Origin of the sequence: Streptomyces crystallinus, from assembly GCF_039521265.1 — a bacterium.
Taxonomy (GTDB): domain Bacteria; phylum Actinomycetota; class Actinomycetes; order Streptomycetales; family Streptomycetaceae; genus Streptomyces; species Streptomyces crystallinus.
This window is the reverse complement of the sequence record NZ_BAAACA010000030.1, coordinates 1-51,284: the sequence shown is the minus strand read 5'-3', so window position 1 is coordinate 51,284 and position 51,284 is coordinate 1. Positions and strand designations below refer to the sequence as shown.

The 51,284-nt window shown below is 72.4% G+C and carries 41 protein-coding genes; 15 read left to right on the top strand and 26 right to left on the bottom strand.

Annotated features, from left to right (window positions below):
• Nucleotides 1-169: 169 nt before the first annotated feature.
• The 3 genes from ABD236_RS22335 to ABD236_RS22325 form a co-directional block, all read right to left on the bottom strand.
• The gene (locus ABD236_RS22335; RefSeq protein ID WP_344075957.1) at nt 170-2,077 is read right to left on the bottom strand and encodes a S53 family peptidase; all 1,908 of its coding nucleotides are present in this window, start codon (nt 2,075-2,077) and stop codon (nt 170-172) included.
• Nucleotides 2,078-2,331: 254 nt separating this feature from the next.
• The gene (locus tag ABD236_RS22330; protein ID WP_344075955.1) at nt 2,332-2,964 is read right to left on the bottom strand and encodes a DUF305 domain-containing protein; all 633 of its coding nucleotides are present in this window, start codon (nt 2,962-2,964) and stop codon (nt 2,332-2,334) included.
• Nucleotides 2,961-3,620, bottom strand: a complete 660-nt coding sequence (locus tag ABD236_RS22325) for a thioredoxin-like domain-containing protein (protein ID WP_344075952.1) — start codon at nt 3,618-3,620, stop codon at nt 2,961-2,963. Before ABD236_RS22325 ends, ABD236_RS22330 begins: the two co-directional genes overlap by 4 nt.
• 652 nt (nt 3,621-4,272) lie before the next feature.
• Between ABD236_RS22325 and ABD236_RS22320 the strand changes: the two genes are divergently transcribed.
• The 3 genes from ABD236_RS22320 (at nt 4,273) to ABD236_RS22310 (ending at nt 6,551) form a co-directional block, all read left to right on the top strand.
• A complete protein-coding gene (locus tag ABD236_RS22320) occupies nt 4,273-5,634 on the top strand; it encodes a glutamine synthetase family protein (protein ID WP_344075950.1) in 1,362 nt (453 codons plus the stop codon).
• A 122-nt stretch (nt 5,635-5,756) separates the two neighbouring features.
• Nucleotides 5,757-6,101, top strand: coding sequence for a VOC family protein (locus ABD236_RS22315; protein WP_344075948.1), 345 nt, complete (start codon nt 5,757-5,759; stop codon nt 6,099-6,101).
• Nucleotides 6,102-6,191: 90 nt separating this feature from the next.
• On the top strand, nt 6,192-6,551 hold the full coding sequence (locus ABD236_RS22310) for a 5-carboxymethyl-2-hydroxymuconate Delta-isomerase (RefSeq protein WP_344075946.1): 360 nt from the start codon (nt 6,192-6,194) through the stop codon (nt 6,549-6,551).
• 11 nt (nt 6,552-6,562) lie between these two features.
• On the opposite strand, the gene ABD236_RS22305 is transcribed toward ABD236_RS22310, so the two are convergent.
• From ABD236_RS22305 to ABD236_RS22275, 7 genes are all read right to left on the bottom strand, one after another.
• A complete protein-coding gene (locus tag ABD236_RS22305; protein WP_344075944.1) occupies nt 6,563-7,585 on the bottom strand; it encodes a TolB family protein in 1,023 nt (340 codons plus the stop codon).
• On the bottom strand, nt 7,582-8,853 hold the full coding sequence (locus tag ABD236_RS22300) for an MFS transporter (RefSeq protein WP_344075942.1): 1,272 nt from the start codon (nt 8,851-8,853) through the stop codon (nt 7,582-7,584). Before ABD236_RS22300 ends, ABD236_RS22305 begins: the two co-directional genes overlap by 4 nt.
• Nucleotide 8,854: 1 nt before the next feature.
• Nucleotides 8,855-9,742: an alkaline phosphatase family protein gene (locus tag ABD236_RS22295; RefSeq protein WP_344075940.1), complete on the bottom strand. Its 888-nt coding sequence runs from the start codon at nt 9,740-9,742 to the stop codon at nt 8,855-8,857.
• A 380-nt stretch (nt 9,743-10,122) separates the two neighbouring features.
• Nucleotides 10,123-13,113 carry a bifunctional [glutamine synthetase] adenylyltransferase/[glutamine synthetase]-adenylyl-L-tyrosine phosphorylase gene (locus tag ABD236_RS22290; RefSeq protein ID WP_344075938.1) on the bottom strand — a complete coding sequence of 997 codons (2,991 nt, stop codon included), beginning with the start codon at nt 13,111-13,113 and terminating at the stop codon, nt 10,123-10,125.
• 112 nt (nt 13,114-13,225) lie between these two features.
• The gene (locus ABD236_RS22285) at nt 13,226-14,146 is read right to left on the bottom strand and encodes a phosphatase PAP2 family protein (RefSeq protein ID WP_344075936.1); all 921 of its coding nucleotides are present in this window, start codon (nt 14,144-14,146) and stop codon (nt 13,226-13,228) included.
• Between the two features lie 155 nt (nt 14,147-14,301).
• Nucleotides 14,302-15,324: a LacI family DNA-binding transcriptional regulator gene (locus ABD236_RS22280; protein WP_344075934.1), complete on the bottom strand. Its 1,023-nt coding sequence runs from the start codon at nt 15,322-15,324 to the stop codon at nt 14,302-14,304.
• Between the two features lie 25 nt (nt 15,325-15,349).
• A complete protein-coding gene (locus ABD236_RS22275) occupies nt 15,350-16,981 on the bottom strand; it encodes a glycoside hydrolase family 13 protein (RefSeq protein WP_344075931.1) in 1,632 nt (543 codons plus the stop codon).
• A 313-nt stretch (nt 16,982-17,294) separates the two neighbouring features.
• On the opposite strand from ABD236_RS22275, the gene ABD236_RS22270 reads away from it, so the two are divergent.
• From ABD236_RS22270 to ABD236_RS22240, 7 genes are all read left to right on the top strand, one after another.
• Entirely contained in the window at nt 17,295-18,569 is a 1,275-nt protein-coding gene (locus tag ABD236_RS22270; protein WP_344075929.1) for an extracellular solute-binding protein, read from the top strand.
• Nucleotides 18,570-18,602: 33 nt separating this feature from the next.
• On the top strand, nt 18,603-19,610 hold the full coding sequence (locus ABD236_RS22265; RefSeq protein ID WP_344075927.1) for a carbohydrate ABC transporter permease: 1,008 nt from the start codon (nt 18,603-18,605) through the stop codon (nt 19,608-19,610).
• A gap of 2 nt (nt 19,611-19,612) precedes the next feature.
• Nucleotides 19,613-20,449, top strand: coding sequence for a sugar ABC transporter permease (locus tag ABD236_RS22260; protein ID WP_344075925.1), 837 nt, complete (start codon nt 19,613-19,615; stop codon nt 20,447-20,449).
• A gap of 292 nt (nt 20,450-20,741) precedes the next feature.
• The gene (locus tag ABD236_RS22255) at nt 20,742-22,406 is read left to right on the top strand and encodes a glycoside hydrolase family 13 protein (protein WP_344075923.1); all 1,665 of its coding nucleotides are present in this window, start codon (nt 20,742-20,744) and stop codon (nt 22,404-22,406) included.
• Nucleotides 22,391-23,428 (top strand): LacI family DNA-binding transcriptional regulator, encoded by a 1,038-nt coding sequence (locus tag ABD236_RS22250; protein WP_425543926.1) that lies wholly within the window; start codon nt 22,391-22,393, stop codon nt 23,426-23,428. The genes ABD236_RS22255 and ABD236_RS22250 overlap by 16 nt, the downstream gene beginning before the upstream one ends.
• A gap of 137 nt (nt 23,429-23,565) precedes the next feature.
• Nucleotides 23,566-25,608, top strand: coding sequence for an ATP-binding protein (locus ABD236_RS22245; protein ID WP_344075917.1), 2,043 nt, complete (start codon nt 23,566-23,568; stop codon nt 25,606-25,608).
• A gap of 105 nt (nt 25,609-25,713) precedes the next feature.
• Nucleotides 25,714-27,309, top strand: a complete 1,596-nt coding sequence (locus ABD236_RS22240) for a SpoIIE family protein phosphatase (protein WP_344075915.1) — start codon at nt 25,714-25,716, stop codon at nt 27,307-27,309.
• Nucleotides 27,310-27,321: 12 nt separating this feature from the next.
• Here ABD236_RS22240 and ABD236_RS22235 read toward each other — a convergent pair whose 3' ends face one another.
• The 7 genes from ABD236_RS22235 to ABD236_RS22205 form a co-directional block, all read right to left on the bottom strand.
• Nucleotides 27,322-27,846: a GNAT family N-acetyltransferase gene (locus tag ABD236_RS22235; protein WP_344075913.1), complete on the bottom strand. Its 525-nt coding sequence runs from the start codon at nt 27,844-27,846 to the stop codon at nt 27,322-27,324.
• A gap of 318 nt (nt 27,847-28,164) precedes the next feature.
• A complete protein-coding gene (locus ABD236_RS22230; RefSeq protein WP_344075911.1) occupies nt 28,165-28,863 on the bottom strand; it encodes a TetR/AcrR family transcriptional regulator in 699 nt (232 codons plus the stop codon).
• Between the two features lie 13 nt (nt 28,864-28,876).
• On the bottom strand, nt 28,877-29,950 hold the full coding sequence (locus ABD236_RS22225) for a PDR/VanB family oxidoreductase (RefSeq protein ID WP_344075909.1): 1,074 nt from the start codon (nt 29,948-29,950) through the stop codon (nt 28,877-28,879).
• A gap of 1 nt (nt 29,951) precedes the next feature.
• Entirely contained in the window at nt 29,952-30,839 is an 888-nt protein-coding gene (locus tag ABD236_RS22220) for a metal-dependent hydrolase (RefSeq protein ID WP_344075907.1), read from the bottom strand.
• Between the two features lie 88 nt (nt 30,840-30,927).
• Nucleotides 30,928-32,844: a hypothetical protein gene (locus ABD236_RS22215; RefSeq protein WP_344075905.1), complete on the bottom strand. Its 1,917-nt coding sequence runs from the start codon at nt 32,842-32,844 to the stop codon at nt 30,928-30,930.
• Between the two features lie 319 nt (nt 32,845-33,163).
• The gene (locus tag ABD236_RS22210) at nt 33,164-33,979 is read right to left on the bottom strand and encodes a tyrosine-protein phosphatase (protein ID WP_344075903.1); all 816 of its coding nucleotides are present in this window, start codon (nt 33,977-33,979) and stop codon (nt 33,164-33,166) included.
• Between the two features lie 104 nt (nt 33,980-34,083).
• The gene (locus tag ABD236_RS22205; protein ID WP_344075901.1) at nt 34,084-37,185 is read right to left on the bottom strand and encodes an alpha-N-acetylglucosaminidase; all 3,102 of its coding nucleotides are present in this window, start codon (nt 37,183-37,185) and stop codon (nt 34,084-34,086) included.
• A 143-nt stretch (nt 37,186-37,328) separates the two neighbouring features.
• Between ABD236_RS22205 and ABD236_RS22200 the strand changes: the two genes are divergently transcribed.
• Nucleotides 37,329-37,724 carry a hypothetical protein gene (locus tag ABD236_RS22200; RefSeq protein WP_344075899.1) on the top strand — a complete coding sequence of 132 codons (396 nt, stop codon included), beginning with the start codon at nt 37,329-37,331 and terminating at the stop codon, nt 37,722-37,724.
• Nucleotides 37,725-37,811: 87 nt separating this feature from the next.
• On the opposite strand, the gene ABD236_RS22195 is transcribed toward ABD236_RS22200, so the two are convergent.
• The 6 genes from ABD236_RS22195 to glnII form a co-directional block, all read right to left on the bottom strand.
• Nucleotides 37,812-39,317: a DUF1996 domain-containing protein gene (locus ABD236_RS22195; RefSeq protein WP_344075897.1), complete on the bottom strand. Its 1,506-nt coding sequence runs from the start codon at nt 39,315-39,317 to the stop codon at nt 37,812-37,814.
• 99 nt (nt 39,318-39,416) lie between these two features.
• A complete protein-coding gene (locus tag ABD236_RS22190; RefSeq protein WP_344075894.1) occupies nt 39,417-40,562 on the bottom strand; it encodes a methyltransferase in 1,146 nt (381 codons plus the stop codon).
• A gap of 236 nt (nt 40,563-40,798) precedes the next feature.
• Nucleotides 40,799-41,446 carry a response regulator transcription factor gene (locus ABD236_RS22185; protein WP_344075891.1) on the bottom strand — a complete coding sequence of 216 codons (648 nt, stop codon included), beginning with the start codon at nt 41,444-41,446 and terminating at the stop codon, nt 40,799-40,801.
• Complete coding sequence (locus tag ABD236_RS22180) at nt 41,431-42,702, bottom strand: sensor histidine kinase (RefSeq protein WP_344075889.1); 1,272 nt, start codon at nt 42,700-42,702, stop codon at nt 41,431-41,433. The genes ABD236_RS22185 and ABD236_RS22180 overlap by 16 nt, the downstream gene beginning before the upstream one ends.
• A 225-nt stretch (nt 42,703-42,927) precedes the next feature.
• Entirely contained in the window at nt 42,928-43,500 is a 573-nt protein-coding gene (locus ABD236_RS22175) for a winged helix-turn-helix domain-containing protein (RefSeq protein ID WP_344075887.1), read from the bottom strand.
• 382 nt (nt 43,501-43,882) lie between these two features.
• Complete coding sequence (glnII, locus tag ABD236_RS22170) at nt 43,883-44,911, bottom strand: glutamine synthetase (RefSeq protein ID WP_344075883.1); 1,029 nt, start codon at nt 44,909-44,911, stop codon at nt 43,883-43,885.
• Between the two features lie 206 nt (nt 44,912-45,117).
• On the opposite strand from glnII, the gene ABD236_RS22165 reads away from it, so the two are divergent.
• Together ABD236_RS22165 and ABD236_RS22160 are read left to right on the top strand one after the other, a co-directional pair.
• Nucleotides 45,118-46,047, top strand: a complete 930-nt coding sequence (locus tag ABD236_RS22165) for a Gfo/Idh/MocA family protein (protein WP_344075881.1) — start codon at nt 45,118-45,120, stop codon at nt 46,045-46,047.
• A 105-nt stretch (nt 46,048-46,152) separates the two neighbouring features.
• On the top strand, nt 46,153-46,677 hold the full coding sequence (locus ABD236_RS22160) for a carboxymuconolactone decarboxylase family protein (RefSeq protein ID WP_344075878.1): 525 nt from the start codon (nt 46,153-46,155) through the stop codon (nt 46,675-46,677).
• Nucleotides 46,678-46,745: 68 nt separating this feature from the next.
• Here the strand turns inward: ABD236_RS22160 and ABD236_RS22155 are convergent, their stop codons facing one another.
• A complete protein-coding gene (locus ABD236_RS22155; protein ID WP_344075876.1) occupies nt 46,746-47,105 on the bottom strand; it encodes an arsenate reductase family protein in 360 nt (119 codons plus the stop codon).
• Nucleotides 47,106-47,241: 136 nt separating this feature from the next.
• Between ABD236_RS22155 and ABD236_RS22150 the strand changes: the two genes are divergently transcribed.
• Nucleotides 47,242-47,523, top strand: coding sequence for a hypothetical protein (locus ABD236_RS22150; RefSeq protein WP_344075874.1), 282 nt, complete (start codon nt 47,242-47,244; stop codon nt 47,521-47,523).
• A gap of 59 nt (nt 47,524-47,582) precedes the next feature.
• Here ABD236_RS22150 and ABD236_RS22145 read toward each other — a convergent pair whose 3' ends face one another.
• Both ABD236_RS22145 and glnA read right to left on the bottom strand, forming a co-directional pair.
• Entirely contained in the window at nt 47,583-48,851 is a 1,269-nt protein-coding gene (locus ABD236_RS22145) for a phospholipase D-like domain-containing protein (RefSeq protein WP_344075872.1), read from the bottom strand.
• A 189-nt stretch (nt 48,852-49,040) separates the two neighbouring features.
• On the bottom strand, nt 49,041-50,450 hold the full coding sequence (gene glnA, locus ABD236_RS22140; protein ID WP_344075870.1) for a type I glutamate--ammonia ligase: 1,410 nt from the start codon (nt 50,448-50,450) through the stop codon (nt 49,041-49,043).
• A gap of 242 nt (nt 50,451-50,692) precedes the next feature.
• On the opposite strand from glnA, the gene ABD236_RS22135 reads away from it, so the two are divergent.
• Nucleotides 50,693-51,160, top strand: a complete 468-nt coding sequence (locus tag ABD236_RS22135) for an RDD family protein (RefSeq protein ID WP_344075868.1) — start codon at nt 50,693-50,695, stop codon at nt 51,158-51,160.
• The last annotated feature ends 124 nt before the right edge of the window (nt 51,161-51,284 follow it).

Sequence of the window (51,284 nt, the reverse complement as noted above, 5' to 3'; positions counted from 1 at the left end):
GGCAGTTGGGGGCGCGGGGAACTGCGCGATCAGCCATCCACGGTCCGCGGACGAACACGCACGCCTGCCTCGGAACCCTTCCGATCCCGGGGCAGGCGCCCCCCAAAGGGGCGCGGGGAACTGCGCGACCAGCCACAGCCGACCCGCAGACGAACCCCGGGCACAAGCGCTAGCGGCGGCCGTACGACGCCACGTACCCCCGGGACGGCGTCCCGACGCCCGTCACGTCGTCATAGCCGCGCACCGCGTGCAGCGAACTGTCCGCACCCAGCGTGCGCACCGACGTCGCGAGGCCTCCCGCCGCGTCGACCCCGTTCACGAAGTCCACCCGCGCCACCGCGAGCCCACGCGCACCCAGCGGGTGGTCCGTGACGTCGTGGTACAGCGGAGACCCGTAGCGCGCGTAGATCGACGGGTTCGCGAACCCGATCGGGAAGTGCCGCGCCTGCTGCGCCAGCGCCTGCACGCCCGCGATCACCGGCGCCGCCAGCGACGTACCGCCGATGCGGTACTCGTCGTACGTGACCGAGCCGTCGGGGAACGTCTGCGTCTGGCCGACCAGGAACCCGGTGTTGGGGTCCGCGACCGCCGCGATGTCCGGAACCGTGCGCATCCGGGCGGAGCCGTTCGCCTTGGCGAGCGAGTCCGGCACCACACCGCGCTGGTAGAACGGCTGCTTCACCGTGGAGCTGGTACCGCCGCCCGCACCGGAGGTGTACGCGCCGGGGAAGCCCGTCCAGCTCTTGCCGTCCGCCGCGAGCGACGCCTTCAGCGTGCCCCAGCCCGTCTCGAACTGGTACGTGTCGCCCTTGCCGACCGCCAGCGACGTACCGCCGACCGCCGTCACCCACGCCGAGTTGGCCGGGGTGTCGACCTGCTTCTTGCCGGTGTTGGCGACCTCGTCGCCGTCGTCGCCGGAGGAGAAGTAGAAGCCGACGCCCTCCACCGCGCCCAGCTTGAACGTCTGGTCGTAGGCGGCCGCCACGTCCGGCGTCTCGTTGGCCTCGATGTCGCCCCAGGAGTTGGAGACGATGTCGGCCAGCCGGTTGTCGACGATCTTGTTGAGCGCGTCGAGCAGGTCCGGGTCGTTGCAGGACGCGCCCGCCACGTAGACGATGTCCGCGTCCGGCGCGACGGCGTGCACGGCCTCGACGTCCAGCGACTCCTCGCCGTACCACCCGGCCGCGTCGCACGCCTCGGTGCTGTTGTAGTCGGCGGGCTTCACCTCGCTGTACTGGCCGTGCTTGTACGGCTTGTCGCCGTTGCGCAGCGCGTACCGCTGGGCGTCCTTCGCCATGGTCGGCGAGGCGTACGCGTCGGTGATCGCGACGGTCACGCCCTTGCCGGTGTAGCCGCCCGCGCCGTACGCCGCCCGCAGCTGCTTGCCGGTGTACCCCTTGACCGCGTACGGGACCTTGGTGCCGTACGCGTCCGGCAGCGTGGTGGCGATGTTCGAGCCGTAGTACGTCGAGAACGGCCCGGAGTTCTTGAAGGCGGGGCCGGGGCCGGGCAGCGTGTCGTGGTGCGTCGCCTTGTGCGGGGCGTTGTCCAGACCCGTCACGGTGAGCACCGCGTCGGCCAGCGCGCCCGGCGCGGAGGCGGTCTTCACCGGGGCGCGGTAGGTGCGCCCGCCCTTGCGGTAGTTGTGCAGCTCGGTGGCGAACGCCTTCTCGGCCGCGGCGACGTCGCCGGAGACCGAGACATAGTGCTGGTTGCTGCCCGTGACGGTCAGCCCGGCCGACTTCAGCCAGCCGGTGACCGCCGCGATCTGCGCCTCGGTCGCCCCGAAGCGCCGCTGCGTCTGCGCCGGGCTCAGGAACTTCCCGTACGAGGCGGAGCTCGGGTCCGACACGGCCGCGGCGTACGCGGCGAGGCCCTTGGCGTCGCGGCCCGCGAGGTAGACGCGCGCCTCGACCTTGTTGCTGTTCGCCGTGGCGCCCTGGTCGGCGGCGCCGGTGGCCCACGCGGGCTTGGTGCCCGTGAGGGCGGCCCGCCCGGACGGCACGGGGTCCGCCGCGTGGGCGGACGGTATGCCGAGAGCGAGCGCGCCGGCGAGCAGAGGCAGTGTCGCTGCCATGCTCACGGCACGCCGCCTGGTGCGGCTGGTTCTCATTTGACCCCCTGCATGAGGCTCTTCACCTGGGAGGCATGTGCACTTGATCTGCACATGCACAGCGTCACTCTGGTGAGGAACGGTTCATGCCGGGGACATGCGAACCCCAAGAGAAACCCAAGTCCCGCCGAGGTGGCGGGACTTGGGTCCTTTTGGTGGCGCAAATGCCGACTCGGGCGCTTTGCGTCCGGCGTACGGCGCAGCGGGGGCCGGACGCGTTACGTACGCGGGGTGGCCCCCCGCGCCTTCAGCATCCCGGCCATCAGGTCGATCTCCGACTGCTGGGAGTCGACCATGCCCTGCGCCAGGCTGCGCTCCACCTCGGTCGTACACCGCTGGGCGCAGCCCTGGGCCATGTGGATACCGCCCTTGTGGTGCTCGGTCATCAGCGTGAGGTAGCGGACCTCCGCCTGCTTGCCGTCGGCCTTGCGCAGCTCGTCGAGCTCGGTGTTGGTCGCCATGCCGGGCATCAGCGCGCCGTCCGCGCCGGGCTCGCTGCCCATGCCCATCCACGCCATCGGCAGCCGCTCCGGCTCCGACTTGGGCAGCCCCCACAGATCGAGCCAGCCGAGCAGCATGCCCCGCTGGTTGGCCTGGGTGTTGGCGATGTCGTACGCGAGCCGGCGGACCTCCTCGTCCTTCGTGCGGTCGCGCACGATGAACGACATCTCCACCGCCTGCTGGTGGTGCACGGCCATGTCCCGGGCGAACCCGGCGTCCGCCGAGGCCGCCGCCGGGGTGTGCGCGGCGGGCTTGTCGTCCCCGCCGGTCGCGCTGGCGACCGTGGCCACCGTCGCGAACACCAGGGCCGCCACGACCGCCGCGAGCGAGGCCCAGTAGGTGCGGTTCACTTCTGGTCCAGCCCGCCCGTGCACGCCGCGCCCGGCTCCGGCGTCTGCGCGCCCTGCACGTACTTGGCAAAGAACTGGTTGACCCGGGGGTCGTCCGCGCTGGTCACGGTGACCTGCTTGCCCCAGGCGCTGAGCATGATCGACCCGGACTGGCCCGGGTAGGGGCTCATCAGCGAGTACGGCGTCTTGGAGACCTTGTCGGAGAGCTTCTGCACATCGGCGGCCGGGGCCTTGTCGGTGTACGTCACCCACACCGAGCCGTGCTCCAGCGAGTGCACCGCGTTCATGTCGGGGACCGGCTTCTTGTAGACCTCGCCGCCGCAGTTCATCCACACCGGGCTGTGGTCCCCGCCGACCGGCGGCTTCATCGGGTACGAGACCGTCTTCTCGACGTGGTTGCGGGTGAGCTTCTTCGGGTCCCAGTCCTTCTCGCCGGCGATGGTCGCCTTCGCGTCGGCGGCCTTCTGGGCCTGCTGCTTGTCCTTGTCGTCGGACTCCTTGTTCAGCAGGTACGCGCCGGTGCCGACGAGTCCGGCGACGATCACCACGGACGCGGTGACGGCGATGATCTTGTTGCGCCGCTCACGGGCCTGCTCGGCCCGCCGCATCTCGGCTATCCGCGCCTGCCGCGAGCTCTTGGTTTCCTTGGTGGCCATGGTGGTCTCAAGTCCTTTGGGGGGTGGGGAAGTCGGGGGAGGTTCTGGGGACCAGCCGGACTATGTCCGCAGTACCTGAAGGACATGGAGATCAGGGGCCCGGGGCGCAGCCCCGCCCCGAACGGGCGCCCCCAGGGGCGGAGCCGCCGCGGCCCAGGCCGCATGCGCACCCCCCGGCGCGGGGGAGTCGAGCGGGGGCGCGGTGAGCACCGCGGGATCCGCGTGCGGGAACAGCCCGCAGTCCCCCCGGTCGTACGGACAGCTGTACTGCGCCGCACCACTCATCGCCACCCCGTGGTGGACCCGTGGAACGACGGGGTCCGCGCTTGCCCCGCCACCCGCGGTGAGACAGAGGAAGAGCGCGGCGAGGAGCGTCGCCATGGCGCTCACCAGCGCCATGGGACGTGTGATGCGAAGGCGTCGCACTCCCCCCATAGGCGCAGATGCTAGGCGAGGGAGCGGCGCACGCGGCAGGGCGGGGTCGGCCAAGATCCGGCCACCCGGCCGGAACCGGTGCGAGGGTGGAGAGGCGACGTGCAACAGCTCATATGGGGTGCGTAATGTGTCGGTAATCCCCGGCCCTGATACTGATGGTTCCCCCTCACGCCCGGGCGGTGGTGCACAGACCGTCTGAACTGCAAGGATGTGGCTTATGGACAAGCAGCAGGAGTTCGTGCTCCGCACCCTCGAAGAGCGTGACATCCGGTTTGTGCGTTTGTGGTTCACCGATGTGCTCGGCTTCCTGAAGTCGGTCGCGGTGGCTCCTGCCGAGCTGGAGCAGGCCTTCGACGAGGGCATCGGCTTCGACGGGTCCGCCATCGAGGGCTTCGCCCGGGTGTACGAGTCCGACATGATCGCCAAGCCGGACCCGGGCACGTTCCAGATCCTGCCGTGGCGCGCCGAGGCCCCGGGCACCGCGCGGATGTTCTGCGACATCCTGATGCCCGACGGCTCCCCGTCCTTCGCGGACCCGCGCTTCGTCCTCAAGCGCATCCTCGCCAAGACCTCGGACCTGGGCTTCACCTTCTACACCCACCCCGAGATCGAGTTCTTCCTGCTGAAGGACAAGCCGCTGGACGGCACCCGCCCGGTGCCCGCCGACAACTCCGGCTACTTCGACCACACCCCGCAGAACGTCGGCATGGACTTCCGCCGCCAGGCGATCACCATGCTGGAGTCGATGGGCATCTCGGTCGAGTTCAGCCACCACGAGGGCGCGCCCGGCCAGCAGGAGATCGACCTGCGCTACGCGGACGCCCTCTCGACGGCCGACAACATCATGACGTTCCGCCTGGTCATGAAGCAGGTGGCGCTGGAGCAGGGCGTCCAGGCGACCTTCATGCCCAAGCCCTTCTCGGAGTTCCCCGGCTCCGGTATGCACACCCACCTCTCGCTCTTCGAGGGCGACCGCAACGCCTTCTACGAGTCGGGCGCCGAGTACCAGCTCTCCAAGGTCGGCCGCTCCTTCATCGCGGGCCTGCTCAAGCACGCCGCCGAGATCTCGGCCGTCACCAACCAGTGGGTCAACTCCTACAAGCGCATCTGGGGCGGCTCGGAGCGCACGGCGGGCGCGGGCGGCGAGGCCCCCTCGTACATCTGCTGGGGCCACAACAACCGCTCCGCGCTCATCCGCGTGCCGATGTACAAGCCCGGCAAGACGGGCTCGGCCCGCGTCGAGGTCCGCTCCCTGGACTCCGGCTGCAATCCGTACCTGGCGTACTCCCTGCTCCTCGCCGCCGGCCTCAAGGGCATCGAGGAGGGCTATGAGCTCCCGGCGGGCGCCGACGACGACGTCTGGGCGCTCTCGGACTCCGAGCGCCGCGCGATGGGCATCGAGCCGCTGCCGCAGAACCTGGGCGAGGCGATCTCCCTGATGGAGCGCAGCGAACTGGTCGCGGAGACCCTGGGCGAGCATGTCTTCGACTTCTTCCTGCGCAACAAGAAGCAGGAGTGGGAGGAGTACCGCTCCGAGGTGACCGCGTTCGAGCTGCGGAAGAACCTGCCGGTTCTCTGAGGGCGGGGCGGCCGGGTCCGGCATTCGGGTGGTCCCGGCGGGCGGGTTCGCCCGGCGGGGTGTGTCATGGCAGGGGCGGCCGGAAGCCGTCCCGCGCCACGCACTTCGAGGAGCACGCCCCCATGACCCAAGGCCTGAAGACGATCATCTACCCCGTCAAGGACATCGCCGCGGCGAAGGCCGTGTTCGGCGCGCTGCTCGGCGCCGAGCCGGTGATGGACGAGCCGTACTACGCGCAGTTCAACGCGGGCGGCCAGGAGGTCGGCCTCGACCCCAACGGCCACGGCAAGGGGATGACAGGACCGGTGCCGTACTGGCACGTCGACGACATCGAGAAGACCGTGAAGGCCCTGGTGGACGCGGGCGCCGAGGCGCTCCAGGGCGTCCAGGACGTCGGCGGCGGACGGCGGACCGCCTCGGTCAAGGACGCCGACGGCAATGTGATCGGCCTGGTCCAGCCCTCCTGACGGGCGCGCCGGGCGGGAATACCGCCCGGCGGCGACCGGTTGCGGCTGCTGAGAGCCAGCCGGTTCTGCCGTGCGACCAGAGGATTGAGCATGCCGTTCGTCCATGTCGAGTACTCGGAACGACTCACCGAGACCTTCGACCGCCAGGCCTTCGCCCGCGAGGTGCACGCCGCCGCGCCCGCGATCGTCGACGCCCCCAGCGTGGCCTTCAAGACCCGCTTCCGGCGGATAGAGGAGTCGTACTTCGGCGAGGGCGACGACGGTATCGACGCCGTCTTCGTCCAGCTCTCCATCCTCACCGGCCGCACCCCCGAGGCCCGCGAGAAGCTGTCCGAGACGGTCCGCGACATCGCTCTCCAGCACGCCAAGGCCCCCGAGGGCCGCAGGCTGCACCTCATGGTCGAGGTCCGCGAGATGGAGCGGGAGTCCTACCGCTTCCACAAGGACTGACCCGCGGCCGGTCAGTCCAGGTACGCCGGAGCCAGCCCCGCCGTCAGCAGGCGGTGGGGGCTGCCCGTGCCGTCGGCCGGGAGGGTGTAGAGGTCGGCCCCGTAGTCGCCCGGCAGGGAGTACGCCACCGTGCGGTCGTCCTGCCACACCAGCTGGTCGTCCACGCCGCGGGGCTCGGCCAGCGGTGTCTCGCGCATGGTGGCGAGGTCCAGGACGTACAGGCGCCAGGGGTCGTCCGCCGGGAGGCCGGGCACGCGCTTCTTGAAGGCGAGGCGGGTGCCGTCGGGGGAGAGGGACGGGCACTCCAGGTTGGTGCGCAGGGTGGTCACCTTGCGGGCGGTGAGGTCGCCGCGGACCAGATAGGTCTTCCTGGCCGTCGCCATCGTCGCGTAGAAGTGCTCGTCGTCGGCGAAGGTGACGCCCCAGAAGTTCACGTCCGAGGCGTGGTACGGGTGCCCGTCGCGCTCGATCGCGAAGTCCTCCAGCGTCCTGGTCAGCCTGCCGGTGCGGGTGTCGAGGATCGCGGTGCGGGTGGAGAAGTCGGTGCCCGCGTACGAGTCGCCGCCCACGAAGACCGTCCAGGCGGCCAGCCGGCCGGACGGGGAGACCCGCGCCCGGGTCGGGATGCCCGGCAGGCTGTAGTGGGCCTTCTCCTTGAGCCCCGCGTCCAGGATCACCGCCCGGTAGCCGTCCCGCACCGCGCCCCGCTCGGCCTGGAGGCACACCCCGGTGCCGGCGGCGGCGTAGAAGCGCAGGCACTTGACCCCGGAGGCGGTGCGCGGCCCCGCCGGGTCGGCGGCCGGGACCGTGGCGAGCTCGTCGCGGTGCGGGCCCCACGCCATGTTGCGGAAGACGATCCGGCGGCCGGAGTCCGGGGCGAGGGAGACCTGGCCGCCCCGGACCGGCGGGCCGCCCGCCTGCACCTGGTTCTTGCGGTCCTCGCGGCCCACCGCGTGCAGCACGGACGCGGTGGCCACCCCCGCGAGCACGACCAGGGCCGTGGCCAGGACGATCAGCTTGGTGCGCAGGGTCATGCGGGTGTCCCCCTTTCGGTGCGGGCCCGCTCCGCCGGGCGCAGCAGTACGGCGCCGGCCGCGCAGAGCGCGAGCGCGACGGCCGCCGTGCCCAGCGCCGTGCGGTCGCCCCAGGCGGTCCAGGCCGCGCCGAAGGCGAGCGAGCAGACGAAGCGGGCCGAGGCCTGGCCGGTCTGGATCAACGCCAGCCCGCTGGAGCGCAGTTCGGCCGGGACGGCGCCCGCCGCCGCGGCCATCAGGACCCCGTCGGTCGCCGCGTAGAACAGCCCGTGCAGGGCGAGGACGACATACGGCAGCGCGTCGCCGCGCCAGCCCGGCAGCAGCAGGGCGTAGGCGCACAGCAGGGCCGCGTGGCCGCCGAGGAAGACCTGCCAGCGGCCCACCCGGTCGGCGAGCCGGCCCAGCGGGACGGCGAGCAGCAGGAACGCGGCGGCGGTCCCCAGCGGCAGCAGCGCGAACCAGCGGTCGGGCACGTCGAGGCGCCGCTGGAGCAGCAGATAGACGAAGGAGTCGCTGACGGTGGCCAGGCCCAACAGCAGGGCGCAGAGCGCCAGTCGGCGCACCTCCCGCTCGCCGAGCAGGGCGAGCGCGGCCTTCAGCGAGGCGCGCGGGGCGCCGGGCGCCCGCTCGGCGGTGGTGGCGCGGGCGGGCACGAACAGCACCAGGACCAGGACGCCGACCGCGGCCACGCAGAAGCTCACCGTGAACACCGCGTCGTACCCGTCGACGGCCTGACGCAGGATCAGGAACGCTACCAGCGGCCCGAGCAGCGCGCCCGCCGTGTCCATCGCGCGGTGCACGCCGAACGCCCGCCCACGCGCCTCGGGCGCCGAGGCCAGCGAGATCATCGCGTCGCGCGGCGCCGTGCGCAGCCCCTTGCCCGTACGGTCGGCCGCCAGCACCGCGCCGATCACCGGCAGCGAACCCGCCACCAGAAGCAGGGGTTTGCACACCGCGGACAGTCCGTAGCCGAGGACCGCGACGGCCTTGTGGCGTCCGCCCCGGTCGGCCAGATGCCCGCCGACCAGGCGGACGAGCGCGCTGAAGCCGTTGTAGACCCCGTCGAGCAGGCCGAAGCCGAGCGGCGACAGGCCCAGGCCCGTGACCAGGTAGAGCGGCAGGACGGCGGTGACCATCTCCGAGGAGACGTCGGTGATCAGGCTGACCGTGCCGAGGGCCAGCACGGTCGGGGCCAGGGCGGACCGCCGCCCGGGGGTGAGCCGGGCGGCGGGGGCCGCGGGAGTGCCGCGGCTGTCTGCTACGTACACGTCAGGAGGCCCAGATGCCCGTGATGTCCGAGGCGTTGGCGGCCTGGCCGGCGTGCGTGGTGCCGTACATGTCCTCGATCGTGCGGAGCACGTTGTAGTGGTTGTACGTGGTCGAGGAGGTCGAGCCGGGGATCACCGACTGGCCGTAGAACACCGTCGCGATCTTGTTGCCCGCGAGCCGGTTGTCCTCGTCGAAGGTGACGACGAGCAGGCTGTTGTGGGTCTTGGCCCAGTCCGCGTACGCCTTCAGGTTGTTCTTCAGCCAGGTGTCACCGGTCGACACCGAGCAGTCGTGCATGTCGCTGCACAGGTTCGGCACGACGTACGAGACGGTGGGCAGCGTGGTGAAGTCCGTCGGGAACTGCGCGAAGGTCTTCGCGCTGGACGTCGGCACGTTGCTGAAGCCGAACCACGGGTTGTGCTTCTGCGCGTACTTGCCGCTGCTGCACGTGGTCGAGCCCTGGCTGGGCAGCGACTCGTTGTAGCTCGCCCAGGTCCTGCCCTTGGCGATGACCTCGGACGCGAGGTTCGGCGCCGAGGAGAAGCCGACCTTGACGCAGCTGTCGCCCGTGATGCCCTGGGTGGAGCCGGAGAACATCGCGTAGTAGTTCGGCTGGCTCGGGTGGGTCTCGGCGAACGACTGCGTGAGGTTGGCGCCGCCGCTCTTCAGGGAGTTGATGTACGGGGCGCTGGAGCTGCCGATGACCTGGTCGTACGCGTGGTTCTCGAAGACCACGACCACGGTGTGGTCCGGGGTGGGCAGCGCCGCGGTCGTCGACGCGGCGGACGTCCCACCGAGCCCGGCCCACAGGCCGGCGGAGCCGGCGGCGAGACCGAGGGCGGTGAAGAGGGCGGTGCGGGTGCGGCGGGGTATGGACCAGCCGGACACGGCGGTACCTCCGGTGAGGGGGATGGTGGGGGGCGGTGCACCGAGAGGTTAGGGCGGGTGTGTGAATACGGGAAGATCCGCGCGGGTGAAGGTAGTGGGAACGGTTGGGGTGCGCCCGGCCTTCGTCTGCGGGTGTGTGGGTGGTTGCTCGCGCAGTTCCCCGCGCCCCTAGGGGGTGCCCCGTAGCCGGGGATCTCGGCTCAGCCACGGGCCTTTAGGGGCGCGGGGAACTGCGCGAGAAGAGGCCACGGCCTGCAGACGAAAGCGGGTTTAGGGGCGCGGGGAACTGCGCGAGAGGAGGCCGCGGCCCGCGGACGAACGAGGGTTTAGGGGCGCGGGGAACTGCGCGACCAGCCACCCACACACCCGCAGACGAACTGCTACGCCCCGTAGAACAGGCGTTCCACCACCCCGCGGGCCCGCCGCGTAACCCGACGGTAGTCGTCCAGCATGTCCCCGACATGGCCGGGCTCATAGCCCAGGTAGCGCCCCACCGCCGCCAGCTCGCGTCCGTCCGACGGGAACGTGTCACCCGCCCGCCCCCGCACCAGCATCACCCCGTTCCGCACCCGCGTGGCCAGCACCCACGCGTCGTCCAGCGTCACCGCGTCCTCCGTGCTGACCAGGCCCGCCGCGTGGGCGGCGCAGAGTGCCTGCCGGGTGCGGGTGGTCCGCAGACCCGGCTCGGCCCAGGCGTGGCGCATCTGGAGCAGCTGGACCGTCCACTCGACGTCCGAGAGGCCGCCGCGCCCCAGCTTGGTGTGGAGCGTGGGGTCGGCGCCGCGCGGCATCCGCTCCGACTCCATCCGCGCCTTGAGCCGCCGGATCTCCCGCACCGCGTCCTCCCCGAGCCCCTCGGCCGGGTACCGCAGCGGGTCGATCAGCTCGATGAACCGCCGCCCCAGGTCCGGGTCGCCCGCCATCGGCTCGGCGCGCAGCAGCGCCTGGCTCTCCCACACCAGGGACCAGCGGCGGTAGTACGCGGCGTACGAGGCCAGCGTGCGCACCATCGGCCCGCTCTTGCCCTCCGGTCGCAGATCCGCGTCTATCAGCAACGGCGGGTCGGCGGTGGGGAGTTGGAGCAGCCGGCGCATCTCGGCGACGACCCGGTTGGCGGTCCGGGTGGCCTCCTGCTCGTCGACGAACTCGCGCGGCTCGTGCACGAAGAGCACATCCGCGTCGGAGCCGTAGCTCAGCTCGTGCCCGCCGAAGCGGCCCATGCCGATGACCGCGAACCGGGTGGGCAACGAGTCGCCCCACTCCGCCCGCACCGCCGCCCGCAGCGCGCCCGCGAGCGTCGCCGCGTTGAGGTCCGTCACGGCGTTGCCGACCCGGTCGACGAGCGCCCCGGGGTCCTCCTCGGCCGGGCTGTCCTCCGTACCGTACGACCCGATCAGATCGGCCGCCGCGGTGCGGAACAGCTCCCGGCGCCGTACCCCTCGGGCCGCCGCGACCGCGCCCTCGGCGCTCTCCGCGCGGCCCACCGCGGCCAGCACCTCCTGCTCCAGCGGCTCGCGCCGGCGGGCCCCGAGGCCTTCCGGGTCGCCGAGGATCGCCACCGCCTCCGGGGCGCGCAGCAGCAGGTCGGGGGCGAGGCGCCCGGCCGAGAGCACCCGGGCGAGGTTCTCCGCCGCCGCGCCCTCGTCGCGCAGCAGCCGCAGATACCAGGGCGTCCTGCCGAGCGCGTCGGAGACCTTGCGGAAACCCAGCAGGCCCGCGTCCGGGTCGGCGGAGTCGGCGAACCAGCCGAGCAGCACCGGCAGCAGGGTGCGCTGGATGGCGGCCTTGCGGGTCACGCCCGAGGAGAGCGCCTCCAGATGTCTCAGGGCCGCGGCCGGGTCCGCGTAGCCCAGCGCCTCCAGACGCTGTCCGGCCGCGCGCGGGCTGAGCCGGGTCTCGCCGGGGGAGAGCTGGGCGACCGCGTCCAGCAGCGGCCGGTAGAAGAGCTTCTCGTGCAGCCGCCGCACCACGGAGGCGTGCTTCTTCCACTCCCGGTTGAGCGTGCTGACCGGTTCGGTGCGCAGGCCCAGCGAGCGGCCCAGGCGCCGCAGGTCGGCCTCGTCCTCGGGGACGAGGTGGGTGCGGCGCAGCCGGTAGAGCTGGATGCGGTGCTCCATCGCGCGCAGGAAGCGGTACGCCTCGTCGAGCTGGGCGGCGTCCGCGCGCCCCACATAGCCGCCCGCCGCCAGCGCGCCGAGCGCGTCCAGGGTGGTGCCGCTGTGCAGGGTGGCGTCGCCGCGCCCGTGCACCAGCTGGAGCAGCTGCACGGCGAACTCCACGTCCCGCAGCCCGCCGGGCCCCAGCTTGAGTTCGCGCTCCACCTGGGCGGCCGGGATGTTGTCGACGACCCGGCGGCGCATCTTCTGCACGTCGGCGACGAAGTTGTCGCGCTCGGCCGCCTGCCACACCAGCGGCGAGACGGCCTCGATGTAGGCGGCGCCCAGCTCCGGGTCCCCGGCCACCGCGCGCGCCTTGAGGAGCGCCTGGAACTCCCAGGTCTTGGCCCAGCGCTGGTAGTAGGCGAGGTGCGAGGAGAGCGTGCGCACCAGCGGGCCGTTGCGGCCCTCGGGGCGCAGATTGGCGTCCACCGGCCAGATGGTGCCCTCGACGGTGGTCTCCGAGCAGATCCGCATCAGATGCGAGGCGAGCCGGGTGGCGGCCTGGAGCGCCTTGCGCTCGTCGGCGCCTTCCGCGGGCTCCCCGACGAAGATCACGTCGACGTCGGAGACGTAGTTCAGCTCATGGCCGCCGCACTTGCCCATCGCGATCACCGCGAGCCGGCATATCGCGGCGTCCTCGGGGGCCGCGGTACGGGCGATGGCGAGCGCCGCCCGCAGGGTGGCGGTGGCCAGGTCCGCGAGCTCGGCGGCCGTCTCGGCCACATCGGTCGTCCCGCACACGTCACGGGCCGCTATGGCCAGCAGGCATCTGCGGTAGGCGATCCGCAGCGCCACCGGGTCCTGGGCCGAAGCCAGGCCCCGCTCGAACTCGGCGACCCCCGGGTGCAGGTCCACGGCCTCGTAGGTGACCAGCGCGTGCCAGTCGCGCGGGTGGCGGGCCAGATGGTCGCCGAGCGCCTCGGAGGCCCCCAGCACCCCGAGGAGGCGGTCCCGCAGCGGTTTGGCGGTGATCAGGGTGTCGAGCAGCGCCCGCCGCTCGCCGCTGTCCTGCGCCTCCACGATCCGTACCAGACCGGCGAGCGCCAGATCGGGGTCGGCGGTCGCGCCCAGCGCGTCCAGGAGCACCGGATCGGTGCGTACGGAGGCGAGCTCCGGGACGTCGAGCAGGCGCTCGGCCGCCGACGGGTCGGTGAAGCCGAACCGCAGCAGCCGTGTGAAGGTGCTGCTCCTGCGCCCGGGCGCCGCCGTCATACCGCCTCCCAATGTCAAGGCCGAGCCTATCCGCCGCGCGCCCCCGAGGGGGCGCCGGGAAGGGCGGGAGCGGCCGGTGGCGGTCCGCGGTCGAGCGCTTGCGGCCGCGGCCTCAGGCGCGTGAGGCCCCGGTCACCACCCGGCCGCGGGGCGCGTCCTCGACCCGCTGGGACAGCCGGTGCGGCAGCTTCCCGTACCAGGCGTACGAGAGGAGGAAGCCGAAGGCCAGGCACAGGATGCCGCCCACCGCGTCCAGCCAGAAGTGGTTGGCGGTCGAGACGATGACGAGCAGGGTCGCCACCGGGTAGAGCAGACCGAGGATTCGCGCCCAGGGCGCCTTGGCGAGCGCGAAGACCGTCAGACCGCACCACAGCGACCAGCCGATGTGCATGGACGGCATCGCCGCGTACTGGTTGGACATGTTCTTCAGGTCGCCCGAGGCCATCGAGCCCCAGGTCTGGTGGACCAGCACGGTGTCGATGAAGCCGCCGCCGTTCATCAGCCGGGGCGGTGCCAGCGGGTAGAAGTAGTAGCCCACCAGGGCCACGCCGGTGGTGGCGAAGAGGATCAGCCGGGAGGCGGCGTAGCGGCCGGGGTGGCTGCGGAAGAGCCACACCAGGACGCCGATCGTCACCACGAAGTGGAGCGTGGCGTAGTAGTAGTTCATGCCGGTGATCAGCCATGTCACCGAGTTGACGCCGTGGTTGACGGACCGCTCCACCGCGATGCCCAGGTGCTGCTCGACCGACCAGATCCAGTCGGCGTTGTCGAGCGCCTGCGACTTCTGTTCCGGGACGGCGTTGCGGATCAGTGAGTACGTCCAGTAACTCACCGCGATCAGCAGGATTTCGAACCAGAGTCGGGGGCGGCGCGGGGTGCGCAGCCGCTGGAGCCAGGTGGCGGGTGGTGCCGGGACCGGCGGCGTCGGCGCTTCGGTGTCGTGTTCCCCGGAGACGGGTGTGGGCGCAGCCGACGCGGCGGCCGACGGGGTGTCCGCCGTACCTTCCAGAGTCTTCACGGTCATTTCACCCATAGCGAGAGAGTCTGCCAGATGCACCCCCGCCCCGCAGATCGTCCTCCGGTCGGGTTCGGTCCGGATTCCTACTCCCAGTGGAGGACTCCTCACGGAGGAGAGGCCGACTCTTCCCCCGATTTTATGCCGAAGCGGGCATCGCTCCCAGTGGAGGGTTACTTGGGTGCGGGTCCAGAAGCGGTTGAACCGCGAACCACCAGCTCGGGCATGAAGACGAACTCGCTGTGCGGCGCGGGGGTGCCGCCGATCTCCTCCAGGAGCGCGCGCACGGCCGCCTGACCCATCGCCGTCACCGGCTTGCGGATCGTGGTCAGCGGTGGGTCGGTGAACGCTATGAGCGGGGAGTCGTCGAAGCCGACCACCGAGATGTCCCTGGGCACGTCGAGCCCGGCCTGGCGGGCCGCCCGGATCGCGCCGAGCGCCATCATGTCGCTGGCGCACACCACGGCCGTGCACCCCGCCGCGATCAGCGCGGTGGTCGCGGCCTGGCCGCCCTCCAGCGTGTACAGAGAGTGCTGGACCAGCGCCTCGGCCTCACCGGGAGTGAGCCCCAGCGCGTCCTGCATCGCGGCCGTGAAGCCCTCGATCTTGCGCAGCACGGGAACGAACCGCTTGGGGCCCACCGCGAGCCCGATACGGGTGTGGCCGAGCGCCGCGAGGTGGGTGACCGCGAGCCGCATCGCGGCCCGGTCGTCGGGGGAGATGAAGGGCGCCTGCACCTTCGGCGAGAAACCGTCCACCAGCACGTACGGCACGCCCTGGGCGCGCAGCTGCTCGTAGCGGTCCATGTCGGCCGTGGTGTCGGCGTGCAGCCCGGAGACGAAGATGATGCCCGAGACGCCCCGGTCCACCAGCATCTCGGTGAGCTCGTCCTCGGTGGAGCCGCCGGGCGTCTGGGTGGCGAGCACCGGGGTGTACCCCTGGCGGGTCAGGGACTGGCCGATGACCTGGGCGAGCGCCGGGAAGATCGGGTTCTCCAGCTCCGGCGTTATCAGACCGACGAGCCCCGCGCTGCGCCTGCGCAGCCGCACCGGCCGCTCGTAGCCGAGGACGTCGAGGGCGGCAAGCACGGACTCACGGGTGCCCGCGGCCACACCGGGCTTGCCGTTGAGCACGCGGCTGACTGTGGCTTCGCTGACCCCCGCCTGGGCTGCGATGTCGGCAAGCCGTGCGGTCACGGGATTGGACTGTACCGGTCGCACGTCAGATTGCCCACCAGACCGCTGATTCGGCGGGGATCGTGACGTTACCGCCGGTGAACTCCAGCGCCGAGGTCGCCAGCAGGGGCCGCCCGGGGACCGCGAGTTGGGCCGCGGCCGCGCCCGTGTTGACCGTGCACACGAACCCCGGCCGGGCGAACGCCAGCACGCCCTCGGGGGCCGGGAGCCACTCCATCTCCCCGTCGCCGAGCCCCGGCAGCTCGCGGCGCAGGGCCAGTGCCGAGCGGTAGAGCTCCAGGGTCGAGCGCGGGTCGCCGGACTGCGCCTCGACGGACAACCCGCGCCAGGAGTCGGGCTGCGGCAGCCAGCTGCCACCGCTGCCGAAGCCGTACGAGGGCCCCTCCTCGGTCCAGGGGATCGGCACCCGGCAGCCGTCGCGGAAGCCGTCCTGGCCCTCGGCGCGGAAGAACGACGGGTCCTGGCGCACCTCGTCGGGCAGGTCGCTCACCTCGGGCAGGCCCAGCTCCTCGCCCTGGTAGAGATAGGCGGAGCCGGGCAGCGCCAGCATCAGCAGGGCCGCGGCCCGGGCCCGGCGCAGGCCCTGGGTGCCGCCGCCGTAGCGGGTCGGGTGGCGCACCACGTCGTGGTTGGAGAGCACCCAGGTGGTGGGGGCGCCGACCGAGCGGGTCGCGGCGAGCGAGGCGTCGACGACCGCGCGCATCTCGGCCGCGTCCCACGGGCAGTTCAGGAACTGGAAGTTGAAGGCCTGGTGCAGCTCGTCGGGCCGTACGTACAGGGCGAGCCGCTCGGGCGAGGGCGCCCAGGCCTCGGCGACCGCGATGCGCTCGCCGTCGTAGGAGTCGAGCAGTCGGCGCCAGGAGCGGTGGATCTCGTGGACGCCGTCCTGGTCGAAGAAGGGCAGCTCCTGGGCGCCGATCAGCTTGGCCTGCTCACGGGCGCCGATGTCGGGCAGCCCGGCCGCCTTGACCATGCCGTGCGCCACGTCGATCCGGAAGCCGTCGACGCCGAGGTCGAGCCAGAAGCGCAGCACCGACTCGAACTCGGCCCGCACCTCGGGGTGTTCCCAGTTGAGGTCGGGCTGCTCGGGGGCGAACAGGTGCAGATACCACTCGCCGTCCTCGGTACGGGTCCAGGCGGGCCCGCCGAAGACCGACTCCCAGTCGTTGGGGGGCGCGGCGCCGCCCTGGGCGGGCACGGCGGCGCGGCCGCCCGGGTGGAAGTGGTAGCGGTCCCGCTCGGGGCCGCCGGCCAGCGCCGCGCGGAACCAGCTGTGCTGATCGGAGGTGTGGTTGGGGACGATGTCGACGATCACCCGCAGACCGAGCCGATGGGCCTCGCGGACCAGGTCGTCGGCGTCCTGGAGGTCCCCGAAGAGCGGGTCGACGGCCCGGTAGTCGGCCACGTCGTAGCCGCCGTCGGCCTGCGGGGAGGCGTAGAAGGGGGTGAGCCAGACGGCGTCCGCGCCGAGGGCCGCCAGGTGCGGCAGCCGGGCCCGGATGCCGGGCAGGTCACCGATGCCGTCGCCGTCGCCGTCCGCGAAGGAGCGGACGTACACCTGGTAGATCACGGCGTCGCGCCACCAGCCCGTGCCGCTCCCGGGGGCCCGGTCCGCGCGGCCCGCGACGGCCGTGGTCGTGGTCAGCTCCTGTGTCATGAACGGGTCCCTCTCCGGTGGCCTGCACGGTCTCCTGCGCCTACGGGATCAACGCCGCTGCATCCCGAAGGTAACAGTCCTGCAAGGTCTTGCGGAAGCCTTGCAAGGGCGGCGGCGAGCGGCCCGGGCGTGCCCATGGGGTACGGAAGGGCCTTCTGGCAAGGCGCGCATCGGCAACCGTGTGGACACGCGGATGTAACGATCGACCGGCCTTGCAGAAATTCTTCGCAAGGTCTTTCGGTCTTCTTTCATCCTTGTTACGTTCCTGGCGATCCGGCGCCGTGATGGCGCGGCACCCGTTGAAGGAGTTCACATGCGACGTGGCATAGCGGCCACCGCGCTGGTCGCGACCCTGGCGCTCGCGGCGACGGCTTGCGGCGACAGTGACAGCAGTGACAGCGGTGACAAGAAGAGCTCGGGCGAGCTCTCCGGCACCGTCACATGGTGGGACACCTCGAACGACACCGAGAAGGCCACGTTCAAGAAGATCGCCGAGGACTTCCACGCGCAGCACCCCAAGGTCACCGTCAAGTACGTCAACGTGCCGTACGGCGACGCCCAGAACAAGATCAAGAACGCCTTCAGCAGCGGCTCCGACGCGCCGGACGTCATCCGCGCCGACGTCGGCTGGGTCGCCGACTTCGCCTCGCTGGGCTACCTGGACAAGGTGCCGGACGCCAAGGCCAAGGAAGTGGACTCCGCCTTCCTCAAGCAGGCGGCGGCCAGCGGCAAGTACGACGGCCAGACGTACGCCGTCCCGCAGGTGATCGACACCCTCGGCCTCTTCTACAACAAGAAGATGCTCAAGGACGCGGGCGTCGAGCCGCCGAAGACCCTCGAAGAGGTGAAGACGGCCGCCGCCGCCATCAAGTCCAAGACCGGCAAGACCGGCCTGTATCTGCGCGGCGACGACTCGTACTGGTTCCTGCCGTTCATCTACGGCGAGGGTGGCGACCTCGTCGACGCCAAGAACAAGAAGGTCACCGTCGACTCCCCGGCCGGGGTCAAGGCCTTCAAGGCCGCCCGTGACCTGGTCACCTCCGGCGCCGCGATCACCAACGCCACCGACGGGTGGAACAACATGGAGACCGCCTTCAAGTCGGGCAAGGTCGCCATGATGGTCAACGGCCCCTGGGCGGTGGCCGACGCCTACGCCGGCGACGAGTTCAAGGACAAGGCCAACCTCGGCATCGCCCCGGTCCCGGCCGGCTCCGCCGCCCAGGGCGCCCCGCAGGGCGGGCACGACCTCGCGGTCTACGCGGGCTCCAAGAACCGCGACGCCTCGCACGCCTTCGTCGACTATCTGACCTCGCAGAACGTCCAGGTGCAGACCACCAAGGCGCTCAGCCTGCTGCCGACCAGGACCGCCGCGTACGACCAGCCGGACGTCAAGTCCAACGAGATGGTCCAGTTCTTCAAGCCGGCCGTCGACAAGGCCGTCGAGCGCGCCTGGATCCCGGAGAACGGCGCCCTCTTCGAGCCGCTGAAGCTCCAGTTCACCAAGGCCGTGACCGGCGCCTCCTCGCCCGAGGACGCGGCCAAGGCCTCCGCCACCGCCTTCCACAAGATCCTCAAGGACTGGAAGTAGCGGACGGGCAGCGGGAGACGGGTACTGACTGACATGACTGTCCACACCGGCCAGTCGACGGCGAAGGCCGCGGGCGAGGACGCCCGCGGCCGGGACCGCGCGAGTGGCGAGCGCCCCGGCCGGCTCCGGCGGGCGCTCTCGACGCACTGGTACGCCTGGACGATGGTCGCCCCCGTGGTGATCGTCCTCGGCGTGATCATCGGATGGCCGCTCGGCCGCGGCATCTACCTGTCGCTGACCGACGCCAACGAGCGCAACGTCGGCCGCACGATCGGCGCCAACCACATCGACGCCACGTACGAGTTCGTCGGCCTCGACAACTACGTGGACGCGCTGAGCGATCCCGTCTTCGTGCAGCGGCTGGTGTGGACCGTGGTGTGGACGGTGTGCTGTGTCTCCACCACGTTCGTACTGGGCCTGGTGCTCGCGAACATGCTCAACCGGCAGTTCCGGGGCCGCGCCGCGTACCGCATGATGCTGATCCTGCCGTGGGCGGTGCCCGGCTTCGTCTCGGTGTTCGCCTGGCGCTTCCTCTTCAACCGCGACAACGGGCTGCTCAACAAGGTCCTGGACGGCGGTGGCATCTCGGCGGTGCCGTGGCTGGACGACCCGACCTGGGCCAAGTTCTCGGTCATCGCGGTCAACGTCTGGCTGGGCGTCCCCTTCATGATGGTGGCGCTCCTCGGCGGCCTCCAGTCGATCCCCGGCGAGCTGTACGAGGCCGCAGAGATGGACGGGGCGGGCCCCTGGAAGCGGTTCCTCTACATCACGGTCCCGGGCCTGCGAGCCGTCTCCTCGACGGTGATCCTGCTCTCCACCATCTGGACGTTCAACATGTTCCCGGTGATCTTCCTGCTGACGCGGGGCGGTCCCGGTGACTCCACCGAGATCCTGGTGACGCAGGCGTTCCGGCAGGCCTTCGTGGAGAGCCCGCGGGACTTCGCCGGGTCGGCGACCTGGGGCGTGCTGATCCTGGCGGTGCTGATGATCTTCGCGTTCGTGTACCGGCGGTCGCTTCGCAAGCAGGGAGAGGTGTGGTGACGATGTCGTCGCAACGCGGTAAGCGGTCGCCGCTGGCTTCGGTCGGGCTGCACGCCACGCTGATCGGGGCGTCGGTCATCGCCGTCTTCCCCGTCCTGTGGGTGCTGCTGACCTCGCTGAAGCCGGCGAAGTACGCGATCACCACGGACTTCTTCAAGGACACCACGCTCGACAACTACCGCTACCTGGTGGACAAGACGAGCTTCTTCACCTGGTTCGGGAACTCGGCGCTGATCGCCGGGGTGACCACGCTGCTCGGCGTGTTCATCTCCGCGACCACGGGCTATGCGGTGAGCCGCTTCAAGTTCCCCGGCATGCGTCCGCTGATGTGGACGCTGCTGATCACCCAGATGTTCCCCATGGCGATCCTGATCGTCCCGCTCTACAACCTGATGGGCCAGCTGGGGCTGCTGAACCAGCCGGTGGGCCTGATCATCACGTATCTGACGATCGCGGTCCCGTTCTGCGCCTGGATGATGAAGGGCTTCTTCGACGGGATCCCGGTGGAGATCGACGAGTCGGGGCGGGTGGACGGGCTGAACCCGTTCGGCACGTTCTGGCGCCTGATCCTGCCGCTCGCCAAGCCGGGCCTCGCGGTGACGGCCTTCTACTCCTTCATCACGGCGTGGGGCGAGGTCGCGTACTCGTCGGCGTTCATGGTCGGCGACGAGAACCTGACGCTGGCGGGTGGGCTCCAGACGTTCGTGACCCAGTACACGGCGAACTGGGGTCCGATGACGGCGGCGTCCGTGCTGATCGCGGTGCCGGCGGCGGCGTTCTTCCTGTTCGCGCAGAAGCACTTGGTTGCGGGGATGACGGCGGGGGCGACCAAGGGGTGACGTGTTTACCGCCCGGCCCTCGTCTGCGGCTGCGTGACCGGTTGCCCGCGCAGTTCCCCGCGCCCCTGAAAACCCTCGTTCGTCTGCGGACCGTGGCCGCTTCTCGCGCAGTTCCCCGCGCCCCTAAAAGCCTGCGGCTGAGCTGAGTTCTCCGGCTGCGGGCAACCCCCTAGGGGCGCGGGGAACTGCGCGGCCAGCCACGCACGGTCCGCAGACGAACCAAAGGGCCTGGGGCGTAGCCCCGGTGCACGCCCGGCCGCAGGCCAAACCACCACACCGACCCAGGGACAAAATGACCCCGCACCTCACCGCCCCCGCCACCGCCCCCCACGGGAACACCCGTACCGGCTGGTGGCAGGACGCCGTGATCTACCAGGTCTATCCGCGCAGCTTCGCCGACGGCAACGGCGACGGGATGGGCGACCTGGACGGCGTACGCCACAAGCTCCCGTACCTCCGCGACCTCGGCGTCGACGCCGTCTGGCTCTCCCCCTTCTACGCCTCCCCGCAGGCCGACGCCGGCTACGACGTCGCCGACTACCGCGCCATCGACCCGATGTTCGGCACCCTGCACGACGCCGACGCCCTGATCCGGGAGGCCCACGAGCTCGGGCTGCGGATCATCGTCGACCTCGTCCCCAACCACTCCTCCGACCAGCACGAGTGGTTCAAGCGGGCGCTGAAGGAGGGGCCGGGATCGGCGCTGCGCGGGCGGTACCACTTCCGCGCCGGACGCGGCGAGCACGGCGAACTGCCGCCCAACGACTGGGAGTCCATCTTCGGCGGGCCCGCCTGGACCCGTACCGAGGACGGCGAGTGGTATCTGCACCTGTTCGCCCCGGAGCAGCCCGACTTCAACTGGGAGCACCCCGCCGTCGCCGACGAGTTCCGCTCGATCCTGCGGTTCTGGCTGGACATGGGCGTCGACGGGTTCCGCGTGGACGTGGCCCACGGACTGGTCAAGGCCGCCGGGCTGCCCGACATCGGCGGCAGCGACCAGCTCAAGCTGCTGGGCAACGATGTCATGCCGTTCTTCGACCAGGACGGCGTCCACGAGATCTACCGCTCCTGGCGGCTGATCCTCGACGAGTACCCCGGCGAGCGCATAGCCGTCGCCGAGGCGTGGACGCCCACCGTCGAGCGCACGGCCCACTACGTACGCCCCGACGAGCTCCACCAGGCCTTCAACTTCCAGTACCTGGGCGCCCCGTGGGACGCCGCCGCCCTGCGCGAGGTCATCGACGTCTCGCTCGCCGCGATGCGCCCGGTCGGCGCCCCCGCCACCTGGGTGCTCTCCAACCACGACGTCACCCGGCACGCCACCCGCTTCGCCAACCCGCCGGGCCTGGGCACCCAGCTGCGCACCCCGGGCGACCGCGAGCTCGGGCTGCGCCGGGCGCGGGCGGCGACCCTGCTGATGCTGGCGCTGCCGGGCTCCGCGTACCTCTACCAGGGCGAGGAGCTGGGCCTGCCGGACGTCACCGACCTGCCCGACGAGGTGCGCCAGGACCCGTCGTTCTTCCGCGCCGAGGGCCAGGACGGCTTCCGCGACGGCTGCCGGGTGCCGATCCCCTGGACCGAGGACGGGCCCTCGTACGGCTTCGGCAGCGGTGGCAGCTGGCTGCCGCAGCCCGAGGGGTGGGGCGCGCTCTCCGTCGCCGCCCAGAGTGGCGACCCGGACTCCACCCTGGAGCTCTACCGCGCCGCCCTCGCCGCCCGCCGCGAGCACCCCGGCCTCGGCTCGGGCGACGCGGTGCGCTGGCTGGACACCCCCGAGGGCGTCCTCGCCTTCGCCCGCGAGGGGTTCGTCTGCACGGTCAACCTCACGGGCGCGCCGGTACGGCTGCCCGCGCCCGCCGCCGGAAAGGTGATCGTCTCCAGCGGCAGCGGCGAAGTGGCCGTGGCCGGCGAGGAGTTCACGCTCGGCGCCGACACCACCGTGTGGTGGGCGGTGTGACCGACGCCGGGCCGCGCCTCGCCGACATCGCCGTCCAGGCGGCCGTCAGCGAGGCCACCGTCAGCCGGGTGCTCAACGGGCGTCCGGGCGTCGCCGACGCCACCCGGCAGCGGGTGCTCGCGGCGCTGGACGTCCTCGGCTGGGAGCGGCCCGCCCAGCTGTCCCGGCGCAGCGCCGGACTCGTCGGCCTGGTCACCCCGGAGCTCACCAACCCCATCTTCCCCGCCTTCGCCCAGGCCGTGGAGCAGGTGCTGGCCGGGCACGGCTACACCCCGGTGCTCTGCACCCAGCTGCCCGGCGGGGTGACCGAGGACGAGCTGGTCGAGCAGTTGGAGGAGCGCGGGGTCAACGGCATCGTGTTCCTGTCGGGCCTGCACGCCGACACCGCCGCCGACCCCGCCCGCTATCTGGCGCTCACCGAGCGCGGGGTGCCGTTCGTGCTGGTCAACGGGTACAACGAGCGCATTCGCGCGCCCTTCGTCTCGCCCGACGACCACACCGCGATGGCGATGGCGGTGGGCCATCTCGCCGACCTCGGCCACACCCGGATCGGCCTGGCGGCCGGACCGCTCAGATATGTGCCCTCGCGGCGCAAGGCCGAGGGGTTCACGGCCGCGCTGGGGGAGCGGTTCGGGCTGCGCGCCGAGGAGGCCGCCGCGTACATCGGCCACACCCTCTTCAGCGTCGAGGGCGGCCAGGTGGCGGCGGGCGCGCTGCTCGACCAGGGCTGTACGGGCGTGGTGTGCGCCAGCGACATGATGGCGCTCGGGGCCGTGCGCGCCGCGCGCGAGCGCGGCCTCGCGGTGCCCGGCCAGGTGTCGGTGGTGGGCTTCGACGACTCGCGGCTGATCCCGTTCACCGACCCGCCGCTGACCACCGTCCGCCAGCCCGTGCGGGCGATGGCGGCGGCCGCGGTGGGCGCCCTGCTGGAGGAGATCCGGGGGAACCCGGTGCAGCGGACGGAGTTCGTGTTCCAGCCGGAGCTGGTGGTACGGGGATCCACCGCACGCGTACGAGAGTGACCGGGCGGGGTTCGTTCGTGTAGCGCGTACCTTCATGAGTGACAGCGACCTGATCGATACTGGCCGCATCCTGACCGTTTTCGGTTGAACCGTGCGAGGGGGCGGGGCCGGGGCACTCTCTGGTCCAAACTGTGCCCGTGTTGGGGAATCTTCCAGCGGAGACCACGAGCTTCGTGGGCCGGTCGGCGGAACTGGCCACCCTGGACGGCCTGTTGCGCGGCCACCGGCTCGTCACGGTCACCGGCCCGGGCGGTGTGGGCAAGTCCCGGCTCGCCCTGCGCGGCGCACGCGAGCGCCACGCCTACTGTCCCGACGGGGTGTGGTGGGTCGAGCTGTCCCCGCTGTGCGACCCCGAACTGCTCGCCGCCACCGTCGCCGACCACCTCGGCGTCACCGACCAGAGCACCCGCACCGCCGCCGAGGCACTGTGCGGCTGGCTCGGCGACAAACGGCTGCTGCTGGTCCTGGACACCTGCGAGCATCTGGTCTCCGCCTGCGGCCACCTCATCGGGGAGCTGCTCCAGACCTCGCCGGGCCTGACCGTCCTGGCCACCAGCCGGCAGTCCCTGGGCCGCCCGGAGGAACGTGTCTTCTCGCTCGGCCCGCTGCCGCCCGGGGGCGCCGCGCTCACCCTCTTCAAACAGCGCGCCGTCGACGCCGTCCCGCACCTGTCGCTGAAGTCCTTCGACACCCCGGCCCGCGCCGAGGCCGCCGCCGCCATCTGCCGCAGACTCGACGGCATCCCGCTCGCCATCGAACTCGCGGGAGCGCGGCTGCGGCTGTGGAGCGTGGAACAGCTCGCCGAGCGGCTGGACTCGCGCTTCGAGGTGCTCACCGACCACCGGGCCGCCCGGCTGCCGCGCCACCAGACCATGCGTACCACCATCGGCTGGAGCCACGAGCTCTGCGCCCCGCTGGAGCGGCTGCTGTGGGCCCGGCTCTCGGTGTTCGCCGGCGGCTTCGACCTGGCGGCCGCCCAGGACGTCGCCGCGGGCGGCCCGCTCGCCCCCGAGGCCGTCGGCCCGGCGCTCGCGGGCCTGACCGCCAAGTCCGTGCTGCGGGCCAGGACGCACTGCGGCCGGGCCGGGTACCGGATGCTCGACACCATCCGCGAGTACGGCCGCCAGTGGCTCGGCGAGCTCGGCGAGGAGGCGGCCGTGGCCCGGCGCCACGCCGAGCGCTGCCGCCGCCTCGCCCGCGCCGCCGAGGCCGACTGGATGGGCCCGGACCAGGTCGAGTGGTACGAGCGGCTCGCCGCCGAACAGGGCGATCTGCGCACCGCGCTGGAACACCTGCTCGCCCACGACCTCGACGCCGCCCTCGACATGGCCTCCGCGCTCTGGTTCTTCTGGGCCTGCTGCGGGCGGCTGCGCGAGGGCCGCGGCCATCTGGAGCGCGCCCTCGCCCGCACCCCCGAGCCCGGCCCCCGCCGCGACCGCGCCGAGTGGGCGCTCGGCATCACCGCCCTCCTCCAGGGCGACTTGGAGACCGCGCTGCGCCAGGGGCGGCGGTGCGTGGCCCGCGCCAAGGACCCCGAGGCGCGGCTGCGCGCCGCCTATCTGCTCGGCGCCGCCATCCTGATGCCCGGCGACGCCGAGGGCGCCCTCGACGTGTGCACCCCGGCCATCGACGCCGCGGAGGACGACTTCACGGCGGGCCTGGCCCTGTGCGCCCTGGTCCGTGTCTACGCCCTCGCCAACCTCGGCCGCCATCGCGAGGCCGCCGCCGAGGCCACCTGGCTGCGCGACCAGTGCGCGAGCCGCGGGGAGCGCTGGATGCGGGCGTACGCCGACTACACGCTCGGCGTCACCGCGCTGGCGCTGGGACGCCCCACCGAGGCCGTCGAGCACGTCCGGGCGATGCTGCTCGGCAAGCAGCTGCTCCACGACAGCTTCGGCATCGCCATCGGCCTCGACCTGCTCGCCTGCGCGCTCGCCGCCCGGGGCGACGGCGAGGAGGGCGCCCTGGTCCTCGGCATCGCCCAGGAGTACTGGCGTACCGTCGGCAAGGCCCAGATGGGCGCCCCCCGGCTCACCGCCGTGCGCGAGGAGTGCGAGCGCCGGGCCAGGGCCTCGGTGGGCGACCAGGCGTACGACAGCGCCTTCCACCGGGGGGCGCGCGCCGGGCTCGACCAGGGGCTCAGCTACGCCCTCAAGGGTGATTTCGCACAGGGGAGTTGACCTGGGGTCCCCGGCGGCGGCCCGCGCGCTACCGTGTGGAGGTACCCGCCACCCATTCCGTAACCGAAGCCCTGACCGGGCCGACGGCCCCACGGGGGATACGCCGTGACACCGTCCCACGACACCACCGTGCTGGTCGTCGACGACATCGACGCCAACCGCTACGCCATGGGCGCGGTCCTGCGGCGCGCAGGCCACCGGGTGGTGCCGCTGGCCACCGCGGCCGCGGCGCTGGTCGAGCTGGACAGCCGGGTCCGCGACGGCGCCCTGCCCGACGCGGCCCTGGTGGACGTGGGCCTGCCCGACATGGACGGCTTCGAGCTGTGCCGCCGCATCAAGGCGCACCCGGAGATCGCCCCCATGCCCGTGGTGCACTTCTCGGCCGCCGCCACCACCCCGCGCGACCGCACCCGGGGCCTGGACGCGGGCGCCGAGGCCTATCTCGCCGTCCCCGTCGAGCCCGAGGAGATCCAGGCCGTCGTCCGGGCCGCCCTGCGCGGTGCCCGCTTCCGCCACGACGCCGACGCCCGCGCGGGCCGCCTCGCGCGCCTGGCCACCGCCACCACCGCGCTGTACGGGGCGGGCTGCCCCCAGGAGCTTGCCGAGACGGCCGCCGCCGCGGCCACCGCCCTGATCCGCTGCCGGGCCGCCGCCTACGTCTTCGGCGCCGACGGCACGCTGTACGCGGGCGGCCCCCCGCGCCACGAGCCCGCCGGCACCACCGCCGCGGTCGCCCCGCTGCTCCAGCGGGCCATGGCGGGCTGCACCGGCGTACGGTCGCGGATCGCGCCCGCCCCGCTGTGGCCCTCCGGGGTGCTGCCGACCGGCGACGATGACGGCGACGCCCGGCTGATGCTGGCCCGCAGCCGCGCCGACCAGCCGCCGGTCTGCCTGGTCACCCCCGTCCGGGCCGCCCAGGGCCAGGACGCCCACGCCCTGCTCGTCCATCTCGCCGAGGCCACCGCGCTGGCCGCCGAGTCGCTGCGCAGCGCCGCCGAGGAGCGGCACATCGCGCTCACCCTCCAGCGCAGCTTCCTGCCCCAGCACCCGCCCCGGCTGCCCGGCGCCGACGTCGCCGTACGCTATGTGCCCGCCTCCACCCGCGCCGAGATCGGCGGCGACTTCTACGCCGCGCTGCCCACCCCGGACGGCCTCCTCGTCGGGGTCGGCGACGTCGTCGGCCACTCGCTCGACGCGGCCACCGTCATGGTCGAACTGCGCCACGCGTTACGGGCGTACGCGACCGACGAGCGCGACCCGGCCGTCCTGGTGCGCCGCCTGGACCGGATGCTCCAGCTCTACCACCCCGAGGCCACCGCCACCCTGTGCCTGGCCCTCATCGACCCGCTGCTGGGCCGCGCCAGGATCGCCAACGCGGGCCATCTGCCGCCGCTGGTGATCCCCCGCCGGGGTGAGCCCGCCTACCTCGGCGTACACGGCCCGCTGCTCGGACTGGGCCTCGACCACCCGGACCCCTTCAGCCACCGGCTCGCCTCCGGCGACGTGCTGCTGATGGTCACCGACGGGCTCATCGAGACCCGCGGCACCGACCTCGCGCTCTCCATGGAGCGGCTGCGCCAGATCGCCTCGGTGAGCGCCGCGCGCGGCACGGGCGCGCTGTGCGACGCGCTGCTCGGCGCGTTCGGCAGCCGCGAGGACGACGTGGCGCTGCTGGCCCTGCGGCTGACGGGGCTGGTCTGAGGCAGGCCCGGCTCAGCCGAGCTTCTTCTCCATCAGCACGACCGCGTAGTTGCTGCCGCCCCCGCCCTCCTTGAACGGCTGCTCCCCGGCCACCGTGTACCCGGCGCTCTCGTAGTAGGCGCGCAGCCCGGGGCTGGAGGCCTTGAAGTCCAGCCGGGACAGCGGGCGCCCGGCGGCCGCGATGCGCTGCTCGGCGTGGGCGAGGAGGGCACGGCCGGTGCCGGCGGGGGCCGTTGCCCGGTCGGTCATCAGCCGGTGTACGTAGCCCGCCTCGGGGGGTCGCGTGCCCCAGGCGGGCTCGTCTTCCCACCACAGCTCGTACGCTCCGGCCACGCCGCCGTCCGCCGTGAGCGCGAGCCAGACCTCACCCTCGGCGATGCGGCGGCGGAAGTGGGGTACGTCCTTCTCGCCGGGCTGCCACTGGTCGATGCCGGTGGATCGCATCCAGCGGGCGGCGTCGTCGTAGAGGCCCACGAGGGTGGGGATGTCGCCCTCGCGGGCGGGGCGGAAGTCCAGGGGCGGCGGGGGTGTGGTCATGGTGATCAAGGTACGGGTGCGCGGGCCCGGCCTTTGTCTGCGGGTGAGTGGTGGGTTGCTCGCGCAGTTCCCCGCGCCCCTAGGGGGTCGGCCGCAGCCGGAGAACTGAGCTCAGCCACAGGCTTTTAGGGGCGCGGGGAACTGCGCGAGAAGCGGCCACGGCTCGCAGACGAAGGGGGGTTAGGGGCGCGGGGAACTGCGCGGGAGGCGGCCACCGGGTCGCAGACAAAGTCCGGGTTCAAGAGGGGGCGCGGGGAACTGCGCGGGAGGAGGCCACCGGGCCGCAGACAAAGGCCGGGCACAAACAGGGGCGGGGGTCTAGCCCGCCAGGGCCGTGAGGCGGGCCAGGAGGTCACCGAACGGCCCCTCCTCCGGCTCGTCCGCGACGATCCGCAACACCACCTCCGCCATCTCCGCGTCATAGGCCGCGCTCACCGCCGCCAGGGCAGCGAAGTCATGGACCAGTTGCAGCTCCAGCTCGGCGCGCGGGATACGGCGGCCGTCCAGCCAGATCAGGGCCGTCGACTCGGCCAGCGAGACCCAGGAGCGCACCACCAACTCCAGCCGCGCGGGCGGGTCCTGGACCCCGAGGTGGGCGAGGATCTGGAGGTAGGCCGCGTGCCGTACCTCGTCGATCATCGCGTTGGCGGTGGTCGAGCCGCCCGCCGAGGCCGCGGGCCCGCCCCGCATCAGCGCGGCGAAACCCGGCCCGTGGCCCTCGACGAAGTCGAAGAACCGGCCCATCACCCGCAGCAGCCGGGCCCCGAGCGGCCCCTCGTGCGGCTCCACGAAGCGGCCCGCCAGCTCGTCCGCGGCCATCCGCAGCGCCGCCTCGTACAGGCTCTGCTTGCCCGGGAAGTAGTGGTAGACGAGCGGCCGGGATATCCCGGCCGCCGCCGCTATCTCGTCGATGGAGACGTCGTCGGGGGGCCGGTGGCTGAACAGCTCCAGCGCGACCCCGATCAGCTGCCGCCTGCGCTCCTCGACGCCCATCCTGCGCCGCACCCCGGTCGTCATGCGAACAGGGTACCTACAGGTCGAGCACGAGTTTGTGGCCGAGGCAGCGCGAGACGCAGATCAGCATCGAGTCCTGGCGCTCGGCGTCCGTGAGCAGCTCGTCCTGGTGGTCGACCGCCCCTTCCAGGACCCGCTGTTGGCACGTTCCGCAGAAGCCCTGCTCGCACGAGTACGGGAGGTCCGGCAGCTCGTCGCGGACCGTGGCGAGCACCGAGCGGCCCGCCGGGACCGTGAGCGTGCGGCCGGTGCGGCGCAGTTCGACCTCGAAGGTGCCGAGCTGCGCGGTGCTCGCGCCGGGCGTGAACCGCTCCAGGTGCAGGGTGCGCCCTTCGGGCAGGGCCGCCGCCACCGCGTCCATCAGCGGCTCGGGCCCGCAGCAGTACACCGCCGCGCCCTCGCCCGTACCGGCCAGGAAGGCCGCCGCGTCCGGCCGTCCCGCCTCGTCCTCGGGCACCACGGTGACCCGCGAGCCCCCCGCTCCCAGCTTCTCGATCTCGTCCAGGAACGGCATGGTGGCCCGCGAGCGCCCGCCGTACAGCAGCCGCCACTCGGCGCCCGCCGCCTCCAGGGCCCGCAGCATGGGCAGTACGGGGGTGATGCCGATGCCGCCGACGACGAACGCGTACGACGGGGCCTCGGCCAGCGGGAAGCGGTTGCGCGGCCCGCGCACGACCAGTTCGGCGCCCTCCCGCAGCTGCTCGTGCACCTCGCGCGAGCCGCCGCGCCCGTCCTCGATCAGCCGGGTGGCGACGGTGTACGTGGCGCGGTCGGCCGGGTCGCCGCAGAGCGAGTACTGACGGATCAGGCCGGACGGCAGCACCAGGTCGAGATGGGCGCCGGGCCGCCACTCGGGCAGCGGGGTGCCGGCGGGCGATTCGAGCCGGAGCAGGGCCACCCCCTCGGCGGGGACGGCCCGTTCGGCGACGGTGAGCCGCAGCGAGGGCACCCGCCGTCCGCCCTGCCCCGAGATCGGCGTCTCCAGCGCGGGCATCGGCCACAGCGGGGAGGCGGCGATACGGCGGCGCACCGCGCGCCGCACCAGCAGCGCGGCCCCGGCGGCCAGCACCACGGACCTCGTACGGGGCATGTCAGCGGCCTCCGTTGGCGCCGGGCGAGCTCGCCAGATAGGCCACGGCCTGCGCGGTCGAGCCCTCCTGCGAGGGGTGGTAGGCACGGCTGAGGTAACGCGGGATCGAGCGTGCCATCGCCCCGGCGGTGGGCAGGGTGCCCTGGCGCCCGGAGCGCAGGAAGTCCCGGAAGGTGGCCCTGCCGTCGAGGAGCGAGGGGTCGTTCTCCATGAAGAAGCGGGCGCCGCGCTGCCAGAGGAAGACCAGCGCGGTGAACGCGGTCGCCCAGGTCCGCACCCGCCGCCGGTAGCCGCCGTCGACGTGCATGAACAGATCGAAGGCGACCGAGCGGTGCTCGACCTCCTCGGCGCCGTGCCAGCGCAGCAGGTCCAGCATCACCGCGTCCGCGCCGCGCGCGTCCAGGGTGTCGGCGTTGAGGATCCAGTCGCCCAGGAAGGCCGTGTAGTGCTCGATCGCCGCGATCGTGGCGACCCGCTCCATCAGCCACCACTCGCGCGCCCGCCCCGGCGGCAGCGTCCGGTCGCCGAGCAGCTTCTCGAAGAGCCAGTCGACCTGCGCGGTGTACGGGGTGGGGTCCAGGCCGAGCGCCTTGAGGTGGGGGAGCACGTCGTCGTGGGCCGCCGAGTGCGTCGCCTCCTGCCCGATGAACCCGATGACGTCCTCGCGCAGCCGCTCGTCGCGGATGTACGGCAGCACCTGCTTGTACACATGCACGAACCAGCGCTCGCCCGCCGGGAGCAGCAGGTGCAGCACATTGATCGTGTGCCCGGTGAACGGGTCGCCGGGTATCCAGTGGAGCGGCGTCTTCTCCCACTCGAACGAGACGTTCCGGGCCTTGAGCTCTATGTGCTCCGAGACCACCGGAGCGGGCTGCGGCGTATTAGACATGGCGTCAATGTACTGACGGGTAAGCGTCTGGCAACAGGGTTGTGCGAGGAGTTGTTCGTACGGATCCGGTCACCCGGGCCGATCGGGCTCAGCGCAGGGCGGCCACCTGGGTGCCGTCCGCGAGGCGGCCGCCCAGCTGGGCCCGGGCCCCCTCCTGGGTGCGCACGGCCAGCAGATGGCCGCGCTCGGAGGCCTCCACCCCGCCGGAGACGGCCACCCTGGCCAGGTCCTCGCTGCCGGCCGCCAGCACGTACCAGTGCCCGCCCCGGGACTTCCACAGGACCCCCGCGAGCACGCGCGGCTCGTGGGTGCCGCAGGCCGCGCTGTCGTCGGCGCGCGCGGCCACCGCGCCCGTCGTGGCCTTCTGGGCGCCCGGCGCCTGGAACTGGGCGAGCACCCGGCTGCCGGTGCCGGACCAGGTGTCGGCCCGGGTGCACAACCAGGCGGCCGTGCCGCCCGCCTCGGGCAGCTGCTGCCTGGCGTACTGCCAGGCGTTGACCGTCCGCACGCCGTGCGAGCGGACCGTGGGCAGCAGACACGCCGTACGGGCCCAGGCCTCGCGGGCGGGTGCGGCGGTGACGTCCCTGGGCGCGTCCGGCGGGCCCCAGGTGAGCCGGGCGGGCGCCAGCTCGCCGAGGTCGGTCAGCAGCCGCGCGGCGGTGTCGTCGCGCAGCTGGAGCACGTCCCAGGAGGTGCAGTCGCGGGCCTGCGCGGGCGAGACCAGCGGGGCGGTCACGCCGTCCCGGTCGCGGGTCAGCGGGCGGGGCGCGGCGGCCGGGTCCAGCAGGTCCCGCACGGCCGCCTCACGCGTCCAGGGGGCGGTCAGATAGCGGACGTTGCCGTCGATGCGGCCGACCACCAGCGCCCCGGCGGAGGCCGCGTCGGCGCCGTCCACGCGTGCGAAGTCGAGCGCCGCGCCGGAGGTGCCGCTCAGCGGCTCCGCGTACCGGGCGACCCGCAGGCCGTCGTAGAACAGCACCACCGAGGCGCGGTCGACCTTGCCCGCGTACAGCAGTTGGGGCGCGCCCATCGGGGGGCCCGACGGCGTCCCCGGCGTGGCCGACACCTGCACCGAGCGGCCCGGCCGCGCCCAGACGGCGAGCGCGCGCCGCAGCAGCGCGCTGTCGCCGGTGAGGGAGCCCCGGGCGGGCCAGACGGAGAAGTCCGTACGGGCCGAGGTACGCCACACGGCGGCGTCCACCCGGACGATCCGCGCCGGGTCGAGCGCGGCCTCGGCGGCGGGGTTGCGGGCGTACGGCGGCGCGGCCGCGCCGTCCGGACCCCAGCCCTCGCCCGGCAGACCGAGCAGGGTGCCGCAGACCGCGAGGGCCGCGGCGGCCACCAGCGCGGCGCGCAGATGCTGGCGGCGCCGCATCAGGTCGGTGGGCCGGGCCTGGAGGGAGCAGGGGTCGAACTCGGCGGCCTCCAGGAGCGCGGCGGCGGCGCCGGGGTCCCCGGCCTCCTCGACGGCGGCGGCGGAGTCCTCGACCCCGACGGCGTCGAGCTCCCTGCGCGCCTCGGCGTCGGTCAGCCGGTCCAGGCCGCGCAGCACGAAGGCGGCTCTCGCCGGGCCGCTGAGCGCGGAGAGCCGCTGGTCCAGGGCGAGTTCATCGGCCCCGCCGGAGCGGGGGAACAGGCGCAGTCCCCACACCTGCGGCAGCACCGGCGGCAGCTGCGCCCGCCTGGGCCAGGCGCGGCGCCGCAGCGGCAGCCCGGCCTCCAGCGCCTGGCGCACCACCTGCCGCCGTACGAACCCGTACCCCGGGTCCCCGCGCCGGGGCGCCGGGATCGTCGCCTGCGCGCCCCCGCGCCCCCGGGGCAGCGACCGCTGCACCAGCGCGTGCGCGGTCAGCACCCGCCGGTTGCGCCCGAGCGAGGGCGGCAGCACGAGGTAGGCGAGCCGGGTGAGCCGGGGGTAGTGCTCCACGAGAGCGGCTTCGGCCTGCTCGATGCCGATGGGGGTGGGGCGGGTGAGGATCTCCTGGGACGGGGCCACGTTCAGCAAAACGAGCGAATGATGCGATGGTCACCGCGCTCTGTTGGCCCGGCCTTCGTCTGCGGGTGAGTGGCCGGTTGCCCGCGCAGTTCCCCGCGCCCCTGGAAACCCTCGTTCGTCCGCGGACCGTGGCCGCTTCTCGCGCAGTTCCCCGCGCCCCTGAAGCGCCCCTGCGGGACGCCCAGGGGGATTGCCGCGCAGCGGCATCCATAGGGGCGCGGGGAACTGCGCGAGAAGCGGCCACTCACCCGCAGACAAAAGCGGGGTGCAGGGGGCGCAGCCCCCGCCCCGGGGTCCGGGGGCCCGCCCCCACCCACCCCCGGAGGGTTTAGGGAAGGGGCGGGGTGGGGGTCTCGATCAGGCGGGAGCGCAGGCGGGCCACCGCATCGTCCCCCACCCCCAGCCCGTCCCGGACGTACGCCTCGAACGACCCGTACCGCACACGCACCTCCTCCAGGCCCGCCGCCAGATACCCCGGCACCACCCCGATCACCGCGAGCGCGACCTCGGGGTCGCCGCCCTGAGCCGTGAACCCCTCGATCAGCGGCGCGAACGCCTGCCGCACGGCCGCGTTCACCGACAGATACTCCCGCTCCACCACCTCCGCCGACGCCCCCAGCAGCGACAGCAGCACCGTCGCCCCCCACCCCGTACGGTCCTTGCCCGCCGTGCAGTGGAACAGCAGCGGCCCCGCGTCCTCGGCCGCCAGCTCCAGCAGCAGCGTCCGGTACGCCGCCCGGGCCGAGGCCGAGGACACCAGCCCCCGGTACAGGTCCTCGAACACCTCCTGGGCCCTGCCTCCGCCGAGGTGCTGCTCGGCGCCGACCGGGTCGGCCAGGACGCGCCGCAGCCGCGCGGCCGGCGGCGCCCCGTGCGCGCTCACCGCGTCCGCCAGCACGTCCGCGAGGACCAGCCGCACCCCCTGGGGCAGCCGGTCGGGGCGCTCGGCGCGCTCCGCCTCCGTACGGAGGTCGACGACGGTGCGGAGCCCGAGCGCGCTCGCCGCCGGGTCGCCGCCCGGGTCGAACCGGTCGAGCGACCCGGCCCGGAAGACCAGTCCGGACCGGACCGAACGGCCGCCGGCGAGCGGTGTGCCGCCGAGATCACGGAGGTTGGCGACGCTGGTGGCGGGGATCGCGGTCATGGGCGGACGCACTCCTGTACGGGGGACGGACACGGCCGGTCGGCGCGTCCCATGTGTGCCCCGGTCCACCCCGGAACGTAACACCAGCGTCCCCCGTCGGCCCCCTACACCACCGTCCACCCGCTGAACTCGGCCGTCCCCCGCGCCCCGCTGCCCCCGTTGGCCGCGCTCATGAACAGCCCGGCGTCCTGGACGGCGGCCGTGCCCGGCACGGTGACCGTGGCGACCGTCCGCCAGCTCGCCCCGCCGTCCGTCGAGCAGGCGCCGGTGAACGCCCCGGCCGGGCCCCGGGCCAGCCGCAGCAGGACCGGGGCCGCCACTGCGGTGACGCGGCGGTAGGTGTCGAGAAGGCCGTCGCCGTCGGCGTCGTACGAGAGCACCACGCCCTGTCCGGGAGTGGCCGCCAGGTTCAGGAAGCCGGTCGAGCCCGGCGCCCCGAGGCCGTTGCGGACGACGATCCCGGCGCGCGCCCAACTGCCGGTGTCCTCCTGGGAGTCGACGGCGAGCGTCACCATCGCGCCCTCGCGCAGGACCCCCGGCCGGTACGCGGTCCCGAACTGGGCGACGCCCCTCCACAGGTCCAGGCCGCCGCCGTTGACCGCGAGCCGCCCGTCCAGCTCGCCGAAGACGGCGTCGTTGACGGTGAAGGTCCGCCACCCGGCGCTCAGCGGCGCCGCCAGACAGAAGGCCGAGCGCTGGACCACCGCCACCCGGGCCTCGCCTTCCGGCCCGTACCGCGTGGTCAGCTCGTACGGCATCGCCCGCAGCGGCGCGGTCAGCGGCTCGGCGGGCGCGGTCACCCGCCAGCGCACCGAGCCCTCGCCCGCCGCCGGGACGCGCCGCAGCCGGGTGGCGCCCTCCGGCTCGGCGTCGAGCCCCCCGAGCGCGAAGTCGACGCGGCCGGTCGCCCGCAGCCCGTTGAGGTTGCGCAGCACCGCCGTGACCGTGCCGGTGGAGCCGGGGGTGAAGCTCACGGGGTCGGCCCTCACGCTCACGGCCCCCTGGTACGGGGCGCGCGCGAGCGTGTCGTGGACGCGCAGCGCCGTCCGGTACGGGTCGCCCGTCGCCCGTACCGGATACGCGCCCGACTCCCGTGTCCACGCGTCCTCGCCCGCGTACCAGTCGAAGGCCCTCGGCGCCCGCCCGGCCGCGAGCGCGTCGGCCAGCTCGTCCAAGTAGGCCTGCCACTGCGGAAGGTGAAGGTCCGCCAGCAGACCCTGCCAGTCGCGGTCCGCGTAGTTGCTCAGATAGGTGGCGGCAGGCCGGCCCGCCCAGGTGGTGATCAGCGCCCGCGCCGTCCGCTCCAGCCCGGCCGCCTCCGCCGGGCTCGTCGCGAACCGCTTGGCGTCCTCCAGCCACGGCCCGAGCAGGAAGCCCCGATGGCAGCCGGACATCTCGTCCGCCAGCCGCAGCAGCTTCAGCCACAGCGCGCTCAGCGCCCCGAAGACGGCCCGGTCCTCACGCTCGTACGCGGTCCGCAGCTGCGGCAGCAGCAGCCGCGAGCGGTCGGCGAGCGCTTGGCGGGCGAGGTCGGTGAGGTCGTACGCGTAGGCGTCCGAGCCGCGCAGCGGCGGCGCCACCGCCAGCAGCTCGGCGAAGGCGCGGTCGAAGCGGGCCGGGTCGAAGGCGGTGGTCACGGACGCGGTGAGGGAGGGGCGCCGGGTGAAGAGCGAGTCGACGGGCCGCCCGTCCGCGGTGGTCAGCCGGTAGGCGGTGGCCGACAGCGCGGCGAACGCCTCGCGCGCGTGCCGGTCCTCGCGGCCGTAGCGCACGTCCGCGTACGTACGGAACCAGTCGTCCCGGTCCACCGGTTCGGCCCGCCAGGCGAGCTCGCTGAACAGCTCGAAGGCGGCGGGGTCGCGCTCGGCGGACTCCGGCATGTACGCGGTGCCGGCCAGGGTGCTGCCGGGCCGGTCGCGCCACTCGGTGAACTTGCGGGTCCAGCGGTGGGTGGTGGCGCCGAGCGTGGTGCGGCCGCCGAAGTTGGGGATGGTGCCGAACGCGTACGGCGCGCCGCCCCAGTCCTTCTCGCGGTCGGTGACCGTGGCGAGGTCGGAGAGGCCGTCGACGATCAGGATCCGGGTCCTGTCGATCGCGGCCAGGATGTCCGGGCGGGGGTTGGTCTGCCAGCCCAGCATCACCCAGGTGGCTCCGGGCCGGGCGGTGTGCAGGGCCTTCTCGACGGCCCGGGCGGCGTCCGCGACCGGCACGTCGCCGGGGGTGCCGCCCTCGTGCAGCAGATCCATCTTGACGTGCCGCACCTCGCCGAACAGCTCTTCCTGATGGCGATAGAAGGCCGCCGCGACCTGCGGGAACACCTCGGTGCGCGGATCGAGCCAGTCCGGACGGCGCAGCCCGTTCCAGCCGCCCTGGGCAACGACCCGGGCGCCCGGGTTGCGCGCCGGGAAGCCGTCCGGGACGGTCCCGAAGTAGCCGGGCAGCACCGGCCGCATCCCCAGCTCGCGCAGCCGGGCGGTGATCCGCGCGCCCAGCGCGGCGCGCCGCTCGATCAGCGCGGGGGAGAGCGGCCCGCCGTATCCGCTCATGTTCTGGAGCAGCCACCACGGCTGGTGCGAGGGCGCGGGCAGCCAGGCACGGGCCTCCTCGTCGGTGTACCCGAAGTCGAGCAACACCCGCTGGTACACGGTCTCCTGACCAACCGTCATCAGCACCTCGTTGCAGCCGTGCAGGGCGAGGACGTCGATCAGCCGTTCCCAGCGGGGCCAGTCGGCGTACGGGGCGGTGTAGCCGTCGTGGGTGTCGTTGAGCGCGAAACGGTGCGGGACGGTGGCGGCGCGCTCCAGCGGGCGCTCGGGCGCGGGCAGCAGGGCCGGCAGGTCCAGTTGGCTCCCGGCCCAGGTCAGATGGGCTTTACAGGTGTACTTGAGGTACCAGTGCAGCCCGGTCAGGGCGGTGGCCGGGCTGGTTGCGGCGATCTCCACACGTCCGGCCGTGCCCGTGACCCGGAAGCGGTCGGGGCCACCGTCGGGCAGCGCGGTCAGCCGGATCTGCTCGGCGTGCCGTGGCAGCAGCCGGATCAGGGCGTCCCGGGCGGACCCCGCGTCAAGCGGGTGTGCAACCGCGGAGGCGGCAGGGGTCGCGTGGGCGGGGGCGGCCACCCCGACGGCGGCCCCGGCGCCGATGGCTCCCGCGGTGCTCAGCACCGTACGTCTGGAGGGGTTCGAAGGGCTCGACGGCTCGGCCATGGGCTCGGCGCTCCTCGTGTCGCCGGGGTGACAACAGGCGCGTGCGGAGCGCACGTCGATCGGCGGGGCGGATGCGGGGCAACGAGGCCACTGAAATGGCCAAATGCCCACGGGAAGGGGGTGGTTGAAGGCACGATGGAGGTATGCGCACCCTTGTACGAGCGGCCCTGGCAGCCGCGGTCGTGACCCTAGCCGCGGGCTGCGGCGGGGGCGGCCACGACGCGCCGAAGACAGCCGGCGGAACCCTCGAAGAGATCGCGGCCCAGGCCGCCTGCGAGCCGAAGATCTCCACCAACGCGGCAGAGCTGCGACAGGCCAACTGCGACACCGCGGACGGCCGCTATGTCCTGGCGACCTTCGCCACCGACCGCGGCCAGCGGGAGTGGATCAACGGCGCCAAGGACTACGGCGGCGCCTATCTGGTGGGCCGCAAATGGGTCGCCGTGGGCGACCAGAACGTGGTCAACGCGCTGCGCGGCCGGCTCGGTGGCAGTGTCGAGACCGGGACCAACCATTCCGGACACCACCACATGAGCTGACCGCGCAGTGCGTGCTCCCCCGGGTGGGGTGACCCGGGGGAGCCCATCAGGGGGAGCGGGTTTCCAGGGGCGTGCGCGCCCTGGCTGTCAGGCGCAGCTGCGCCCCGTGTTGATGCAGGTCACCACCTTCCTCATCAGCGAGTCGCTGAAGACGTTGATGAAGTCACCGTGATCGGTGACCGGCTTGTGGAGCTGCTCGGGGAACGAGTCGACGGCGAACCCGGGGCCCGGCGGCACGGCGTACACGATCCGCTGCTGCAACTGCGGGATCGCCTTGAAGCCGCGCGGGCACGCGCCGTTCCTTCCGGCGAAGGCGACGTGCGTCCGGTGGTTCGCGCTGTCCGTGTTCTTCCCGTCCCAGCAGCTCTGGAAATTGAAGGTGCGGACGACTTTGCTGCCCTGGGGGCAGATCGGGTATTTGTCCTTCAGCTGGCGGTTCTCGAATCCGGTGCAGCTCCAGGACGCGTTGGCATTCGCGTTGCCGTTGGTGAAGGCCTTGGCGTCGCCGGTGATGATCCGCAGAAAGCGCGGCATCGCGGTGACCTTGCTGACGGGATTGCCGACCAGCTTGATGGTCACCTGCGAGGGCGTCTGGATCTTTCCGACGTTCTTGTCCCGGCCGCCGCCGTCCGCGTTGGCGTCGTTCTCGTTCTGACCGTTCTGAAGACGCAGTACGGGCCAGTAATACGTGGACTTGTCACCCTGATTGCGGCAGCTCGTACCGCCGTTGGCGAGAGCCGCGTCGCTGGAGAAGGCGTCGGTCGCCTGGTTTCCGACATAGTCGTGCATATGGTGGGCGCCATTGCTCACACCGGGCGCGACGATGACGTTGTCGGGGTTCCGCTTGGCGTTCTGGTTGACGCCGCAGCTGCTGCTGAAGAGCCCCGTGGAGCCGCCCTGCTGGGTGCGGGGGGCCTGCACGTTCGGCCGCACCGAACGGATGTCGACGAAGTCCCTCCTGGAGGGCCCGTTCCCGACGTTCTGCCCCTGGCCCTGGTTCTGGCCCTGGTTCTGTCCTTGGCCGGAACCCTGCCCCTGAGCAGGCCATTGTCCCTGCCCCTGGCGCTGGTTTTGGCCCTGGGCCTGTGCGTCCGCCGGTCCGGCTCCCTGTCCGCCCGCGCCGTTGTCGTCCGCGCGCAGGGTGCACGGGGCGAGGCCCTGCATGCCCTGCGGCCGCTGTCCGCCACCGCGGCCGACGGCCACCGAGATCCGGTCGAGCGACGCCGTCCGCTTGTCCTTCAGCGGATCCAGTACGGCTTGCCGGGCATATCCGGGATCCCGGTCGACACGGTCCTTGTTCGAGGCGAACTTCTCGTATGCGTCGGTGATCTGCGTATCAATGGCGGCCAGCTCCCGGTCCACCTCGGGGCGGGCCGAATCCGGCACGTCCGGGAGGCTGTTGGACACGTCCGGGCAGTCGATCGTCGACGCGTTCGACACCGGGGCGGCCCGTGTCTGGGCCTGTCCCGGGTCGTCGCTGGCCGAGGCGTACACATTCACCGCGACAAGGCCGCCCCCACCGATGAAGAGTGCCGCGGCGGCCATCGTCATCCGCCGAGGGAAGGTCGGCCGTTTTCGTATTGAGCGTCCCATGGAACTCCTTCGCTTGAAGCAGCGCGTCGTTCCATACGCATGGGGCGCGTGGGGCGTTCAACGCCCCGGCTATTTCGTAGGTATCTCCAGGAACACAGGTCAGCGCTTGACCGCGCGCAGCACCACGAACTTCGGGTCGCTGGCGACCAGTTCACTGTTGCCGAAGAGCCGCTGGAGCTTGAGGTGGTAGCCCAGGTGCCGGTTGCCGACCACCCACAACTCACCGCCCGGGCGCAGCGCTTCGCGCGCGTCCGTGAACATCCGGGTGGAGGTGCGGTCGGTGGTGGCCTGATGGGTGTGGAACGGCGGGTTGTTGAGCACCAGGTCGGCGGTGCCCGGCGGGAACCCGGCCAGCCCGTCGCCGAGGCGGAACTCGGCGTCCGCCTCCCGGGCCGCGCCCGCGCAGAGCCGGAAGGTGGCCCGCGCCGAGGCGATCGCCTGGTGCGACTCGTCGGTGAACACCACGCTCGCCTCCGGGTTGGCGAGCGCCGCCGCCGTCCCCACGATGCCGTTGCCGCAGCCGAGGTCGACGACGCGGTCCGGGCCCGTACGCGCGGGCAGGTGCTGGAGCAGGAAGCGGGTGCCGATGTCGAGGCGGTCGGCGCAGAACACCCCCGCGTAGTTGGTGACGGCGAGCCCGGAGGCCGGACCGATGCCCATCTCCAGGGAGTACGTCAGCGGCCACGGGTTCACCGGGCGGACCAGCCCCGGGTCCGGCTCGCAGAAGATCAGCCGGGCCTTCTTCTCGGCCAGCGAGGTCTTCGTCGGGCCGAGGAGGCGCTCGAACAGGTGGAGCGTGGAGGTGTGGATGTCCTTCACCATGCCGGTGCCCACGACCAGGGTGCCCGCGTGCACGGCGGGTGCGAGCCGGTGCAGCTGGTCCTCCAGGAGGGCCAGGCTCTTCGGTACGCGCACCAGCAGCACGTCCACGCGCGCCGGCGGCTCGTCGTGGGTGGACAGCAGCGTGACGGCGCCCTCCGGCACGCCCGCCCGCGCCAGGTTCGCCCGGGTGGCCTCCTGGCCGAGGAAGGACTCGCTGATCTGGGTGAGCGAGCCGGTGCCCCGGGCCGCCAGGGCCGTGGTCAGCGCACCCCACCGGTCACCGAGGGCGACCACGGCCCCCGAGAGGTCCGCGTCCTCCAGACGCCGCAGCAGATACTCGTCGGCGGCGTCCCAGGCCCGCAGCTGATCGCGCGGGTCCTCGGGAAAGCGGCTCAGCTCGTACGCCCCCCAGGGCGAAGTCATCCGGTTCATGGTCCAGCCAGGCTAACCCGCGCGGACCAGCCCCCCACGCCACCCACAACCACCCGGGCGTGGCAGCGCCAGGCCCCCACGCCCCCGACAGCCCCCAACCCCCTAGGGGCGCGGGGAACTGCGCGAGAAGAGGCCACCGCCCCGCAGACGAAGACCGGGCAAGAAAGGGGGCGCGGGGAACGGCGCGAGCAACCGACCACGCACCCGCAGACGAAGACCGGGCAAAATCACCCGCGCTCAAGGTAGGCGAGCACCGCCAGCACCCGCCGATTGTCGTCATCGGACACCGGAAGCCCCAGCTTCGCGAAGATATTGGACGTGTGCTTCGCGATCGCCCGCTCCGTCACCACCAGCTGCTGCGCGATCGCCGCGTTGGACCGCCCCTGGGCCATCAGCTCCATCACCTCCAGCTCACGCGGAGTGAGCCCCGCCACCGGCGAGTCCCGCACCTTGCGGGACAGCAGCTGCGAGATCACCTGCGGATCCATCGCCGTGCCACCCCCCGCCACCCGCCGCACCGCGTCCACGAACTGCTCCGCGTCGAAGACCCGGTCCTTCAGCAGATAGCCGACGCCCCCGTTCCCGTCCGCCAGCAGCTCGCGCGCGTACAGCTGCTCCACGTGCTGCGACAGGACCAGGACCGGCAGCCCCGGCCGGGCCCGCCGGGCGGCCAGCGCGCACTGGAGGCCCTCGTCGGTGTGCGTGGGCGGCAGCCGTACGTCGACGATCGCCACGTCCGGCTCCGACTCGGCAAGGGCCCGGGTCAGCTCGGGCCCGCTCTCGACCGCCGCGACGATCTCGAAGTCGTACGCCTCCAGCAGCCGTACGAGCCCGTCGCGCAGCAGGAAGAGGTCTTCGGCTAGGACAACGCGCAAGGAATCTCCATGGTCACCATGGTGGGGCCGCCGACGGGACTGCTGACGGCCAGGACGCCGTCGAATGTACCCAGTCGCCGCTCCAGGCCGCTCAGCCCGGACCCGCCGCCCACGGTCGCCCCGCCGCGTCCGTTGTCGGTGACTGAGATCCGCAGGGCCCGGCTCTCCTCCTCGTACGAGAGGTCGACCCAGATCCGGTCGGCCTCGGCGTGCTTGACCGCGTTGGTGAGGACCTCGCTGACGGCGAAGTACGCCGCCGACTCCACCGGCGCGTCCGCGCGCCCGGCGGGCAGCCGCACGTCGACCTCCACCGGCACCGGCAGCCGCAGCGCCAGGGCGCGCACCGCGTCCCCCAGGCCCCGCTCGGCGAGGACCGGCGGATGGATGCCCCGGACCAGGTCACGCAGTTCGGTCAACGCCTCGGCGGACGACTCGCGGGCCTTGGCGAGCAGCGCCTTCGCCTGCGCGGGGTCCTTCTCGATCAGCGCCTCCACGGTGCCCAGGCTCATGCCCACGGCGACGAGCCGCGCCTGCGCCCCGTCGTGCAGATCGCGCTCGATGCGGCGCAGCTCGGCGGCCGAGGTGTCCACGGCGTCGTGCCGCGTCTCGGTCAGCCGCTCCACGCGCAGCGCCAGCGCCTGCTCGCGGGTGGGGGAGAGAAGCGACCTGGCGATGCCGAAGTTGGCGCGGATCAGCGCCGGGTTCACGAAAAGCCCGAGGGCGGTGTACGCGAAGCCGACGGCGGCCGCCAGGTTGGCCGTGGACTGCGAGGTGACGTGGACGAAGGTGAACCACAGCCCGCCGCCCGCGCTGTCGACCGGCTCCCAGACACCCGCGGCGAGCACGACACCCCACACGCTGTAGAGGAGCAGCGCGGGCGGCAGGAAGGCGAGGACCGCGCCCGCCGTCATGTCGGCGAGCAGCCACTCCAGGTCGCGCCAGGTCGCCGGGTCCTTCAGGAGCTGCCCGCACCGCTCGACCGCGCCGAGCACCCCGGGCCGCTGCGCGGGGAGCGTCCGGTACGGCACCGCGATCTCCATCCCCAGCCACTCCCGGGCCAGCGAGCGCCGCCGGTTGGCGTACACCCGTACCGCGTCGAGCGCGACCGGCGTGGTGAACACACCGATGCCGACCGGGATCAGGGAGATCGACACGACGGTCAGCGTGAACAGCAGGATCCCGACGGCCATGCCGCTCGTCGAGAGGCCGAATCCCCGGCCACCGGCGAGCAGCCCCGCCCTGATACGCGCCACCATCGTCGTCGTCCCCCTTCGTGGGCCCAGCGTGCTTGCGGACCCCAGTCTCGCCGGGCCGCACGGGTGCGGTCACGGGGCCGGTCCCCCCGGCCGGGGTGTAGCTGGCACCACCCCCTGACCTCGTATCCTGCCCTCCGCCGCCCCGGCGGCCGCACACGAGGGCGCCCCCGGCACGCCAGGAGCGTGCCGGGGGCGCCGGATGCGTCGCGCTGTCGCGGGCGGGGATCAGGGGGCGTACTTGTACCCGACCCGCCGGACCGTCTGGATCGCGTGGCGGTGGCGGGCGCCCAGCTTGCGGCGCAGCCGGGCGACGTGGACGTCCACGGTCCGGCCGTCGCCGACGTGGCCGTACCCCCACACCGTGGTCACCAACTGGTCGCGGGTGTGCACCCGCTGAGGGTTCGCCACCAGATGGGCGAGCAGCTCGAATTCCAGGTACGTGAGGTCGAGCAGCTGTCCGTCGACCTCGGCGGTGCGGCGGACCGCGTCGATACGTACGAGCTCGTCACCGCCCGCCGCGCCGGCCTCGGGCTCCTCGGCCGCCGGCTGGGGCGCGGCGGCGAGCAGCGGCTGCTGGTCGGCCGGGACGAGGACGAGATAGCCGACCATCGGGGGCCGGCCGGGCAGCGCGGGCAGGGTGTGGGCGGGAGCGGGCAGCCAAGTGGCGCCCGGCGGCAGGAAGTCGACGACGGTGCCGGTGGCGGCCACCTCGTCGCGGTCGACGGCACGGAGTCGATGCCGTCCCAGGGGCGCGGGCGCGGGGCGGGCGGCGGGGAAGACAGGGGCGTTGTTCGCCATGAGAGGTCAGCTCTTTCGCGCGGAGTCGTCAGCAGGGGACGTACGTCGGTGCGCGCGGGCCGAAGGCCTTCGGTGAAGGGGAGGCGTTAGAGGGCCGGCGCGTTCGTCGCGCGGCAACACACCCGGTCGAAGTCGTGGTCCTGGCGGGACGGCCAGAACGGCTCGAGGTCGCTGCGACCTGTCGCGGGGTTCGGGTGGCTGGCCATGTGCATATTGAACCAGATGTGTCCGAGCCCGAGCAGTGTCCTCCCACACACTGATACGCCCCGTGGCTCAGATGACCGGAAACCGCCTGGCCGGAACGCCTGAACTCGCCCTGCCGCAAAGCCCGAAGGGCGCCCACCATCTGGGTGGGCGCCCTTCGGAACGGATCCGGTGCGGCTCAGACCTGACCGGCCTTCTCCAGGCCGGTGCAGCAGGTCTCGACGATCAGCCGGGTCACGACGTACGGGTCGACGTTCGCGTTCGGGCGGCGGTCCTCGATGTAGCCCTTCTTGTCCACCTCGACCTGCCACGGGATGCGCACCGAGGCGCCGCGGTCCGAGACGCCGTACGAGTACTCGTTCCACGGGGCGGTCTCGTGCAGACCGGTGAGGCGGTCGTCGATGCCGGCGCCGTAGTTCTTGACGTGGTCCATCGGCTTGGAGCCCTCGCCGAGCGACTCGCACGCGGTGATGATCGCGTCGTAGCCCTCGCGCATCGCCTTGGTGGAGAAGTTGGTGTGCGCGCCCGCGCCGTTCCAGTCGCCCTTCACCGGCTTCGGGTCGAGCGTCGCCGAGACGTTGAACTCCTCGGCCGTGCGGTAGAGCAGCCAGCGCGCGATCCACAGCTGGTCGGAGACCTCCAGCGGGCCCACGGGGCCGACCTGGAACTCCCACTGGCCCGGCATGACCTCGGCGTTGATGCCGGAGATGCTCAGCCCCGCGGCGAGGCAGTGGTCGAGGTGCTTCTCGACGATCTCGCGGCCGAAGATCTCGTCGGCGCCGACACCGCAGTAGTAGCCGCCCTGCGCGGCCGGGAAGCCGCCGACCGGGAAGCCCAGCGGACGGGCGCCGTCGAAGAAGGTGTACTCCTGCTCGATACCGAAGATCGGCTCCTGCGCGGCGAACCGCTCGGCGATCGGACGCAGCTGGGCGCGGGTGTTGGACGCGTGCGGCGTGCCGTCGATGTCCAGGACCTCGCACAGCACGAGCAGGTCGTCGCCGCCGCGGATCGGGTCCGGACAGGAGAAGACCGGCTTGAGCACCCGGTCGGAGGCGTGGCCCTCGGCCTGGTTGGTGGAGGAGCCGTCGAAGCCCCACACCGGCAGCTCGGCGCCGTCCGGCACACCCGCGATGATCTTGGTCTTCGAGCGGAGCTTGGCGGTCGGCTCGGTGCCGTCGATCCAGATGTACTCAGCCTTGAACGTCACGGAAGCCATCCTTTGCGGGAGCTGCTGGTGGTGCGGGAGCCGCGGAGCGGCGGGGCCGCCGACGCCGTGCGGGGCGTCCGGGGCTGCTGCGCGCAGCCTCACACCCCGGGATTTCCCGTCCGTTGCCCGTGTGTGAACCCGGTGTTACTCAGGTGGCGTTCGTAACCCGCTCCCACCGCCCGCTGTGACGCAGCACACTGGGCGCCATGACCGACGCATCCGCCACCGCGCCCCGCCCGTCCCCCCTCCGTATCGGACTCCTCGGCACCGGCCCGTGGGCCGTCGCCGCCCACGCGCCCGCGCTCGCCGCGCACCCCGGGGTCGCGTTCGCCGGGGTGTGGGGGCGCCGCCCCGAGGCGGCGGCCGCGCTCGCCGCCGAGCACTCCGTCCCCGTCCACGAGGACGTGGACGAGCTGTTCGCGGCGTGCGACGCGGTCGCCTTCGCGCTGCCCCCGGACGTCCAGGCGCCGCTGGCGGTACGGGCGGCGGCGGCCGGCTGCCATCTGCTGCTCGACAAGCCGGTCGCCACGGACCCCGGCCGGGCGCGCGAGGTCGCCGAGGCGGCACGCCGGGCCGGGGTCGCCTCGGTGGTCTTCTTCACCCTGCGCTTCGCCCCGGGCACGGCCGCCTGGATCGACCGGCAGGCCGCGCTGAAGGGCTGGTTCACGGCCCGCGCGCACTGGCTGGGCGCGCTGTTCACGCCCGGCGCGGCGCCGAGCCCGTACGCCGCCTCGCCCTGGCGCCGGGAGAAGGGCGCGCTCTGGGACGTGGGCCCGCACGCCCTGTCGGTGCTGCTGGCGGTGCTCGGCGAGGTGGAGCGGGTGACGGCCGCGCCCGGCCCCGGCGACACGGTCCACCTGGTCCTGCGCCACGCCTCGGGCGTCTCGGCCACGGCCACCCTCGGCTTCACGGCGCCGGAGGCCGCGACGGGCGTGAGCGTGGAGTTCCTGGGGGAGCCGGGCGTGGTGCCCATGCCGGACTGGGGCGGGGCGGACGAGTCGTTCGCGGCGGCGCTCGACGCGCTGCTGCGGGCGGTACGGGAGGGGGTGCCGCATCCGTGCGACGCGGGGTTCGGGGCGCGGGTCACCGAGGTCCTGGCGGAGGCGGAGCGGCAGCTCGGCGAGGGGAGCCGCTGAGCGTGCCGCTGCTCGTACGGATGTGTCCGGCCGCCGAATTGACCCGACATTCCGCACCGGAAATGCACCTGGGGGCCGGTCGCCCGCTCCCGTAGATTAATGATCATGACGACGACGCAGCTCGCCCCGCAGACCACCGGCATCGACGAGACCATCGCCCTGGCGGCGGCCCACAACCCCGTACGGATCGACTTCGCCAAGGCCAACCCGAAGGCGTTCAAGGCGATCATCGCCCTCAACGTCGCGGCCACCGAGCACCTCGACCCCGCCCTGGTGGAGCTGGTGCAGATACGTGCCTCGCAGATCAACAACTGCGCGTACTGCCTCCACATGCACGTCAGCGACGCGCACAAGGCGGGCGAGAACCCGGAGCGGCTGCACATGGTCGGTGTGTGGCGCGAGGCCCCGCACTTCTTCACCGCGCAGGAGCGCGCGGCGCTCGCCCTCACCGAGTCGGTCACGCTGATCTCGCAGGGCGAGGTGAGCGACGAGGTGTTCGAGGAGGCGGCCGAGGAGTTCAGCGAGCAGGAGCTCGGCGGGCTGCTCGCGCTGATCTTCACGATCAACACGTGGAACCGTCTGAACGTCACCGCGCGCAAGGTGGCGGGGACGGACGAGCGGGTGCGCTGAGCTGACCGGTCGGGGCCGACCGGCCGGGCCCGGGCCCGGGCCCGGGACCCGAGCCCAGGACCGGGGCCCTACCGGGAGAGCGCGTCCCGGACGGCCTCCTCGGTGCGGCCCACCACGGCCGTCCCGTCGTCCGCCGTGATGATCGGGCGCTGGATCAGCTTGGGGTGCGCGGCGAGCGCCGCGATCCAGCGCCCGCGCGCCTTGGCGTCGCGCGGCCACTCCTTGAGCCCGAGCTCCTTGGCGTCGGCCTCCTGGGTGCGCGTGATGTCCCAGGGTTCGAGGCCGAGCCGCTCCAGTACGGCCCGGATCTCGTCCTCGGACGGCACGTCGTCGAGGTAGCGGCGAACCGTGTACGAGGCGCCCTCCTCGTCCAGCAGATCGATGGCGCTGCGGCACTTGGAACAGGCGGGGTTGATCCAGATCTCCATGGGGGACACGGTACCGCCGGTGGCGCCGATACGGCTGTGACCTGCTGAAAGGCCCTTCCAGCAAGGGCGATTGTCAGTGCCGGGCAGTAAAATTGAGGCAGTTCGTGAGGGTTCCCGACTGCCCAGGAGGATGCCCATGGCCGCTGCCGTACTGACTTCGCGCGCTCCGCAACAGCTGTCCCTGATGACCCTGAAGAAGGTGCCGCTGCCCGCAGGCCGCCCGCGGGTGTGGTACGAGACGCACAACCGGCGCCTCAAGGCGATGCGCCTGGCCATCGCGCTGCTCGACACCGGGGTGTACCAGCCGGAGCACGCGCCCGACCGCAAGATACGGAGCACGGCGGAGCTGATCGGAGTGCACCCGCCGTCGGACACGACGTGCCGGATGGTCCGGGCCCTGATCCGCTCGGGCCGCTGACGGGCTGACGGCAGGGGTGCCGCGCCGCCGAGACCGGGGCGCGGCACCTCGCCGTGGGCTCAGCAGGTGGCCGGGGCCCCGTTGGCGGGCTGATGGGTGGTCGCGGCCCGCAGCTGGTTGAAGTTGGCCACGTACGCGTCGAAGACGCCGCCGTCCTCCAGCTGGAGCATGGTCTCGTCGCTCTGCCGCAGCGAGTTCCCGCTCCAGTTGTGGCTGCCGGTCCACAGCACCTTGCGGTCCGGCGTGTTGTAGTACTTCCCCTCCACGAGCAGGTACTTGTCGTGGATCCAGGTGGAGTCGGCCTGGCAGTAGTACTTGGTGATGACCCCGCCGTACACACTGGAGGTCTTCTTCAGCAGCGTCTCCAGCGACTGCTTCTCCAGCGCGCTGTCCGGGTTGTACGTCTCGGACACCTCGACATAACACCCCTGCGCGTCGAGCTCGGCGAGCCGTTCGGCGAGGTAGGGGCGGCTGAAGATGGTCATGCTGACCCGGATCCGGGTCCGGTGGTTGTCGGTCGTCCCGTACGTGGAGTTCCCGAAACAGGCGACGTTGTCGAGCACCGTGGCGACGGTGTCCTCGGAGGGGTCGTTGTAGGGCGAGCCGTTGCTCTCGGCGCGCGGATAGAAGTGCGCCTTGGCGTTGCCGGAGGCGACGGGAGGCCGGCCGGTGCGGTAGTAGTCGTTGTTGGCGCGCCGGGCTTTCAGATCATCGAAATACGCATCGTAGGCGGAGTAGATCCCCTCATTCCCCACCAGAACCAGGGCGTTGTTCCACCCCTTGGTGCCGTCGCGGCCGACATGGAGGTTGGCGGAGGACTGGACGACGACGTGGGGGGTGCCCTGGGTCTCGGACAGCAGCAGGAACTTGTTGTGGTTGATGGCGTCGACGGTCCCGAGCGCCCGCGTCCCCACGCAACCGCGCCCGGCCCCGCAGCTCATCACCCACGACGCCTTGGCCGTGTCCCCACCGAGCTCGGCCAGCAGGCTCTTGTACGGAGCCATGCCCACCGCCTTCTCGTCGAAGACCGCCTGCACGTCGACGCCCCGCCGATGGGCGGCGATCAGCGCGTCGGGCAGGGCCGGGTCATCGGCGTAGAACATGGCCAGCCGTATCCGCGCCCCGGCGGGCACCCCCGCGACGAGCTCCACCTGCCGCGCCACGACGGCCTGCTGCTCGGCGGCGGTCCCGACGGGGTTGTTGAAGACGGCCCCGGTCTTGAGGGGGACGGGGACGTCGGCGGCGGCGGAACCGGCCTGGGCGGTGAGGACGGAGGCGAGGAGGGCGGTGGCGAGGGCGGCGGTGCGGAGGGTGGGGCGGGAGCGCAAGAGGTTTCCTCTCGGACGGGATCAAACCCGATCCGGTCAAGGCTGATCGGATCGGGTGCCTGATCTTGCCAAGAGGAGCCTGGGGAGGTCGAGTTCGGGCCCGTAACGCATCCCCGGGCCGAGACACACGGAGGCCCTGCCGCTTCCGGAGAAGCGGCAGGGCCTCAGACGTGTGACACCCGGTGGGGCTTAGATGTCGAAGTACAGCTCGAACTCGTGCGGATGCGGCCGCAGCTGGATCGGGGCGATCTCCGCCGTGCGCTTGTAGTCGATCCACGTCTCGATCAGGTCGGACGTGAAGACGCCGCCCGCCTGGAGGTACTCGTTGTCGGCCTCCAGGGCCTCCAGTACCGCCGGGAGGGAGGTCGGGACCTGGGGGACGCCCGCGTGCTCCTCGGGGGCGAGCTCGTAGAGGTCCTTGTCGATCGGCTCGGCCGGCTCGATCTTGTTCTTGATGCCGTCGAGGCCCGCGAGGAGCAGCGCCGAGAAGGCGAGGTACGGGTTGGACGACGGGTCCGGGGCGCGGAACTCGACGCGCTTGGCCTTCGGGTTCGAGCCCGTGATCGGGATGCGCATCGCGGCGGAGCGGTTGCGCTGCGAGTAGACCAGGTTGACCGGGGCCTCGAAGCCGGGGACCAGGCGGTGGTAGGAGTTCACCGTCGGGTTGGTGAAGGCCAGCAGCGACGGGGCGTGCTTGAGGATGCCGCCGATGTAGTAGCGGGCGGTGTCCGACAGGCCCGCGTAGCCCTGCTCGTCGTAGAAGAGCGGCTCGCCGCCGGTCCACAGGGACTGGTGGACGTGCATGCCCGAGCCGTTGTCGCCGAAGATCGGCTTCGGCATGAAGGTCGCGGTCTTGCCGTTGCGCCAGGCGACGTTCTTCACGATGTACTTGAAGAGCATCAGGTCGTCGGCCGCGGCCAGCAGCGTGTTGAACTTGTAGTTGATCTCCGCCTGGCCGGCCGTGCCCACCTCGTGGTGCTGGCGCTCGACCTGGAGGCCGGACTTCTCCAACTCCAGGGAGATCTCGGCACGCAGGTCGGCGAAGTGGTCGACCGGCGGGGCCGGGAAGTAGCCGCCCTTGTAGCGGACCTTGTAGCCGCGGTTGTCCTCGACCGCACCGGTGTTCCAGGCGCCCGCCTCGGAGTCGATGTGGTAGAAGCCCTGGTTCGCGGAGGTCTCGAAGCGCACCGAGTCGAAGACGTAGAACTCGGCCTCGGGGCCGAAGTACGCCGTGTCCGCGATGCCGGTCGAGGCGAGGTAGGCCTCGGCCTTCTTGGCGATGTTGCGCGGGTCGCGGCTGTACTGCTCGCCCGTGATCGGGTCGTGGATGAAGAAGTTGATGTTCAGCGTCTTGTCGCGGCGGAACGGGTCCAGACGCGCGGTCGACAGGTCGGCGCGCAGCGCCATGTCGGACTCGTGGATCGCCTGGAAGCCACGGATCGACGAACCGTCGAACGCCAGCTCCTCGGCCGGGTCGAACGCCGTCGCCGGGATCGTGAAGTGCTGCATCACGCCGGGAAGGTCGCAGAACCGGACGTCCACCATCTTGACGTCGTTGTCCGCGATGTACTTCTTGGCGTCGTCGGCGTTCTGGAACATCCAACTCCTCCTACTCCCGTCCGGGGGAGACGGGGTTGTAGCTCGTGGTGCGGCCAGTGCGGTGGCACACGCTGGACCTGACCATAGGCAGGCGGGATTTCTCAAGCGTGACCCGTTTGTTTCGCCCAAGTTAACCGGGGCCTGGGTAGGGACCGCGTCAAGACCCGTACAAATGGGATATACCCGGTCCTCTGTCCCCTCCCGGGGGCGGGGTCGCGTAACCCGGCCGGTACCGTGGAAGCGTGGACAACAGGCAAGCAATCGGATCGTGGCTCTCCGGGCCCAAGGCGGCGGCCGAGGAGATGGGCGTCGACTTCGGTTACCGCGGCGAGCAGCTCGGTCTGCCGGAGGAGGGGCCGGGCGCCATCGCCCCCCTGGGTCGGCGCTTCGGCGCCATCTTCATCGACTGGTCGGTGAGCGCCCTGATCGCATACGGGCTGCTCGCGCACCGCCAGCTCCACCTCACCAACAACTGGGCGCTCGTCGTCTTCCTGGTGATGAGCATCCTGACCGTCGGAACGGTCGGTTCCACACCCGGCAAGCGCATCCTGGGCCTCCGTCTGATCGCCGAGGGCGGCGGCCGCCTCAGCTTCCCGCGCGCGCTCCTGCGCAGCGTCCTGCTCTGCCTCGCCATCCCGGCCCTGGTCTGGGACCGGGACGGCCGGGGCCTGCATGACCGCTTGGCGCGCGCGATCCAGGTGCGCATCTAAGGGAGTCGCTGGGCGCGGTGACTTCGGCTGCGGGTCGTCCGTGGCTGATCGCGCAGTTCCCCGCGCCCCTTGGTGGGCCGCCCGATGCACCGGCTCGGCCACGCACGCCTTTAAGGGGCGCGGG

What these genes read in the sequence shown, in the direction of transcription:
- ABD236_RS22335 (WP_344075957.1), bottom strand. Translation starts at nt 2,077, where the DNA reads ATGGCAGCGACACTGCCTCTGCTCGCCGGCGCGCTCGCTCTCGGCATA.
- ABD236_RS22325 (WP_344075952.1), bottom strand. Translation starts at nt 3,620, where the DNA reads ATGGCCACCAAGGAAACCAAGAGCTCGCGGCAGGCGCGGATAGCCGAG.
- ABD236_RS22320 (WP_344075950.1), top strand. Translation starts at nt 4,273, where the DNA reads ATGGACAAGCAGCAGGAGTTCGTGCTCCGCACCCTCGAAGAGCGTGAC.
- ABD236_RS22315 (WP_344075948.1), top strand. Translation starts at nt 5,757, where the DNA reads ATGACCCAAGGCCTGAAGACGATCATCTACCCCGTCAAGGACATCGCC.
- ABD236_RS22310 (WP_344075946.1), top strand. Translation starts at nt 6,192, where the DNA reads ATGCCGTTCGTCCATGTCGAGTACTCGGAACGACTCACCGAGACCTTC.
- ABD236_RS22305 (WP_344075944.1), bottom strand. Translation starts at nt 7,585, where the DNA reads ATGACCCTGCGCACCAAGCTGATCGTCCTGGCCACGGCCCTGGTCGTG.
- ABD236_RS22290 (WP_344075938.1), bottom strand. Translation starts at nt 13,113, where the DNA reads ATGACGGCGGCGCCCGGGCGCAGGAGCAGCACCTTCACACGGCTGCTG.
- ABD236_RS22285 (WP_344075936.1), bottom strand. Translation starts at nt 14,146, where the DNA reads ATGGGTGAAATGACCGTGAAGACTCTGGAAGGTACGGCGGACACCCCG.
- ABD236_RS22275 (WP_344075931.1), bottom strand. Translation starts at nt 16,981, where the DNA reads ATGACACAGGAGCTGACCACGACCACGGCCGTCGCGGGCCGCGCGGAC.
- ABD236_RS22270 (WP_344075929.1), top strand. Translation starts at nt 17,295, where the DNA reads ATGCGACGTGGCATAGCGGCCACCGCGCTGGTCGCGACCCTGGCGCTC.
- ABD236_RS22265 (WP_344075927.1), top strand. Translation starts at nt 18,603, where the DNA reads ATGACTGTCCACACCGGCCAGTCGACGGCGAAGGCCGCGGGCGAGGAC.
- ABD236_RS22260 (WP_344075925.1), top strand. Translation starts at nt 19,613, where the DNA reads ATGTCGTCGCAACGCGGTAAGCGGTCGCCGCTGGCTTCGGTCGGGCTG.
- ABD236_RS22255 (WP_344075923.1), top strand. Translation starts at nt 20,742, where the DNA reads ATGACCCCGCACCTCACCGCCCCCGCCACCGCCCCCCACGGGAACACC.
- ABD236_RS22235 (WP_344075913.1), bottom strand. Translation starts at nt 27,846, where the DNA reads ATGACCACACCCCCGCCGCCCCTGGACTTCCGCCCCGCCCGCGAGGGC.
- ABD236_RS22230 (WP_344075911.1), bottom strand. Translation starts at nt 28,863, where the DNA reads ATGACGACCGGGGTGCGGCGCAGGATGGGCGTCGAGGAGCGCAGGCGG.
- ABD236_RS22225 (WP_344075909.1), bottom strand. Translation starts at nt 29,950, where the DNA reads ATGCCCCGTACGAGGTCCGTGGTGCTGGCCGCCGGGGCCGCGCTGCTG.
- ABD236_RS22220 (WP_344075907.1), bottom strand. Translation starts at nt 30,839, where the DNA reads ATGTCTAATACGCCGCAGCCCGCTCCGGTGGTCTCGGAGCACATAGAG.
- ABD236_RS22210 (WP_344075903.1), bottom strand. Translation starts at nt 33,979, where the DNA reads ATGACCGCGATCCCCGCCACCAGCGTCGCCAACCTCCGTGATCTCGGC.
- ABD236_RS22205 (WP_344075901.1), bottom strand. Translation starts at nt 37,185, where the DNA reads ATGGCCGAGCCGTCGAGCCCTTCGAACCCCTCCAGACGTACGGTGCTG.
- ABD236_RS22200 (WP_344075899.1), top strand. Translation starts at nt 37,329, where the DNA reads ATGCGCACCCTTGTACGAGCGGCCCTGGCAGCCGCGGTCGTGACCCTA.
- ABD236_RS22195 (WP_344075897.1), bottom strand. Translation starts at nt 39,317, where the DNA reads ATGGGACGCTCAATACGAAAACGGCCGACCTTCCCTCGGCGGATGACG.
- ABD236_RS22190 (WP_344075894.1), bottom strand. Translation starts at nt 40,562, where the DNA reads ATGACTTCGCCCTGGGGGGCGTACGAGCTGAGCCGCTTTCCCGAGGAC.
- ABD236_RS22180 (WP_344075889.1), bottom strand. Translation starts at nt 42,702, where the DNA reads ATGGTGGCGCGTATCAGGGCGGGGCTGCTCGCCGGTGGCCGGGGATTC.
- ABD236_RS22175 (WP_344075887.1), bottom strand. Translation starts at nt 43,500, where the DNA reads ATGGCGAACAACGCCCCTGTCTTCCCCGCCGCCCGCCCCGCGCCCGCG.
- ABD236_RS22165 (WP_344075881.1), top strand. Translation starts at nt 45,118, where the DNA reads ATGACCGACGCATCCGCCACCGCGCCCCGCCCGTCCCCCCTCCGTATC.
- ABD236_RS22160 (WP_344075878.1), top strand. Translation starts at nt 46,153, where the DNA reads ATGACGACGACGCAGCTCGCCCCGCAGACCACCGGCATCGACGAGACC.
- ABD236_RS22155 (WP_344075876.1), bottom strand. Translation starts at nt 47,105, where the DNA reads ATGGAGATCTGGATCAACCCCGCCTGTTCCAAGTGCCGCAGCGCCATC.
- ABD236_RS22150 (WP_344075874.1), top strand. Translation starts at nt 47,242, where the DNA reads ATGGCCGCTGCCGTACTGACTTCGCGCGCTCCGCAACAGCTGTCCCTG.
- glnA (WP_344075870.1), bottom strand. Translation starts at nt 50,450, where the DNA reads ATGTTCCAGAACGCCGACGACGCCAAGAAGTACATCGCGGACAACGAC.